The sequence below is a fragment of the Gemella cuniculi DSM 15828 genome, from assembly GCF_000425665.1.
Lineage (GTDB): Bacteria > Bacillota > Bacilli > Staphylococcales > Gemellaceae > Gemella > Gemella cuniculi.
Map to the genome: position 1 here is coordinate 18435 of NZ_KE384433.1, position 56205 is coordinate 74639.

Annotated in this window: 51 protein-coding genes and 1 other RNA gene; 9 read left to right on the plus strand and 43 right to left on the minus strand. The window is 29.7% G+C overall.

The genetic code is table 11. From position 1 onward, the window contains the following. The 21 genes from H612_RS10100 to H612_RS0107800 all read right to left on the minus strand — a co-directional run. Nucleotides 1-2018: SdrD B-like domain-containing protein (locus H612_RS10100; RefSeq protein ID WP_035500512.1), on the minus strand; the 2018-nt coding region annotated here is incomplete at its 3' end. A 314-nt stretch (nucleotides 2019-2332) separates the two neighbouring features. Continuing rightward, on the minus strand, nucleotides 2333-2836 hold the full coding sequence (locus H612_RS0107710) for an RrF2 family transcriptional regulator (RefSeq protein WP_027130918.1): 504 nt from the start codon (nucleotides 2834-2836) through the stop codon (nucleotides 2333-2335). Nucleotides 2837-2930: 94 nt separating this feature from the next. Next, a complete protein-coding gene (locus H612_RS0107715; RefSeq protein ID WP_027130919.1) occupies nucleotides 2931-4058 on the minus strand; it encodes a THUMP domain-containing class I SAM-dependent RNA methyltransferase in 1128 nt (375 codons plus the stop codon). A 56-nt stretch (nucleotides 4059-4114) separates the two neighbouring features. Next, nucleotides 4115-4493, minus strand: an RNA gene (rnpB, locus tag H612_RS09790) — RNase P RNA component class B. Between the two features lie 75 nt (nucleotides 4494-4568). After that, nucleotides 4569-4766, minus strand: coding sequence for a DNA-directed RNA polymerase subunit omega (rpoZ, locus tag H612_RS0107720; RefSeq protein ID WP_027130920.1), 198 nt, complete (start codon nucleotides 4764-4766; stop codon nucleotides 4569-4571). Nucleotides 4767-4779: 13 nt separating this feature from the next. Beyond that, complete coding sequence (gene gmk / locus H612_RS0107725) at nucleotides 4780-5400, minus strand: guanylate kinase (protein ID WP_027130921.1); 621 nt, start codon at nucleotides 5398-5400, stop codon at nucleotides 4780-4782. Between the two features lie 126 nt (nucleotides 5401-5526). Next, a complete protein-coding gene (locus tag H612_RS0107730; RefSeq protein WP_027130922.1) occupies nucleotides 5527-5853 on the minus strand; it encodes an AzlD domain-containing protein in 327 nt (108 codons plus the stop codon). Further along, complete coding sequence (locus H612_RS0107735; RefSeq protein ID WP_027130923.1) at nucleotides 5840-6547, minus strand: AzlC family ABC transporter permease; 708 nt, start codon at nucleotides 6545-6547, stop codon at nucleotides 5840-5842. The genes H612_RS0107730 and H612_RS0107735 overlap by 14 nt, the downstream gene beginning before the upstream one ends. Nucleotides 6548-6650: 103 nt before the next feature. Then, nucleotides 6651-8315 carry an Rqc2 family fibronectin-binding protein gene (locus H612_RS0107740; RefSeq protein WP_027130924.1) on the minus strand — a complete coding sequence of 555 codons (1665 nt, stop codon included), beginning with the start codon at nucleotides 8313-8315 and terminating at the stop codon, nucleotides 6651-6653. A 193-nt stretch (nucleotides 8316-8508) separates the two neighbouring features. Next, the gene (locus H612_RS0107745) at nucleotides 8509-9279 is read right to left on the minus strand and encodes a TerC family protein (protein WP_027130925.1); all 771 of its coding nucleotides are present in this window, start codon (nucleotides 9277-9279) and stop codon (nucleotides 8509-8511) included. Between the two features lie 12 nt (nucleotides 9280-9291). Continuing rightward, nucleotides 9292-10053 (minus strand): hypothetical protein, encoded by a 762-nt coding sequence (locus tag H612_RS0107750; protein WP_027130926.1) that lies wholly within the window; start codon nucleotides 10051-10053, stop codon nucleotides 9292-9294. Further along, nucleotides 10053-10895: a P-loop NTPase family protein gene (locus tag H612_RS0107755; protein ID WP_027130927.1), complete on the minus strand. Its 843-nt coding sequence runs from the start codon at nucleotides 10893-10895 to the stop codon at nucleotides 10053-10055. Before H612_RS0107755 ends, H612_RS0107750 begins: the two co-directional genes overlap by 1 nt. Nucleotides 10896-11263: 368 nt before the next feature. Beyond that, nucleotides 11264-12595: a branched-chain amino acid transport system II carrier protein gene (gene brnQ / locus H612_RS0107760; RefSeq protein WP_027130928.1), complete on the minus strand. Its 1332-nt coding sequence runs from the start codon at nucleotides 12593-12595 to the stop codon at nucleotides 11264-11266. Nucleotides 12596-12936: 341 nt separating this feature from the next. Further along, entirely contained in the window at nucleotides 12937-14991 is a 2055-nt protein-coding gene (gene topA, locus H612_RS0107765; protein WP_027130929.1) for a type I DNA topoisomerase, read from the minus strand. Between the two features lie 78 nt (nucleotides 14992-15069). Further along, entirely contained in the window at nucleotides 15070-15831 is a 762-nt protein-coding gene (gene map / locus H612_RS0107770; RefSeq protein WP_027130930.1) for a type I methionyl aminopeptidase, read from the minus strand. A 14-nt stretch (nucleotides 15832-15845) separates the two neighbouring features. Beyond that, complete coding sequence (locus tag H612_RS0107775; protein WP_051210197.1) at nucleotides 15846-16616, minus strand: TIGR01457 family HAD-type hydrolase; 771 nt, start codon at nucleotides 16614-16616, stop codon at nucleotides 15846-15848. 101 nt (nucleotides 16617-16717) lie between these two features. Then, the gene (locus H612_RS0107780; protein WP_027130932.1) at nucleotides 16718-17494 is read right to left on the minus strand and encodes a phosphotransferase family protein; all 777 of its coding nucleotides are present in this window, start codon (nucleotides 17492-17494) and stop codon (nucleotides 16718-16720) included. A 226-nt stretch (nucleotides 17495-17720) separates the two neighbouring features. Continuing rightward, nucleotides 17721-19118, minus strand: a complete 1398-nt coding sequence (pepV, locus tag H612_RS0107785; protein ID WP_027130933.1) for a dipeptidase PepV — start codon at nucleotides 19116-19118, stop codon at nucleotides 17721-17723. Nucleotides 19119-19132: 14 nt separating this feature from the next. Further along, nucleotides 19133-19846 (minus strand): 16S rRNA pseudouridine(516) synthase, encoded by a 714-nt coding sequence (locus tag H612_RS0107790; RefSeq protein WP_027130934.1) that lies wholly within the window; start codon nucleotides 19844-19846, stop codon nucleotides 19133-19135. 2 nt (nucleotides 19847-19848) lie between these two features. Further along, entirely contained in the window at nucleotides 19849-21477 is a 1629-nt protein-coding gene (locus tag H612_RS0107795) for a putative polysaccharide biosynthesis protein (RefSeq protein WP_245570469.1), read from the minus strand. A gap of 45 nt (nucleotides 21478-21522) precedes the next feature. After that, nucleotides 21523-21705: a hypothetical protein gene (locus H612_RS0107800; protein ID WP_027130936.1), complete on the minus strand. Its 183-nt coding sequence runs from the start codon at nucleotides 21703-21705 to the stop codon at nucleotides 21523-21525. Between the two features lie 215 nt (nucleotides 21706-21920). Between H612_RS0107800 and H612_RS0107805 the strand changes: the two genes are divergently transcribed. Together H612_RS0107805 and glnA are read left to right on the plus strand one after the other, a co-directional pair. Beyond that, nucleotides 21921-22304: a MerR family transcriptional regulator gene (locus tag H612_RS0107805; protein ID WP_027130937.1), complete on the plus strand. Its 384-nt coding sequence runs from the start codon at nucleotides 21921-21923 to the stop codon at nucleotides 22302-22304. A 47-nt stretch (nucleotides 22305-22351) separates the two neighbouring features. Then, a complete protein-coding gene (gene glnA / locus H612_RS0107810) occupies nucleotides 22352-23677 on the plus strand; it encodes a type I glutamate--ammonia ligase (protein ID WP_027130938.1) in 1326 nt (441 codons plus the stop codon). 158 nt (nucleotides 23678-23835) lie between these two features. Here glnA and radA read toward each other — a convergent pair whose 3' ends face one another. The 9 genes from radA to rpsL form a co-directional block, all read right to left on the minus strand. Next, nucleotides 23836-25218 (minus strand): DNA repair protein RadA, encoded by a 1383-nt coding sequence (gene radA / locus H612_RS0107815; RefSeq protein WP_027130939.1) that lies wholly within the window; start codon nucleotides 25216-25218, stop codon nucleotides 23836-23838. A 2-nt stretch (nucleotides 25219-25220) separates the two neighbouring features. Then, entirely contained in the window at nucleotides 25221-27695 is a 2475-nt protein-coding gene (locus H612_RS0107820; protein ID WP_035500515.1) for an ATP-dependent Clp protease ATP-binding subunit, read from the minus strand. Between the two features lie 4 nt (nucleotides 27696-27699). Continuing rightward, nucleotides 27700-28215, minus strand: a complete 516-nt coding sequence (locus H612_RS0107825; protein ID WP_027130941.1) for a CtsR family transcriptional regulator — start codon at nucleotides 28213-28215, stop codon at nucleotides 27700-27702. Nucleotides 28216-28797: 582 nt separating this feature from the next. Then, the gene (locus H612_RS10530; protein ID WP_425402104.1) at nucleotides 28798-28956 is read right to left on the minus strand and encodes a hypothetical protein; all 159 of its coding nucleotides are present in this window, start codon (nucleotides 28954-28956) and stop codon (nucleotides 28798-28800) included. Further along, complete coding sequence (locus H612_RS10535) at nucleotides 28953-29114, minus strand: ClbS/DfsB family four-helix bundle protein (protein WP_425402105.1); 162 nt, start codon at nucleotides 29112-29114, stop codon at nucleotides 28953-28955. The genes H612_RS10530 and H612_RS10535 overlap by 4 nt, the downstream gene beginning before the upstream one ends. 216 nt (nucleotides 29115-29330) lie before the next feature. After that, on the minus strand, nucleotides 29331-30518 hold the full coding sequence (gene tuf, locus H612_RS0107840) for an elongation factor Tu (protein WP_027130943.1): 1188 nt from the start codon (nucleotides 30516-30518) through the stop codon (nucleotides 29331-29333). 114 nt (nucleotides 30519-30632) lie between these two features. Next, the gene (gene fusA, locus H612_RS0107845) at nucleotides 30633-32708 is read right to left on the minus strand and encodes an elongation factor G (protein WP_027130944.1); all 2076 of its coding nucleotides are present in this window, start codon (nucleotides 32706-32708) and stop codon (nucleotides 30633-30635) included. Nucleotides 32709-32810: 102 nt separating this feature from the next. After that, nucleotides 32811-33281 (minus strand): 30S ribosomal protein S7, encoded by a 471-nt coding sequence (gene rpsG, locus H612_RS0107850; RefSeq protein WP_003144697.1) that lies wholly within the window; start codon nucleotides 33279-33281, stop codon nucleotides 32811-32813. 46 nt (nucleotides 33282-33327) lie between these two features. Beyond that, nucleotides 33328-33747, minus strand: coding sequence for a 30S ribosomal protein S12 (gene rpsL / locus H612_RS0107855; protein ID WP_003146927.1), 420 nt, complete (start codon nucleotides 33745-33747; stop codon nucleotides 33328-33330). Between the two features lie 428 nt (nucleotides 33748-34175). Between rpsL and H612_RS0107860 the strand changes: the two genes are divergently transcribed. Together H612_RS0107860 and H612_RS09365 are read left to right on the plus strand one after the other, a co-directional pair. After that, nucleotides 34176-34919, plus strand: a complete 744-nt coding sequence (locus H612_RS0107860) for an ABC transporter ATP-binding protein (RefSeq protein ID WP_027130945.1) — start codon at nucleotides 34176-34178, stop codon at nucleotides 34917-34919. Between the two features lies 1 nt (nucleotide 34920). Further along, entirely contained in the window at nucleotides 34921-36297 is a 1377-nt protein-coding gene (locus H612_RS09365; RefSeq protein ID WP_245570470.1) for a hypothetical protein, read from the plus strand. A 289-nt stretch (nucleotides 36298-36586) separates the two neighbouring features. Here the strand turns inward: H612_RS09365 and pyrE are convergent, their stop codons facing one another. The 10 genes from pyrE to pyrR form a co-directional block, all read right to left on the minus strand. Further along, nucleotides 36587-37201 (minus strand): orotate phosphoribosyltransferase, encoded by a 615-nt coding sequence (gene pyrE, locus H612_RS10190; RefSeq protein ID WP_027130946.1) that lies wholly within the window; start codon nucleotides 37199-37201, stop codon nucleotides 36587-36589. 33 nt (nucleotides 37202-37234) lie between these two features. Next, complete coding sequence (gene pyrF, locus H612_RS10195; RefSeq protein ID WP_027130947.1) at nucleotides 37235-37933, minus strand: orotidine-5'-phosphate decarboxylase; 699 nt, start codon at nucleotides 37931-37933, stop codon at nucleotides 37235-37237. Between the two features lie 17 nt (nucleotides 37934-37950). Continuing rightward, nucleotides 37951-38871, minus strand: a complete 921-nt coding sequence (locus H612_RS0107880; RefSeq protein WP_027130948.1) for a dihydroorotate dehydrogenase — start codon at nucleotides 38869-38871, stop codon at nucleotides 37951-37953. A 9-nt stretch (nucleotides 38872-38880) separates the two neighbouring features. Continuing rightward, the gene (locus tag H612_RS0107885; RefSeq protein WP_027130949.1) at nucleotides 38881-39645 is read right to left on the minus strand and encodes a dihydroorotate dehydrogenase electron transfer subunit; all 765 of its coding nucleotides are present in this window, start codon (nucleotides 39643-39645) and stop codon (nucleotides 38881-38883) included. 185 nt (nucleotides 39646-39830) lie between these two features. Next, a complete protein-coding gene (locus H612_RS10310; RefSeq protein WP_245570471.1) occupies nucleotides 39831-40019 on the minus strand; it encodes an Imm51 family immunity protein in 189 nt (62 codons plus the stop codon). Between the two features lie 98 nt (nucleotides 40020-40117). Next, entirely contained in the window at nucleotides 40118-43294 is a 3177-nt protein-coding gene (carB, locus tag H612_RS0107895; protein ID WP_027130950.1) for a carbamoyl-phosphate synthase large subunit, read from the minus strand. 11 nt (nucleotides 43295-43305) lie between these two features. After that, nucleotides 43306-44427, minus strand: a complete 1122-nt coding sequence (gene carA, locus H612_RS0107900) for a glutamine-hydrolyzing carbamoyl-phosphate synthase small subunit (protein ID WP_027130951.1) — start codon at nucleotides 44425-44427, stop codon at nucleotides 43306-43308. 177 nt (nucleotides 44428-44604) lie between these two features. Then, complete coding sequence (locus tag H612_RS0107905) at nucleotides 44605-45897, minus strand: dihydroorotase (protein WP_027130952.1); 1293 nt, start codon at nucleotides 45895-45897, stop codon at nucleotides 44605-44607. 18 nt (nucleotides 45898-45915) lie between these two features. After that, nucleotides 45916-46797, minus strand: coding sequence for an aspartate carbamoyltransferase catalytic subunit (locus H612_RS0107910; protein ID WP_027130953.1), 882 nt, complete (start codon nucleotides 46795-46797; stop codon nucleotides 45916-45918). A gap of 190 nt (nucleotides 46798-46987) precedes the next feature. Further along, nucleotides 46988-47512 (minus strand): bifunctional pyr operon transcriptional regulator/uracil phosphoribosyltransferase PyrR, encoded by a 525-nt coding sequence (pyrR, locus tag H612_RS0107915; protein WP_027130954.1) that lies wholly within the window; start codon nucleotides 47510-47512, stop codon nucleotides 46988-46990. Nucleotides 47513-48524: 1012 nt separating this feature from the next. On the opposite strand from pyrR, the gene H612_RS0107920 reads away from it, so the two are divergent. Continuing rightward, the gene (locus tag H612_RS0107920) at nucleotides 48525-49682 is read left to right on the plus strand and encodes an amidohydrolase (RefSeq protein WP_027130955.1); all 1158 of its coding nucleotides are present in this window, start codon (nucleotides 48525-48527) and stop codon (nucleotides 49680-49682) included. A gap of 1 nt (nucleotide 49683) precedes the next feature. Next, the gene (locus tag H612_RS0107925; RefSeq protein ID WP_027130956.1) at nucleotides 49684-49965 is read left to right on the plus strand and encodes a peptidase dimerization domain-containing protein; all 282 of its coding nucleotides are present in this window, start codon (nucleotides 49684-49686) and stop codon (nucleotides 49963-49965) included. A gap of 72 nt (nucleotides 49966-50037) precedes the next feature. Here the strand turns inward: H612_RS0107925 and H612_RS0107930 are convergent, their stop codons facing one another. From H612_RS0107930 to H612_RS10110, 3 genes are all read right to left on the minus strand, one after another. Further along, nucleotides 50038-50637 carry a uracil-DNA glycosylase family protein gene (locus H612_RS0107930; protein WP_027130957.1) on the minus strand — a complete coding sequence of 200 codons (600 nt, stop codon included), beginning with the start codon at nucleotides 50635-50637 and terminating at the stop codon, nucleotides 50038-50040. A 529-nt stretch (nucleotides 50638-51166) separates the two neighbouring features. After that, nucleotides 51167-52528 carry a 23S rRNA (uracil(1939)-C(5))-methyltransferase RlmD gene (rlmD, locus tag H612_RS0107935; protein WP_027130958.1) on the minus strand — a complete coding sequence of 454 codons (1362 nt, stop codon included), beginning with the start codon at nucleotides 52526-52528 and terminating at the stop codon, nucleotides 51167-51169. Nucleotides 52529-52595: 67 nt separating this feature from the next. Further along, nucleotides 52596-52751 carry an SE1561 family protein gene (locus tag H612_RS10110; protein WP_027130959.1) on the minus strand — a complete coding sequence of 52 codons (156 nt, stop codon included), beginning with the start codon at nucleotides 52749-52751 and terminating at the stop codon, nucleotides 52596-52598. Nucleotides 52752-53080: 329 nt separating this feature from the next. Here H612_RS10110 and cls point away from each other — a divergent pair, with 329 nt between their 5' ends. From cls to H612_RS0107955, 3 genes are all read left to right on the plus strand, one after another. Continuing rightward, nucleotides 53081-54604 (plus strand): cardiolipin synthase, encoded by a 1524-nt coding sequence (gene cls / locus H612_RS0107945; RefSeq protein WP_084167261.1) that lies wholly within the window; start codon nucleotides 53081-53083, stop codon nucleotides 54602-54604. Between the two features lie 62 nt (nucleotides 54605-54666). Next, nucleotides 54667-55617: a foldase protein PrsA gene (locus tag H612_RS0107950; protein ID WP_027130961.1), complete on the plus strand. Its 951-nt coding sequence runs from the start codon at nucleotides 54667-54669 to the stop codon at nucleotides 55615-55617. A 179-nt stretch (nucleotides 55618-55796) separates the two neighbouring features. After that, on the plus strand, nucleotides 55797-56102 hold the full coding sequence (locus H612_RS0107955) for a TIGR04197 family type VII secretion effector (protein ID WP_035500519.1): 306 nt from the start codon (nucleotides 55797-55799) through the stop codon (nucleotides 56100-56102). Nucleotides 56103-56205: the final 103 nt, after the last annotated feature.

Below are 56205 nucleotides of genomic sequence, written 5' to 3' on the forward strand. Positions count from 1 at the left end.
ACAACATGTTGATCTTGTTCTTCAACTTTTCCTGAAACTGGTGCTGAATTTTCTTCAAGTTTTACAAATTCGTATCCTTCGAACACTTTTTGTTCTGTTTGATATTCTTCACCTATTGGGCTATCTTTTTTTACCGATGCTGTTTCTTCTAATACTTCACCATCTTCAGTTATGTATTTTACATCAACGTTTCCTTTTACTAACTCATATTCATAAACAACAGTTTTCTTATCTTCAGTTACTTTTCCATTTTCTGGGTCTGAACTACCTTTATGACCTACTAAACGGTATGTTTTTCCATCTTTTGTTATTTCTTTTGGTTTATACTCATCAGTGTCTGAAGAATATGGTGAATCTACTAGTTCTTCTTTTACTACCGATTGTGTTTCCTTGATTTCAGTGTCTGTATCTTTTATAACATATCTTACATCTACGCTTCCTACTGGTTTATAGAATCCTGAATCAATAGACCAGTCACTAGCATTTTGAATAGTTACAGTTGTTTCTGTTCCGTTTGAATCTTTTTCTTTATCAGTTCCTTCATTTACTTTAGTCGGACGATATCCTTCAGGCACATCAAATCTTACAGTATAAGCTCCATTATATACTTTACTGAAGTAATATTGACCATCTTCATTTGTAGTTGTTGTTCTCTCTACTCCTTTAGAATCCACCAATGTAACTTTTACATTCGGTATTCCTTTTTCATCTTCATCTTGTATACCATTATTGTTCTTATCTTCCCATACTAAATTACCTAAAGCATAAGGTAAATCTTCAGAAGCACTTCCACTATCTGATCCACCAGCTACAGTAATACCTCTTGCTGTAGTTGAAGTAGAATTTATATATCGGTTGTTTTCCGTTTTACCTGACATAGATGAACTTACTTGCATTTCACTATCTGCTTGTCCTTCTTCAGGTTTTGTAGTATTTGTTGTAACAATAATATAAGCGTCTTCTATATTTTTAAAATCTATATTTAAAGTATTATCTTCATATTTTAATTCATATTTTTCTGTAACGTCTTCCAATTTTGTAGGATCGTAAGAATAACTAGAATTTAAAGCTACACCTTTAGGAACTTTATAGATTTTCACCTCAGTATCCGTACTATTATACTGTGCAATATTTTTTCCATTACTATTTCTTTCAGTATATGTAGTATTTGAAACTTTTTCACGATTTATGTTAGCATATGTTACACTTGTTACTTTATTAGCAGCTTCATTTTCTTCTGTAATTAAACTTGAAGTAGCTAAACCATTAACTGCTTTTTCAGTTTTTGCTCTATCAACTGCTTCATATTTTACTGGAACACTAAAAGTTTCCTTATTATTTCCTACTGATATTGTTGGCGTAATAGTTTTTGTTTCAGTAACTTTATCTCTATTAATAGCAACATAGTAGCTTTTACTTGCATTTATATTTCTAAGAACTTCCGCTTCTTTTGTAACTACATATTTTACTGAGTTAGTAGTAGGATCGTACTTTCCATCTGCTAATTTAATACTATCTTCTATCCATAAATTTGTTTCAAATTCTTTAGGTCTAGCTATCCCTGCCAAGTCTACTTCATCACTAAATTTTACAGTAAAGTAATCTCCAGCTTTTACTTTTTCTATAGCAAAGGTTACTTTAGCACTCAAAGAATGCCCTGCATCAACAACAACTGGATTATTATCGTGTGTTAGTGCAATAGTTGTTTGCATATTATTTGAGATATCTTTACCTTCTACAACACTTTCTTTATTATCAGCTGTAGCAGTTTCTCCTTCTGTAGCTGTTGTTTCTGCCGCACCTTCACTATCTTTATCAACTCCTGAACTTTGAGGTTGTTCTTCTGTTACTGTATTATTATCCGTAGTTTCTGCCGCTTGTGCACTATTTCCTACAAAAAATAATCCTGCTGAAACTGCAACTAATGTTACACCTAATTTTAATTTTCTTATTCCGTAACGTACTATTTTTTCAGCTTGTTTCTTTTCGTTCATTTTGTAATTATTCTTACTGTACATAACTCTTCTCCTTTAATATAAATTAGTATATTTAATTCTGTATATACATGCTTTGCATATTTTACCACAATCGCAATATGAAATCAATGTGAAAGCACTGAAATTATTATAATATTTTATGCACTCATTAGCATTATCTTATTAAATTTCAAAACATTATTTTTTAATAGCACAATTATTCTTAATATCATAAATAAAAAATAAACTTAGGAACATGTTTTTTATAACATATACTTAAGTTTATTTATATAATTTAACAAAAATAGACTGTTGAAAAAATCAACAGTCTAAAGAGTTAATTAATATTATTTTCATTATCCTTTAAAAAAGACATTAACTCTCTTAAATTCTTCTTCCCAATTATTCCAATCTAATCTTATTTTTGAATTATCATCTAAAATATCTTCAACGATGTCGTCAATAGTTATAGTTTCTAGTGATTTTTTTATAGATTTATTAATTGAATTTACTTTTTTCAGATATTCTCCATAACGTTTGTCGATAGCTAATGCTCCTTCAAAAATTTTAGAAACATAATCTGTTTTTAAAACGAATATTTCTACCTCTCCGTTTAGTGCGACATAAATGTCGTACAGTGAAATTTTTTTATTATTCTTATACTTATATCCTCCGCCTACTCCAGTATTAGCTTTTACTAAATCATGAACAACTAATTTTCTCATAATTTTCTTTAAGTATGTTGGAGAAATGTTAAGACGCTGACTTATCTCCTTTGAATTTAGAAAAATATGTCTGTCTTGTGTATATAACATAACCATTATACAAATAGCTTGTTCTGTACTTTTCGTTAAATGCATAAACTCTCACCCTCTTTTCTCTTCTTAAAAGTATATAAAATAATATATATTTCTTAATATTAATTCTATGATATATTTACCTTCTTGTCAAATATTATTTAATCTTTTCTCCCCAATACTGATAATAAGTACATTCAATAGAACCATTAAATAGTTTTCTTCTTTTTGTTGCTTTTTTTCCATATAAGTGTTCAAACATTTTATTAGAAGTTAGCAAATATAGTGACCAATATTTTTGATTTTTTAATTCTTTTCCTAAATATTTGTACATATTTTCCACTTCTTTTTTCTCACCTAATCTTTCTCCATATGGTGGATTTGCTATGACACTTCCACTTTCTTTTTTTACTACAAAATCATAAACTGACATTTGTTTAAATTTTATTACGCCTGCTAATCCAATTTCTTCTGCATTATTTTCTGCAGTAGCTATCATTTTAGGATCAATATCCGAACCGTATAATTCCAACTCTTTCTCATAATCTATTTCTTCTTCGGCTTTGTTTCTTTCTTCTTCTACTAGTGTTTTTGGCATCCATGGCCATTTTTCAAAATCAAAACTTCTATTAATTCCAGGTGCCATATTTTGAGCTAACATTGCTGCTTCTATTAATAAAGTTCCAGAACCACAAAACAAATCATATAAAGGTGTTTCGCCTTTCCAATTCGTAAGTTTTACCATAGCCGCTGCTAATGTTTCCTTTAGAGGTGCTGTCCCTTGTTTCGCTCTATATCCTCTCTTGTGAAGACCCTCTCCTGATGTATCTAATAGAATAGTAGCAATATCATTTAACATAATTATTTCTAATCTGTATCTTGCACCACTTTCACTCAACCAACCAGTTATTCCATAACTTTTTTTCATTTTTTCAACGATAGCTTTTTTCACTATTGATTGACAGTCAGAAACACTGAACAGTGTAGATTTATGACTACGTCCATCCACTGGAAACTTTGCATCCATTGGTAAATATTTATCCCAATCTATTTCTTTTGTTTTTTCAAATAATTCTTCAAAAGTATATGCTGGAAATTGAGCAATGACTATTTTTACTCTATCTGCACATCTTAACCAAAGATTCGAACGAACTATTGCTCTTTTATCTCCAGAATAATATACCCTACCATTTTCTACTTTTGTTTCATAACCTAAGTCTTGAACTTCTTTTGCTACTATGGATTCAATCCCCATAGGAGTTGTTGCTACTAAATTATATTTCATTTCTTCCTCCTTAAAAAAAGGAGCTCCTAAGAGCCCCTAGAACTAGTTATTTTTCTTATCATAAGCCATATTCTGTATCTATCTTACTCAAGCGAGCCTAGTCAACTCTCGTAAATATAGTTGTGATCATCTGTCTAAATATAAAATTATATTTCCTACTCCTACATTCATTTCTGCGAAGTAAGTGCTTCTACCAAAATTTGAATTGCTCACTCAAGGGGTTTACCGCGTTCCACTTTTTACATTTCTATAAAAACTACGTCACTGTGGCACTTTCAAGATATACAACCATATAAAATTTTACTTAGGTTATATTTTCTGCCGTTACCAAAAGGTACCTAAACTTATTTTTTCGTTTAGCGTTGAACACTACTAACATCTCAGCTAGTGTGAGTATGGACTTTCCTCAGTTTATCACTGCGATCACTCAAAGAAAAATATTTTTATTTAATTATCTCTTTCAATCAAAATTACAGTTCCCTACTATATTAATATATTATAACATAAAAACTATTTTTCTAGAACAGAAACTTTTCCTTCCGCAATTTCCTCTAGTGCTTTTCCTACTTCTTTATGCGAAGTATATTTTTCTAATTTTTTTGTTTCTGGATCAGCAAACAATTCTCGTGCTCTTTTACTTGCTAATGATACCAACATATATTTTGAATTTACTTTTGATTTTAATACATCTAATTTTGGGTATAACATTTTTACTTTTCTCCTACATTTCCTCTAATTCTAATAATGCTCTACGATATTTCATTTCAATACGTTCTCTTTTTAAATGTTCACTTAGAATTATTGCTTTTATTCTATCAACAGCTTTATCAACTTCATCATTTTCTACAACGTAATCATAAAGATGCATCATATTAATTTCTTTTTTCGCTTTTGCTACACGTGATTCTATGACTTCATCACTTTCAGTTCCACGACCTTTTAATCTATTTTTAAGATCCGCAATACTTGGAGGAGCTAAAAATATAAATAGGGCATCAGGTATTTTACTTTTTACCTGTCCCGCTCCTTGAACTTCTATTTCTAAAAATATATCCTTTCCTTTCTCCATAGTTTCCCTTACATATTTTACAGGCGTCCCATAGTAATTATCAACATATTGTGCATATTCTAAAAGTTCACCTTGCTTTATAAGTTCTTCAAATTCTTTTTTGGTTTTAAAAAAATAGTCAACTCCATCAACTTCACCAGGTCTCTTATTTCGTGAGGTCATTGAGATAGAGTATTCAAAATCAACATCATTACTAGCAAAAATTTGTTTCCTCACAGTACCTTTCCCCACTCCTGATGGTCCTGATAAAACGATTAATAATCCTTTCTCCATTTTTCGTATCCTTCTAATATGATTTATTATCCTTTAATGATACCATAAATCTTACAAAAATAAAACTATTATTGCCAGCTTTAACAAATTTGTAACATTTTATATTTGTTTCAAATAACTAATTTATTAAATACTACATCTAATAACACCTAATGAAATAATTCCAACTAAAACAATAACCAATAAATTTTTTGAAATTACAGCACTTATCACGGTCGGTACGGAAGCTAGAAGATTTTCATAGTTTATTTTAGGTATTGAACCTAATTCTTGAATAAATAAATTGTCAAACCATAATGCTGACATTATTACAATTGGAACAAAATTTAAAAATTCTACTATTGCTTTAGGTAATTCAAATTTTTTTAATAAAATAAATGGCAATATTCTTGATAACCAAGTCGCTAAAACACAACCTAAAATCGTTAAAAATATATAATTAATGTAAGACATTTTTTAAAATCACTCCAAATCCACATCCTAATATTGTTACTACGATTACTAATATACTACTGGGAATAAAAATCATTCCTAAATAAATACAGATTAATGTAAATAAAATTACCAAAATTTGAACTTTTTTCTTTATAGAAAAATCTGAAACTATCTGTAAATATAAAAGTCCTATAAACATTGCAACAAGAGCAAAATCCAAACCTAATGAATAAGGATTTTTTATAAAATCACCAAGTACCGCTCCTACTATTGATGCTCCTATCCAAGTGAAATATGAAATAGCATTTACCACATTAAACCATTCATAACTTAAACGTCCATTTGTATAATTTAATTTGTTCATCCCTAATGCAAAACTTTCATCAGTAAGCAAGGTACCTATTGAAATATTTTTTAACATACTATAATTTCTAAAATATGGAGCAAGTGTCATACTCATAAGTATCATTCTAGAATTAACCAGAAATGTGGCCATTACAATAGGAAAAATAGGGCTACCTACTGATAACATACTTACAGTAATAAACTGTGCACTCCCAGCATAAATAAACAGTGACATTGCAGCTACTAAAAAGATATTAAATCCTGCCGATTTTGCTATAATCCCGAAAGCAAGTCCTATTCCTATATATCCAAAAATTGTTGGTAAAGTATCCTTTATTGCTGTTTTTACGTCTAATTTATTATCCATATTTCTCCTTTTCTCATCTATTTATATAATTTAAGTAGGGAATGACTCTTGAAAAATCTTTGTGAATTCTTTGATTTTTAAGTCTCCCCTACCTACTTATTCTTTATTTTGATATCAGTTCATTTATTAAAACTTTATCAATTTTCGCTTTTAAAGTTCTCTGCCCTGTGTAAGTTACGAGTCCAGGTTTGGCTCCCGATATTTTCTTTACATTTTTTATAAGAGTCATATCTACATCAACACTATCTTCATTTTTAAATTTAGAAAAATATCCTGCAAGCATAACCGCTATATTAATAGTCTTCTCGTCTGGATTATTACTAAAAATTACAACATGGCTTCCTGGAATATCTTTTGCATGAAACCACAAAAAATCTCTTCTTGCTAATTTATTTGTAATAATATCATTTTGAATATTATTTTTACCTACATAGATAGGAATATTATTGCTATGCACTATAAAATAATTATTTTTATTTTTCTTCCTAAAAACTCGTGCTTTTTCTTTTAAATATCCCCCTTTAACTAACTCTTCTTTTATTTCCATTAAATCAGATTTTTCCGCATTTTCTATTTGAAATTTCAAAGTTTCAAAATATAAAATATCCTGTTTTGTTGCCTCAATCTGCTCATTAAGATTTGAAATTGTTCGTTTATTTTTTTTGTACAAATTAAAATATTTTTCCGAATTTTTTTCAACACTAATATTTACGTCTAATTCTATCTTAACATCTTCCAAATTTTCACTATAAAAATTCTGCAAGATTGCAACTTCTGGAACACTATTTTTAAAAAGATATGCATTTGAAATAAGGAGTTGTCCTTTTAATTTATAATCATCTTTTTTTTCTGCTTCAGTTAATTCTTTTATTAGTATATCCAATTTTTTATTTAAACTATTAACTTTTCTTTTTATAAAAGTAAATAACTTTTTGTCAGTATTTTTATTAATTGATTCTTTTGCAACATCCATATAGTAAAAATCAAGAAGCTCTGATAATGTTTTAAACTTTATACTTTCTTCAGAATTGCTTATATCAAAGAAATAAAAATCTTTTTTTCCATTAATATTTATAAATACTGGTTTTGAATATTCATCAAAATTTTCACAAAAATTTTTAAATTCTATTTTAATATTTTCTAAATCTTTATTTACAAAATAATTATTTAAAAGTAAGGATACCCCATAAAAATTTTTTATAAGAAATCTTTTATCTTTAATATCGAATTCCAAATTCTTATAACTGTCTAAAGCAAATGGATTATACTTCTCTTGAGTAGGGGGTAATATATAGTTCATATTAGAAATAGTTGAACGTTTATATTCCAAACTATAGCTATTTTTTAGTGATTCTATAATAACTTTATTTTCATTTGTTAAAATAATATTTGAATGTTTCCCCATAAGTTCAGCAATTAAATAATAATATTTTTCATAACCAAGCTCATCAAAATTTTTGATTTTTAATGCTACTATACGATCATTGTTTAGTTGTTCAATATCTAAAATAATACCACCTGTTAGATATTTTCTGAGCACTGAACAAAAATTTGAAGGTGTCTTAGGGTTCTCATAGCTATTTTTTGTTAACTGCAAACGAGAACTAGTAGGATTAGCAGACAGAAATAATTTTAAATTTTTTCCTTTTCTTACTGAAAAAATAAATTCATCTGTTGATAGATTGTTCACTTTATTGATTCTTGCTTGAATTAAACTTTCAGTCAACTCTTTTATTAATTTTTTTATAAAAAAACCATCAAATGCCATAGTCTCCTCCTTATAGTTCTGCTCATCTTATTTTTCGATTTGCTAAACATTATAGCATACTTCAAATTAAATTTCCATATTAGCTTCGTAAGAATATTATAAATGTTTACCAAAAATTAGTATATATACTAATTATATATACTAATTAAAAAAAATTAATTCAGAAATTAATTTAATCCCTGAATCAATTTTTTTATTTATTCTTTTCTTCAAATTTATCAGATACTAAAATTCCCCATACCAATAGTCCAAGTAATACTATCCAAAAAATTATCGTCCAGAGTGTTGAATGAGGAAAATGTTCTGGAATTAGTGCTAATTTAGGATGTGCTGCTGCAATAACAAAAAGTTTGATTCCTACCCATCCTACTATTAAAAACGCTGCTATTTCCAAACCGGGTTTTTTCTCTAAAACTCTTATAAAAATATTAGCTGCATATCTCATAATAACAACTCCAATAAAACCACCAATTACCATAACAGAAAATTGCCCTAAATTTATACCACCAATTGTTGTTTCTGATATATGTGGTAAAGTAATGGCAATAGCAACTGCAGCTAAAATAGAGTCAATAGCAAAAGCAATATCTGTTAGTTCCACTTTTAATACTGTCATCCAAAAACCACTTTGCTTTTTAGGACTTTCTACTTCTTGTTGATTTTTAGGAATTTTTCTTTTATCAAAAAATTCTTTTATATGACTAACCGCCATATAAATTAAGTATAAACCACCCAAAACTTGTATTTCCCAATATTGTGCTAATATTGTAATTAAAAAAATTGCAGTAATTCTAAAAATAAGTGCTCCAGCTAACCCATACATCAAAGCATGTTTTTGTTCTTTATAGGGAAGGTGACGCACCATAACCGCTAAAACTATCGCATTATCAGCAGAAAGTAGCCCTTCTAAAATAATTAAACTAAATAATACAACTACATATTGAATTAAAATTTGTGTATCCATCAAACTCTCCTTCTAATTAATTACCTTTTTTATAAATTTAACAATAAATATAACTACCACTAATCCAACTATATTTAATACTAGCGGAATAAACATGCTTCCATTGAATTCAATAAATTGATTAAGATTATTAAATGACTTATCAAAAACTGTCAAAATACTGTTGTCAATTCGTTCTGCCATAATTGAAAAACGATTCACTAACATCTTTGCAATTACACTACCACCTATAAAATACAGTAATGATAATGAAATCGCTAAATTAGTATTATTAAATAAAGTCAATAGTAGCAAAAATATTAAATTAGAAAATAACAATAATAATACCAAAAATATTGTATAAGAAAAAATATGATTTTCACTTAATATAACATCTTTTATTTCTATAAAGGTACTTCGCTCTCTAAGAAATAAGAAAGAAAAAATACCTAACAATATAACCATACAATAGAAGAAAAAATATAGTACATTTGCAAAAATTGCTGAAAAATCCCTGACAGTTTTTAATTTTTTTACTTCTAACAAAGTCGATACCCTAGAATTATAGTCTTCTCTATAAGAATAAATATAGTTTATTCCCATAATAAATATCGTTAGCCCTAATATGATTTTTAATATAAAGTCAAAAATTATATTAGACCTAGAAATGTCAAAATAAGTAACTAAACTACCTAACTTATAAGTAAAAATAATTCCAATAAGAAGAGTCAATATCCCAAAAAGATAGTTAAATTTCCTTCTAAAAACTTTTCCAAATTCAATTAAAAACAACATTACTTCTCACCATCCCCTGCATAAAGTTTTATTTTTTCACCAAGATTTCTAATTTGATAAACTTCTATATCATTTTTCAAAAGTTCATAGACAACTTCCTCTAAAACCTCATCTCTTACAACAATTTCTCTATCATTGTACACAGTGTATTGATAATCTTGAAGTATTATATCTAAATCATCTTGATGCGATAAACTAAGAGCTGCAAGTTGTTTAATAATAAGCAAATCACTTAATGTACCATAATATGATTTAATTCCATCTGATATTACTAAAACATTATTCGCAATATCATTGAATTCATTTAACATATTATCAAAAACAATAACTGTAGAATGCTGTTCTTTTTTTGATAATAACTCTTTTATCAATAATTTATCTTTACTAGTTAAACTTTTGTCAGCATTATCTACCACAACTAGTTTTTGTTTTGTTAGAATTGAAAACAAAGTATGAAATTTTATTTTTTCATTTTTTAATAATTTTTTATATTTTTTATCACTCTCCAACTCCAATGCAAGTAGATTACTTTTCAAATCTTCAAAATTCATGTTTATTTTAAACATAGATAAAAATTTTTGTAAATTTTTTATCAACGATAGATGATTATAAAAACCATAATCATTTGAAAAAATTAATTTTTCTTTACTTAAATTTTTACTGTCGAAAAGTATTTGCCCCTTGTATTTAGTCCTATTTCGAAAAGATTCTTTTATTATTTCCAATCCTTCTTTATCGTTACTTAAAATCGCAAGAATTTCTCCTTCTTTAACTTCAAAATCTAACTCTAGTGTAGTATCTTTTCTTATTTTCTTTTTATAATTCTTAAATTCTAATACCATCTCTACTCCTAAAATTTTAAATTTCATCAAAAATTATCTGACTTAAAAATTTTAAATATCTCTTAATTATAAATATTTATATGAAAAATGATAATCAACATAATTTTATTATCAATATTCATTATACCATTTATAGATAATTTTATTTCCCATAAATTATCATATTTACTTAATAAAAAATACTTTCTAAAAATCTAGAAAATATAATTATACACTTTATTATAATACCATTGCTTACAATTAATGTCAAAATACTTCAACTAAATTGTTATCTTTTTTATTTTAAATATCCATCTTATTTAAAATCCATCAATATATATTGCAAAAGAAAGTTACTCTTATGAATAACTTTCTTTTTATAATTTATATTATTTTTTTTCTTCTTTCTTTACAAAAGTTAGTAATATTCCTACCACAAAACCTATTACCGCAAAATTAATCCAAGCAAAATCCCCCTGAATTGGAAGAACTTTCACAAGAAAATTATCAACTGATGAAATAGAAATTTTTAAAGTTGAGGTAACTGTAGAGTATAAACTAAATGCTCCTGTTACCAAAGCAGTAGTAGCATAAACAACTTTTTTTCCACCAAAGAAATTATTTAAAAATCCTAGGATAATAAGAACCATTGTTAACGGATATAAAAGAACCAATACTGGCACTGCTCCTTGAATAATAGCTGCTAATCCATAATTTCCTATTGCAAAAGAAAATACTGTCAAAATAATTGCATATGTTTTATAATTAATTTTAGAATATAATCTAACAAAATATGTAGAACACGCTGTAACTAACCCTACGCTCGTTGTTAGACATGCTAAAAATACAATTACAAATAATAATATTTTTCCTACATTTCCAAAGTAAAAAGTAGTTGCACCTGTTAGAACCCCAGCTCCTGTTTTTTGAAAACCTAAAACTGATACAGAAGTGGCACCAATATTAGAAATGAAAATATATACTAAAGCTAATAGCAATGCTGCAATCACTGCTGATTTTAAAGTATTTTTAGAAATTTCCTCTTTTGTTTTTGCTCCATATAATTTTACAGAATTAATAACAATTATTCCAAATACTAAAGATGCTAAAGCATCCATTGTATTATATCCTTCCATTAAACCACTAGTAAATGCTAATGAGTTAGTTGCATAAGTTTCTGTTGGTTCTTGATACGATCCCATTGGATTTACTAACGAAGCAATAATTAAAACAATCATTGATAATAACAAAACTGGAGTTATAATAGTCCCTATTCTATCAACTAATTTATTCGGATTAATTGCTAACCATAACGTTAACCCCATAAATACTGCTAGAAAAATAGCTTGTACTATCGTTGCATGTTCTGATGGAACAAAGCTTGATAAACCAAGTTCGTAAGTTGTTGTCCCCGTTCTTGGGATTGCGAAAAACGGTCCTATTGTCAAATACAGCAATGTAGTAAATACAACTCCAAAAATTTTTCCTGCTCTACTAGATAATTCTAATAAGTCTTGAGCACCTGAATACCCCATAACTAAAACTCCTAGTAAAGGTAACCCTACACCCATAATTATAAATCCGATCATGGCAACTGATAAATTTTGTCCAGCATTTTGTCCTAAAAACGCAGGAAATATTAAATTACCAGCTCCAAAAAATAATGCAAATAACATAAGTCCAATTGAAATATAAGAATTTTTCCTCAAAAATTTTAACATGTCATCCTCCTCTATTTAGATTCAATTTAATTCTTAAATTACGTAATATATACATTAATACATTTATTAGTATTTGTCAATAGATTTTCTAAAATAATTTATTTTTTATTTTAAAATTATTGTAAATTTTCTGATAATTCATCGCTTATAAATATTAGACTCCTAAAATTCTTTCTAAAAATTTTTAACTGTAATTTTTAATTTTTTTCGTAAACCTATGATTAAAATGATGAATTTATAGTTTTATTTTATAATAAAGCATTTTCTATTTTAAAACTTTCTCAAAAAAATAAGATGACTCAAGTTAATAGTCACCTTATTTTTAAGTTAATGATATAAAATTATTTCTCCAATTCCTCTTTGTAATCACAATTCCCACAATAAACACCTTTTTTATTTTCAAAAAGAATATGATTACATTTCGGACAAAGTCTATTTATTGGTTTATCCCAAGACACAAAATCACAATTTGGGAATCCGTCACAACCGTAAAAAAGTTTTCCTTTTTTTGATTTTTTTTCTAATATATCGTGTTTATGACACTTCGGACAAACAACACCTATTTTTTTCTGAATTGTATTTGTGTACCTACATTCTGGAAAATTAGAACATGCGATAAACTTCCCAAATTTTCCTAGTTTAAAAACAAGTGGAGAAGCACATTCTGGACAAATTTCACCTGTAAATTCTTGCTTTATCTCGATTTTTTCCATTTCTTGTTCTGCTTTTTCCACATCTTTTCTAAAAGTGGAATAAAAGTCAGAAATGGTTTTCTCCCACTCAATCTTGCCATCGGCTATATTATCTAATTGATTTTCCAAATTTGCCGTAAATTTTGTATTAATTATATCAGGAAAATATTCCTCAGTAATTTTACTTACCAATATACCTAATTCAGTTGGAGTGAATACTTTATTTTGAAGTTTTGCATAATACCTTTTTTGTAGAGTTTCTACTATTGTTGCATAAGTAGAAGGTCTTCCAATTCCAAGTTCTTCTAACTCTGCAATAAGTTTTGCTTCTGAATACCTAGCAGGTGGCTGCGTAAAATGCTGTTCTTCTTTTATTTCCTTAATTTTTGCATCTTCTCCTACTTCAAACTCTGGAACAGATTTTAACTTCTCTTTCTCTTTTAGAACAACTAAAAAACCATTAAACAATAATTTCGACTCAGCTCCTTTATAAACAATACTATTATTTTCAAAGGTTGTAGATGTTGTTTCATATACTGCTGCACTCATTCTGCTTGCAACAAATCTTTCCCATATTAGCTTATAAAGTTTATATTGATCATTTGATAAATATTCTTTAATATTTTCTGGTGTGAATTCTATATTGGTTGGTCTAATTCCTTCGTGAGCATCCTGAATATTCTTATTTGATTTGCTTGCCTTTTTTGCAGCTGTTAAACAATATTCTTTTCCATAATTTTTTAAAATAAAGCTATTAGCCATATTAATTGCTTCATCAGAAACACGAGTTGAATCTGTTCTCATATAGGTTATTAAACCAGTTACTCCACCTAATTTTTTTAAATTTATTCCTTCATAAAGCTCCTGAGCCACACTCATAGTTTTTCTAGTTTTGAAATTTATTTTTCTTGAAGCATCTTGTTGCATAGTTGATGTTATATAAACATTCGGTGAATTACGATTTTTTTTAGATTTAACTACATCTATTACCTTAAATGTTTCTCCTTTAATCGCATTTCTTACTTTATCAACATCTTTCTTACTTTCTAGTTTTATTTTTTTACCCTTATATGAATAAAAATTTGCTGTTAGTACTTTTCTATTTTTCATAAAATCTATTGGAATCGTCCAATATTCTTGAGGTCTAAAATTTTGAATTTCTTCTTCTCTATCAACAATTAGTTTCAATGCCGCATTCTGAACTCTACCTGCTGATAGTTTTGGCTTGACCTTCTTCCAAAGTACTGGCGAAATATTATATCCAACAAGCCTATCCAAAACTCGTCTAGCTTGTTGTGATTGAACTAGGTCAGTGTTTATTTTTCGAGGATGTTTGATTGCATCTTTTACTGCATCTTTTGTTATCTCGTTAAAAATTATACGATTATCCTCGTCGTTATTTAATCCTAATATATAAGCAATATGCCATGCTATTGCTTCTCCTTCACGATCAGGATCGGATGCTAGAAAAACTTTTTTTCCTTTTGCTTCCTTTTTTAAATTTTTTATAACATCTCCTTTTCCTCGGATAGAAATATAGTCTACATCAATATTTCCGTTTTCTAGTACCTCAACCCCCATTCTACTTTTTGGGAGATCTCTTACATGACCCTTTGAAGATATTACTTTATATTTTTTCCCTAGATATTTTTCTATTGTTTTTGCCTTTGAAGGAGATTCGACTATTACTAAATTTTCTGCCATTTATTACTCTCCATGAATTTTTTTAATAAGTAGTATCTTAAAACATTTTTTTTATATTGTCAACTTATTTCTTTATTTTTAATCAATTTTTGTTAGAATTAGAGGTTCTTCATTTTCTCTGACTACTATCGTATGCTCATATTGTGCAACGTAAGAATTATCTTTTGTCACCAGTTCCCATTCATCTTTATCAGTATTTGTTACAATTTTTGCTTTTGTTGATACAAATGGTTCTACAGCAAGACACATTCCCTCTTTTAAAATCAAATTGTCCCATGGATCAAAATAGTTAAATACATGCTGCGGCTCTTGATGAAGTGAGGTACCGATACCATGCCCAGTTAGATTTTCTATAACTTCTAATTTATATTCTTTAATTTTTTTATGAATATTTTTTCCAATTTGATTTATTTTTCGCCCTGCTATTGCATGTTTTATTCCTTCATAAAATGCTTCTTGTGCAACTTCACACACTTTTTCTTTCATTTCATCATCTACTTTACCAACAACAAACGAAACACCAGTATCTGCATAAAAACCATCTTTACAACCAGAAACATCAATATTTAACAAATCACCATCTTTTAATATTTTTTTGCTAGATGGTATTCCATGTGCTGCCTGATGATTTAATGATATGCAAGTATATCCTGGAAAATCATATTCAGTAATTGGAGCAGATTTTGCATCGTACTTTTCAAATAATTCCTTTGCAATATTATCCAACTCCTTTGTTGAAACACCAGGAACTGCTTTTTTTTTCATTTCATCTCTTATTGTCGCACAAATAAATCCGATTTCTTTCATTTTTTGCAGTTGTTCATCATTTTCTATTATCATATTATTATTCTCCTCTAACTTTCTATTAATTTAGACAAATTTTCTATAGTATAGGTTGGTTGAATATCTTTTTTTAATAATTCCTCAACACTAGTAACTCCTGTCTGAACATGAATAGTATCAATTCCACTATTTATACCTGACATAATATCAGTTTCATAATTGTCTCCTACCATAACTATATCATCCTTTTTATAATTAAACAAACTCATAGCACTTTCCATTATAATCTTATTAGGTTTTCCTATAACAGTTGCTACCCTACTAGTAGCATGCTCTAAATATTTTATCTGACCTCCATTACTTGGGCTAAATCCATCAGCAGTTGGAAGTAAAGTATCAGGATTAGTACCAATAAGCTCTGCACCATTCAAAACAGCACGAGTTGCGATAGTTAACTTTTCATACGTTAATTCTCTATCCAAACCAACAACCACCGCTTCTACATCTTCTTCACTTGTTTTTTGTTCAAATTCCCTTAATGTACTCTTTAAGCCTTCTTCTCCAATGATATATAATTTTTTATAATCTTTATTCTTTAAGTAAAACTTTGTTGCATCACTTGATGTGTACACGTGTTGAATAGTTGTTACGACTCTAAATTCTTCTAATTTTTTTTCCACATCTTGTGGTTCTTTTGTAGAATTATTAGTCAAAAATAAATAATCTATCTCATTTTTATTAAGATAGTCCACAAATTCTTTAGCAAAATTTATTCTTTTATCACCACTATAAATAGTTCCATCTAAATCAATAAGATACAATTTATACTTTTTTATATTCATTACTCTTCTCCATAGTAAATTTATAACTTAATAACTATTTACTATTTTACACCGTTTATAAAAAAAATAAAAGCATTAATTAGGATTTTCCTCATTAATGCTTATATAAATTCATTAAAAATTCTATTTAAAAAGACTAACCAAGAATTCATTTCTGAAAATTGCCTTTTTTCATGATACCAAACTATCATAATAATTGACTGCAAAGTAATATACCATTTTAATCTATTTCTATACTTTATAGTGGGCACCTGTCCATAAATTTTTAGCCATTCATTCCATTCTTTTTGGGGAATATATTTATACAAAATAAATGAAATATCTATCGCAGGATCACCTAAAATTGAATGCTCCCAATCTACTAAAAATAACTTTCCTTTATCAGATAATAACCAATTATCTTTATGTAAATCTGTATGACAAGGGGTATATTCTATATTTTGCTCAGGAAGATTATTTTCTAAATAATTCAATGCATTTATAATATTACTATTTTTTCTTAGTTCATTATTTATTAAGGTTTTAAGATTACAAAGAGAATTATACGCGGTTTCTTCGCAATAACCTTGTGCCTTCATAATACGTTTTAACTTGTTAGAACTATGTACTTTTTTCAAAATTTCTGGAATTCGCTTATCTCTCATATCTTCATTCTTTAAAGTTCTTCCATTTTCGAAATCTTGAGCAATCAAAACATCACCATTACTAATTCTTTTGGTCCATCTTAATTTAGGTACTATTCCTTCAACTGAAAGAGTCGCTATCATAGGAGTAGTATTTTTTTTAATAAAATAATTATGATTATCCTTCGAAAAAAAATAATCATCTTCATATTGTTCATCTAAAGTCCAACCCATCTGATAATATTCTTTAGACATATTTTATACTTCTCCTTTCTTCAAATCTCTTTTTACTATAATGCACTATTTATTTTACAATCTTTAGTGCTATTTTTCAAGACAATATTTTTCTTTATAATTAAAATTCTCAAAGATATTTTAATTGATTTCATTTGAAACAAATATAAATATCTTCGAGAATGTTTTTTCTAATTATTTTTATTTTAAAAACTTTTATTTATAATAAATATTTTTATATAAAATTTTATTCACAACAAAGTTTATAAATTCCTTCTGCATAAATTGCAGTTGCTAATAATAAATCTTCTATTAGGATGTATTCATTAGCTTGATGCATTGTATCTTCTCTTCCCGGAAGTAGTGCTCCAAATGCCACACCTTTTTTTAAACATCTTGCATATGTTCCACCACCTAAAACAAATGCTTCATTTTTAGTATCACCCGTATATTTTCTATATACATCAACCAATGTTGTAACCAACTCATCATCCTTAGGAACATAGTGTGCTTCTTTATTGCTTGTTACCTCAATATTTATATAATTTTCTTTCAAATTACTCAACTTAGTTATTAAATCAAAATTTTTAGGATATCTACAATCTACAGACACTGTTGCAACTCTTTCTTTAGCATCATATTTCAAAATTCCATAGTTATAAGTTGCCGCTCCCATTTCATCATCAGAATAATTCAATCCTAATTTTTCTCCGAATGGATCGTTTGCTAACCTAGTTACAATATGTTCAACATAATTTTTTCCGTTTATGTCTAAACTTAATGTATTTAAAAATTCTGCTAATTTAGTTCCAGCATTTATACCCAAATGTGGAGTTGAACCATGGGCAGCTTTGCCTTTTAATTCTATTTCTATTTCTTCTGCAATGTTTATTGTTCCTTCTAATTTTTCATTAGAAAGGAATTTAGCAAATTTATCTTCTATATCATTCGCTACTCCGCATAATTTTGCCTTAGCACTTGCAACTACCATATTTAAAACTTGACCACCTTCAAATGAAAGTAACTTATAATCTGCATTATTATTTCCTTCTTGGAATATTAATTTATGATCAAATGTAGCACGTGCCTTTTCAGCATACACTAATGGAAACATAGCATCTGGTGTAAATCCTAGTGATGGTTGCTCCTCATGTTCAAAATATGATTTAACACATCTAAATCCTGTCTCTTCATCACTTCCAACAATTATACGTACTCTTTTATTCCATTTTACTCCTAATTTATCCAAAAGTTTTACTGCATAATAAGCCGCCATTGTTGGTCCTTTATCATCTAAAACTCCACGTGCAAAAATTTTTCCTTCACGTATTTCAGGTTTAAACGGATGACTAACCCAATCACTTTCTACCACTGGAACAACATCAACATGGCCTAAAATACCAAACAAGTCTTCTCCCTCACCAGCTTCAATATGCCCAGCTTTATTTTCAACCAATTTAGTTTTATAGCCATCACGTTCTCCATATGATAATATTAAATCCAATGCTTTACGTGGTCCACTTCCAAAAGGAGCTTCCTCCGTTATATCTGTACCTAATATTGATCTAACACTGAGCAATTCAAATAAATCTTTTAACAAATCCTCTTTGTGTTTTTGTACTTCTTTTGTAAAATTGATATTCATAAATGTATCCTCCACTATATTTTATTTTTTAATTTTTTTATTTCCTCATCTGATAAATATCTATATTCACCCAATCTTAAATTTTCATCTAATATCAGAGATCCTATAGTCAATCTTTTTAAGTATATCACCTTTGTCCCAAACGTTTTCATCATTCTCTTTACCTGATGAAATCTTCCTTCAGTGATATTAATATATGCCGTGCTCTTTTCATTACTAGAACTTAAAATTTCTAATATTGCACTTTTGCATTTATATCCATCTTCAAGAATAATTCCATTAAATGCATCATCAATATATTCTTTTTTTAAAAGGCCTTCTACTTCCACATAATACTTTTTAATTATATCTTTTTTAGGTGATATCAACTTATGTGCCAATTCACCATCGTTTGTAAGGAACATAAGCCCTTCTGTATTCTTATCTAATCTTCCAACTGGAAAGAGTTTTAGCACTTTATCTTTTTCCTCCAGTAAATCTATTACTGTTTCATCTTTATCATCTACTGTGGCAGAAATTACACCTTGCGGTTTATTCATCATTATGTAAATATATTTTTGATAAACCAATTTCTTATTATCAACTACCACTTCATCAACGTTTTCATCAACCTTATAATCTGATGATTTTATCAAAGAACCATTAACTATAATTCCCTTTTTTATAATTTTCTTAGCATCTGCTCTACTTAGATTAGTCATACTACTTACAAATTTATCAAGTCTCACTATTATCTTCTCCTTAAAAAATTAAGAGATCTTAAATTTATATTTCTACCAAACAAATACTCAACAAACTTCATTTTATTTACACAATAAAAATAGATTACGACACCTACTACTGCACAAATTATTATCAAAAACATACTTGATATTTTAGACTCTATAACAAAATTACCAACTATAGCATCATAAACAGCAGCCACAGCGATAAACATTATAAAACAACTACTTGCTAAAATTAAAAATTTCTTTATAAAATCTAAAACCTTTAACTTTACTTCAAAATTAATAATCACAAAATTCATGGTTATCATTACTATATAAGTCGCAACTGATGACAAAATAACGCCTTTAGTTTCAAAATTCATTACGAATGGTGTTATTGTAAAATATTTCACCATAAACCCAACCACTATAGTTATTAAATTCAATAGTTGTTTATTTACAGCTTGCATAATTATGCTTGTCAAACTATAAACTGAAAATAATATTGCTAAAGGTAAATAAAATCTCAATAAATCTGCATTAAGAATACTTCTACTATAAAACGCAGAATAAATTGGATCTGCTAAAATATACATACCAACAAGTGCAGGCAAGACAATCATCATAAGAGCAAGTATTACCTTATTTATTTGCCTACTGACGCCTTCTTTTTGTCCAAGTGCGTATAACCTAGTTATTGATGGTAAAAACGTACTAGAAAATGCAGGGGAAATGGCTACAGCTATCATTACCACTTTATTAACAAGTTGCAATGCTGAAAATCTTCCATCTACTATATCTGCTTTACCAATAGCAGTCATTCCATGAATAAAATTATGTTGATCAATTATGTTAAGTATCGGAAATAACGAAACAATAAATATAAACGGTATTGAAACTGAAAAAAATTCTCTAACTAACTCCGACGTAGAAATATTTAATCCATGATTTTCATCATTACCACTATAATCTAATTGTGTATTGTACTTTTTATAAAAATACAGTAATGTTATAACAGAAAATACAGCTCCTACTGTTGCAGCAAAGGTAGCAGTTACATTTCCTGCAACCACACCTTTATTTAAAATTTTCATTACAATGTAAGTCGCACCTAGCATAAAAGCAATTCTCATAACTTGCTCAATGAATTGACTAAACGCTGATGGTAACATAATCTCATGTCCTTGAAATAACCCTCTAATCCCAGCAGAAACTAAAACCAAAGGTATCCCAAAACTTAAACTTTTTAAAACTAGTGCACCATCACTCGGTAGAAATTTTTGTTGATTACTTATTAGAATTTGTTCTGATATGTATCCAGATCCAAAAAATAAAATACAAAAACCAGCCATACCCATAACAATTAAAAGTAAAGATCCTAATTTTACTATACGCCTACTAATACTATATGCTCCTAGTGCATTATATTTTGCAACCAATTTTGCTATCGCTAATGGAGTTCCTGCTGAAGAAATCTCCAATATAGTCGCATAATAACTATAACCATAGTTGAAAAGAGCCATTTGTTCTTCTCCACCTATAATTTGGTAAAATGGAATCAGATACACAGCTCCTAAAATTTTAGTTAAAAGTAAACTAATACTAAGTAATGCAGTTCCTCTAAACAAGGAATCTTTTTTCAAATTTTTCACATCCAAACATATTATTTAATTATATTAAATTTTAAATTTTATAATTTATAAATATAAAGCCTGATAACAATATACCAAAGCTGCTACTAAACTATAGGCTGCTATCAATTTTAAAACTTTATCCATTCGTTTCTTCTTTATTTTTCCATTAGCAACTAATAAAATATATGAGCCCAATAACAAAATAAATGAAATGATAAATACTATAACAGATAAAAATATTGTCATATTAGCCATCCTTTCTTACGATATTATATCTATATTCTATCATGATTTTTGAAAATTTTAAACTCCTTTGTATAATTATTTAAAATTTCTATCTATTTTAACACGTAGTATATGTTATAAAATCTAACATGCACTTTATTTTATATTATTTTTTTGATAAGATGTTCTTGTAGATATAATTATTTCACAAAATTATCCAAAAGAGAGGTGGTAATATGGGGTTTAAAGAATTTCAAAAAAATCTTCCTGTTTTTTCTATTAGTGTAGTAACAAAGATTACTCAACTTACTGCAAGACAAATTCGTTATTATGAAGAAAAAAAACTTTTTGCTCCTAAACGTACCGAAGGAAACACAAGGTTATTTTCTTTAAATGATATTGATAAACTTTTAACAATTAAAGATTTACTAACAAAAGGTTTTAACCTTAAAGCCATTGATGAAATTATAAATGAAAAAGAAGTTTCAGAACAAACAAATCAAATCAGGCAAATTATTCATAATGATATTTTTGCAGGACCTAGTGGTTTACCTAGAGAACGCTCTATAGGACGAGGTGATTTATCAAGATTTTACAACAACAAAAAAAATAAATTTTAATGTAAGATTTTTTTACAAATAATAATTTAAAGAGGAGAATATAATTAATGACTAGAGACGAGATTTTAAAAAAAATAAAAGAAGAAAACGTTAGATATATCCGACTACAATTTACTGATATCACAGGTACGATAAAGAATGTTGAAGTACCTGTTAGTCAACTTGATAAAGTATTAAATAATAAGATGATGTTTGATGGTTCTTCTATAGAAGGTTTTGTGAGAATTGAAGAAAGTGATATGTATTTATATCCTGATCTTGATACTTTTCTTGTATTTTCATGGGATAGCGACTATGGTAAGGTAGCTAGATTTATTTGTGATGTTTACACAGTAGATGGAAAACCTTTTGCAGGTGATCCTCGTGGGAATTTAAAAAGAATGTTAGCTAAAATGAATGATTTAGGATTTGATACTTTGAATCTTGGTCCCGAACCTGAATTTTTCCTATTTAGGCTAAAAGAAAACGGCGAGCCCAGTCTAGATTTAAACGATAATGGTGGCTATTTTGATCTTGCTCCAGTAGATCTTGGAGAAAATGTCCGTCGTGATATCGTTCTTGAATTAGAACGTCTAGGATTCGATATTGAAGCTAGTCATCACGAAGTAGCACCTGGACAACATGAAATTGATTTTAAATATGATGATGTAATCTCTGCATGTGATAATATTCAAACCTTTAAACTTATTGTTAAAACCATAGCAAGAAAACACGGACTCCATGCTACATTTATGCCAAAACCTATTTTTGGAATAAATGGTTCTGGCATGCATTGTAATGTCTCACTATTCAATGATGGTAAAAATAGTTTTTATGATGATTCCTCTGAAAACGGTTTATCTAAAACTGCATATAATTTTATAGCTGGTATTCTAAAACATGCACGTAGTTTTACAGCACTTTGTAATCCTACTGTCAATTCATATAAACGTCTAGTCCCTGGTTATGAAGCACCTTGTTATGTCGCATGGTCAACTTCTAACAGATCTCCTCTTGTAAGAATTCCTGCTGCACGTGGAAAATCAACTCGTATTGAAGTTCGTTCAGTTGATCCAGCTGCCAATCCATACCTAGCCATGACTGCTATTTTAGCTGCTGGATTAGACGGTATTGAAAATAACTTAATTCCAGCTGATGAAGTAAGAAGCAATATTTATGTAATGACACCAGAGGAAAGAATTTCTAATGGAATTGATGAACTTCCATCAACTCTTTATACGGCTCTTAAAGAATTAAATTCCTCTGCTATTCTTAAAGAAGCGTTAGGAACTCATATTTTTTATAATTTTATTGAAGCAAAATCAATTGAATGGGATTCATTTAGAACTCAAGTTACTGATTGGGAGATTGATCAATACTTAAAAAATTATTAATTTTAATTATTTAATAAATTTCCTAATAAAAATATTTATTGAATCAATTAACATAAAAAACAAAAAACTACATAACTTCAAGTTATGTAGTTTTCTTATCTATATTCATTAGTATAAAATTAAAAATATACTTCTGTTACATACAATTATTATAACCTTTAAAATATATTTCCAAATGCTATATCTAAACATTCTCTTATATCTTTAACAGGAATAACATCTATTCCAACGGGAAATTCTGAATTTTTCATATTTCCTATCGGTATTATTACTCTTTTAAAACCATGTTTCTTAGCTTCATTTATTCTTTGTTCAATACGGCTAACCCGTCTTACTTCTCCTGTTAAACCTACCTCACCAATAAAACAATCATTCATATCAACTGCAATATCTTTAAAACTTGAAGCAACTGCAACAACGACACCTAAATCAACTGCTGGATCATCTATTTTCACCCCACCTGATACTTTTACATAAACATCTTGTTGTTGAAGTAAATATCCAGCTTTTTTTTCTAGCACCGCCATGAGAAGAATAAGCTTATTATACTCAAGACCTGTTGAAACTCTTCTTGGGTTATTAAATGCAGTAGGTGTTGTTAGTGATTGAATTTCAACCAATAAAGGGCGACTTCCTTCCATAGTACTAATAATAGTAGCTCCTGCTAAATTTTTACTACGTTCTTCTAAAAACATTTGAGATGGATTATCCAAATCACAAAGTCCACTAGATTTCATTTCAAATATTCCTATTTCATTTGTAGAACCAAAACGATTTTTTACTGCTCTTAGTATTCTGTAACTATGTTGTCCCTCTCCTTCAAAATACAGCACAGTGTCAACCATATGTTCAAGCATACGAGGTCCTGCTATCGTCCCTTCTTTCGTTACATGTCCAACTATAAAAATTGCTATATTTAGACTTTTAGCAATTTTCATAAGTTGCTGGGTACATTCTCTAACTTGAGTAATGCTTCCAGGTGAATTCTCTAAATTAGGATTATAAATTGTTTGAATAGAGTCTATAATTAAAAATTTAGGCTTTATTTTTTTTACAATTTGATAGATCAAATTTAAATCAGTTTGTGCATAAACAAATAATTCATCAGTATCATTATTTAATCTATCAGCTCTAATCTTGACCTGTCTTACAGATTCTTCACCTGTAACATATAAAACATCATGTTCTTTAGCAAGATAAGCTGAAATTTGTAAAAGTAGTGTTGATTTACCTATCCCAGGATCTCCTCCTAAAAGAACTAGTGATCCCCCCACTACGCCTCCACCTAGAACTCTATTTAATTCATTACTATCTGTCAAAGTTCTCGGCACATCTTGGGTAGAAATAGTTTTCAATTTCCCTGCTTCAACACGCTCAGTATCATTACTGGTAGTTTCAAATTCACTATGTTTATTAACTTTTTTTGATTCTACTATCTCCTCCATTGAAGCCCATTTTTTACAATTTGGACATCTTCCTATATACTTCAAACTTTGATAACCACAAGCATTGCATTCATATTTTACACTAACTTTTGCCATTGTTACCTCTTAGTTTTTTTTACTACGAATTTATCGTTTTTATAATCAATATTTATAGTACCTGTAAGTTCAGAATTTCTCAACAATTCTTCACTTAATAAATCTTCAATATTTTTTTGGATACTTCGTTTTAATGGTCTTGCCCCATATTCTTTTATACTTCCATCTTCTACAATTTTCGCCATAGCTTTTTTAGTTAGCTTAATTGTAATATCTCTATCTTCAAGACGTTTTGATAAGCCATTTATTAGCAATTCAGAAATTTTTTCCAATTCCTCTTTTTCCAAAGTTTTAAAGACGATAATATCATCAATACGATTAAGAAATTCTGGTCGATATTGTTTTTTTAATGCCTCCATCATCGTATTTTGAACATTTTTATAATCATTTTTTATTGATTCGCTTCCACCAAAGCCAACAAATTTTTGATCTTTTAGTTCACTTACACCTACATTTGATGTCATTATTATGATTGTGTTTTTAAAATCTACTGTGCGACCTGAAGCATCAGTCAATCGTCCATCATCTAAAACTTGTAGCAAAATGTTAAAAATAGATGGATGTGCTTTTTCTATTTCGTCAAATAACACAACTGAATAAGGTTTTTGACGCACTTGCTCTGATAATTGACCAGCTTCTTCATATCCAACATATCCAGGAGGTGCCCCTATTAATCTGCTTATTGAATGTGGTTCCATATACTCACTCATATCAATTCTAATCATATTGTCTTCTGAACTAAATAATGCTTCTGATAAACTTTTCGCCAATTCCGTTTTCCCTACACCTGTTGGTCCTAAGAAAATAAAACTTCCTATTGGTCTATTCTCATCTTTAAAACCGCTTCTTGCACGTCTTACAGCCTTTGCTAAACTTATAACAGCTTCATCTTGCCCAATAACTCTCTTATGAAGAATTTCTTCAAGTTTCAGTAACCTTTCACTTTCAGTTTCAGTCAGTTTAGTTACTGGTACTCCAGTCCAGCCAGCTAATACCTCTGCAATATGATCAGAAGTAATTTTTATTTTTTCTTTAGTCAAACTATCTTGCCAAGAAATTTTAAATTGCTCAATTTTATTAATAATTTTATTAACTTCATCTCGTTTTTTTGCTGCAATTTCAAATTCTTGATTTACTACTGCACGATCTTTTTCTTTATTAAGTTTACTCAATTCTTCTTCATATTCTTTTAATTTTTCAGGTGATTTATAAAATCTTAATTTAACTTTTGAACATGCCTCATCTATTAAATCTATAGCTTTATCAGGAAGATACCTATCAGTGATATATGTAGTACTTAACTTTACAGCAGCATCTAATGCTTCGTCAAGGATTTCTACATTATGGTGTTCTTCATATTTATGTCTTAATCCCCTTAAAATCTCAATAGAATTTTCTGTACTTGGCTCTTCAACTTTAATTGGTTGAAATCTACGTTCAAGTGCTGCATCTTTTTCAAAATATTTTCTATATTCCTCTGTAGTGGTTGCTCCAATACATTGAATTAATCCACGAGATAGTGCTGGTTTTAAAATATTAGAGGCATCTGCACTTCCTTCAGTTCCTCCCGCACCAATAATAGTATGAATCTCATCAATAAATAAAATAATATCTCCAGCTTCTTCTATTTCAGAAATAATATTTTTTAGTCTTTCCTCAAATTCTCCACGATATTTTGTTCCTGCCAACAAAGTTCCCATATCAAGAACCATCACACGTTTTCCCAATAAATTACTTGGAACATTTTGAGAAATAATTCTTTCAGCAAGTCCTTCTACAATAGCAGTTTTCCCTACACCAGGTTCTCCTATTAAAACTGGATTATTTTTTGTTCTTCTATTTAATATTTCGATCATCCTAGTGATTTCTTTGTCTCTCGCTAAAACTGGATCTAACTTATTATTAAAAGCATCTTTTGTTAAATCCTTAGCTAGTGAATTTAGAGTTTTTGTTTTTTCAGAGCTATCCTCAGGCATATCTAATTTTTTAAATCCATCAAATAACTTTGCAAATAATCCCTGACTTTGCTTCAATAGTTCAAATAATTCTGCAATAACAACTTCAGTATTTATGCTAAGTTTATCAGTTAACAATCTAACTGCAGTACTATTTTGTTCATTTAAAAGAGATAATAGTAGATGTTCACTAGTAACCACAAAACTTGAAGTATCATCCGCAAATTGCTGACTCTTTTCTATAGTTCTTACAGAACCATTCGTATACTCAATCTTCATAAGAACATTTTTATAAAAATCTGTTCCCTCTAATTCTGTTTCATAAAACTCTGCTACATTCTTTCTAAAATCGTCATAATAAATTCCATATTTATTCAACGTTCTACAAGAAAGGGTATTACTCATACTGAGCATTGCTAAAAGTAAGTGCTCTGTTCCTACAGCTTTAACTCCAAAATCATTAGCTTCTTCCTTTGCTGTTGTTAAAACCATAAGAGCTGTTTCATTAAATCTTATATACATAATCCTATCCTCTCTTATTGTATTTTATGTTAGTTAAAAACTTAACCACCAAAACTTTCAAATTCATTTTAGTATTATAGTTCATTTCCTCAGCTATACCTTCGTCAACAAAATTTAAAAATTGGTTATGAACATTAGTAATTACTTCTATAGTATCAACAAAATGATTATAATCAAATTTTGTAATGTATTCTTTATCAAGTAAAATTTTTATAAGTCTTAATGCCTCATCAATTTCAATTACATCCTTATCAACCGTTTCTATCAAATAATCAATATAATCTTTATCAGTATGCAGAGTAATTTTAGTAATTCTGATGAATCCTCCTCCACCTCTTTTACTTTCAATTATAAAACCATGTTCAGGAGTAAAACGTGTCTTTATTACATAATTCAGCTGAGATGGTACACAATCAAATTTTTGTGCAACATTACTTCTTTTTATTATTATATGATCCTCTGAAGATTCTTTAAACAATTCTTTTATATATTGTTCAAGAATATCTGTCATATTATTCATAAGGCCACCTCCTTTATTGACTAAAATTGACCTTTAAATAAATTATACTACAGATTTTCTATTTTGTACACCAAAATACAATATTAAAGGATTTCAATCTTTAAAATTATATTTTACAATTTCAAGTTATATAACAAACTATAAAAAGTATTTTCTTTATGATTTTATCTTTCTAGCTATTAATGAGTTGATTAAAACCTTTTTATCTGAACCTTAATATCATTAAAATTTACCTTTAATATATTTAAAATAAAATTAGAATTAATTCTTAAAATCAAATTTCTAATAATTAATTCTAATTTCATTTTTTATCCTTACTCTTTAGTTTTATCAAAGTTCGGAGTGAGCATTACCACCATCCCTATATAAAAAGTCGTGGCTATAACTGAAAATATTGCACTCATAGTAAAAACCTCCCATATTAATACTATACACTCCCATTATACACCCTACTTTTAGAGACCGCAAATATTTTTATTATAATTTTTTATTTTAAAAATTATTACTCTTCATCGTAACACTTAATTTTTTCCACTTTCTAACTTCAATTCTAAATGTTTTAAATGGTCCTACTGTATTTACTTAAATAAATTTCCAAATCGACAAAATAGCTGTTTTAGTTGCTTCATCTGCCCATCTTCTTTTATGTGGTAAAAATAATTCTTTTAAAATATTCTTTATCCATGTACATATATTATCTACATTTATTTTTAAATTGTTTTTTAATTCTTCTAAACTCATACTATTTCTGTATAAAACCAACTATACAATTTACTCAATTCATTCCATTTAAAATCTCCATGTGGTGTTTTAACTTCTTTTCCTTCAAGTTCATCATTTTCCCATTTTAATAGAAACGTAGTCCAACCTAACTGGTAAGAAAGATTTTCAGCAGATATCTATCGACTTCAAATAGCCTTAAATCCTTATCATTTTCAGAAATTTCATCAAATTCATCTATATATTTTTAAACACTTTTCTTATTTCGTTAATTAATTCTTCTTTAGAACTATATTGACACATAGTTATTTTCCCCCAGTCTACTTACACAATATTTTAAAAAATTAAAAAGCAAGATGTTTATATCATCTTGCTTTTTATACTAATCAATTAAATTATTTAACGATTGAAGTAACAACACCTGAACCTACAGTACGTCCACCTTCACGAATTGAGAAACGAGTTCCTTCTTCGATAGCGATTGGAGAAATAAGTTCTACGTTGATTGATACGTTGTCCCCAGGCATAACCATTTCAGTACCTTCTGGTAATGTAACCACTCCTGTTACGTCAGTTGTACGGAAGTAGAATTGTGGACGGTAGTTTGAGAAGAATGGAGTGTGACGTCCTCCTTCTTCTTTAGATAATACGTATACGTCAGCAACGAATTGAGTGTGTGGAGTAATTGTTTTAGGAGCTGCTAAAACTTGTCCACGCTCAATATCTTCACGAGCAACACCACGTAATAACGCACCTATGTTGTCTCCAGCTTCAGCATAATCTAATAATTTACGGAACATTTCAACACCTGTTACAGTAGTTGAAGCTGGTTCTTCAGTTAATCCAACGATTTCTACTACATCTCCAACTTTAACTTGTCCACGTTCAACACGTCCTGTAGCAACTGTACCACGTCCTGTAATTGAGAATACGTCCTCTACTGGCATCATAAATGGTTTAGCATTATCTCTTTCTGGAGTTGGGATGTACTCATCAACTGTTTCCATCAATTCGATAATAGCTTTCTCTGCATCAGCATCTCCTTCAAGAGCTTTAAGAGCTGAACCTTTGATTACAGGTACATCATCTCCATCAAATCCATATTCAGATAATAATTCACGAACTTCCATTTCTACAAGTTCTAATAATTCTTCATCATCAACCATATCACATTTGTTTAAGAATACAACAATTTTTGGTACTCCAACGTTACGTGATAATAAAATGTGTTCACGAGTTTGAGCCATAGGACCATCTGTAGCAGCAATTACTAAGATAGCTCCGTCCATTTGTGCAGCACCAGTGATCATGTTTTTAACATAGTCAGCGTGCCCTGGGCAGTCTACGTGTGCGTAGTGACGTTTTGGAGTTTCATACTCGATGTGAGAAGTGTTAATTGTAATACCACGTTCTCTTTCTTCTGGTGCGTTATCGATTGAAGCATAGTCTTTAGCTTCCCCACCATATGTTTTTGCTAAAACAGTTGCGATAGCAGCTGTTAAAGTTGTTTTACCGTGGTCAACGTGACCAATTGTTCCAATGTTAGCATGTGTTTTACTACGGTCAAATTTTTCTTTTGCCATTTTTTAAATTCTCTCCTTAAAATTAATTTAATATACATTAGTCACATAGCAACCTATGATAACTATATTTTATAATTTTACAATTAAAATTGCAACTATAAAGAATAAAATCTATTATCCTTTATTTTTCTTAATAATTTCTTCTGAAATTGATTTTGGTACTTCTTCATAATGATCAAATACCATAGTGTAAGTTCCTCGTCCTTGAGTTGAAGAACGTAGTGACGTCGCATATCCGAACATTTCAGATAATGGAACTTGTGCACTTACTACTTGTGCATTACCACGAGCTTCCATACCTTCAACACGTCCACGACGTGAAGTAATATCTCCCATAATATCTCCTAGATATTCTTCTGGCATAACTACTTCAACTTTCATGATTGGTTCTAAGATAACAGGATTACATTTTTTAGCAGCCTCTCTTAATGCAAGTGAAGCGGCAACTTTAAATGCCATTTCTGATGAATCGACATCGTGGTATGATCCATCGAATAATTTAGCTTTAACATCGATTAATTCATACCCAGCTAATACACCATTCGCCATAGAATCTTTAAGTCCTGCTTCTACAGCTGGGATGTATTCACGAGGAACTACCCCACCAACGATAGCATTTTCGAACTCAAATCCTGCACCTGGTTCGTTTGGAGTAAATTCAATCCATACATCCCCATATTGTCCACGTCCACCAGATTGACGAGTAAATTTACCTTGCACTTGTGCAGCTTGCTTGAATGTTTCACGGTAAGATACCATTGGTGCTCCTACTGTACACTCAACTTTAAATTCACGACGCATACGGTCAACGATAATATCTAAGTGAAGCTCACCCATACCAGCGATGATAACTTGTCCAGTTTCTTCATCTGTTCCAGCACGGAATGTTGGATCTTCTTCTTGTAATTTTTGTAATGCTGTAGCCATTTTATCTTGGTCAGCTTTTGATTTTGGTTCAACTGAAAGTTGGATAACTGGTTCTGGGAATTCCATTGATTCTAAAATAACTTCATTTTTCTCATCACAAAGTGTATCCCCTGTTGTAGTATCTTTAAGCCCAACAGCAGCAGCGATATCTCCAGCATATACTTCAGAGATTTCATTACGAGTGTTAGCGTGCATTTGTAGAATACGTCCTACACGCTCACGTTTACCTTTAGTTGAATTTTTAACATATGAACCAGATGAAAGAACACCTGAATATACACGGAAGAATGTAAGTTTCCCTACGAATGGGTCAGTCATAACTTTGAAAGCTAATGCTGAAAATGGTTCTTCGTCAGAAGAATGTCTTTCTACTTCTTCTTCAGTATCTGGATCAGTACCTTTAATTGCTGGCACATCTAATGGAGATGGTAAGTAGGCTACTACAGCATCTAACATTGGTTGTACACCTTTATATTTAAATGCAGATCCACACACTACAGGGAAGAATTCTACTGATAAAGTAGCTTTACGAATAGCATCTTTAAGCTCCTCTACCGTAATCTCTTCTCCACCTAAATATTTTTCCATGAAATCTTCATCGAATTCTGCAACAGCTTCGATTAATTTTTCACGATATTCCTCAGCTTGTTCTTGATATTCAGCTGGGATTTCTTTTTCCACAAGATTTTCCCCTACACTTCCTTCGTTGTAGATAGCTTTCATTTCAACAAGGTCAATAACCCCTTCAAATAAATCCTCAGCTCCAATTGGAAGTTGAATTGGGTGTGCATTAGCTTGTAATCTATCATGGATTGTTCTTACAGAATATAAGAAATCAGCTCCTGTTTTATCCATTTTGTTAACGAACACTATACGAGGAACTCCATAAGTTGTTGCCTGACGCCAAACTGTTTCTGTTTGTGGTTCAACACCAGATTGTGCATCAAGAACAGCAACTGATCCATCAAGTACACGAAGCGAACGCTCAACTTCTACAGTGAAGTCTACGTGTCCTGGCGTGTCAATGATGTTGATTCTGTGGTTTTTCCACTGAGCAGTTGTTGCAGCAGATGTAATAGTAATACCACGTTCTTGTTCTTGTTCCATCCAGTCCATTTGAGAGTTACCATCGTGAGTATCTCCAATTTTGTGGATTTTCCCAGTGTAGAACAAAATACGCTCTGTCGCAGTAGTTTTACCTGCATCGATGTGAGCCATGATACCGATATTACGAGTATCTTTTAAAGAAAACGCTCTAGTCATGAGTCAATTTTCTCCTTTCATTAATTTTTATAATAATTTTAGTAATTTGTCTTTTATAGTGAAAAACTCAAGCTATAAAATAGCTTGATATTCACCTTATAATTACCAACGATAATGAGCAAATGCTTTATTAGCTTCAGCCATTTTGTGAGTATCTTCACGTTTCTTAACAGCTGAACCAGTATTATTTGCTGCATCTAAAATTTCATTAGCTAAACGTTGTTCCATAGTTTTTTCTCCTCTTAAACGAGAATAGTTAACTAACCAACGAAGACCTAATGTAGTTCTTCTTTCAGCACGAACTTCTACTGGTACTTGGTAGTTAGAACCACCAACACGACGAGCACGAACTTCAAGAACAGGCATAATATTATTTAATGCTTCTTCAAAAACTTCCATAGCATCACGTCCTGATTTTTCTTTGATTAAATCAAACGCAGAATATAAAATTCTTTGTGCTGTACCGCGTTTTCCATCTAGCATTAATTTGTTAATCAATTTTGTAACTAATTTTGAGTTATAAATTGGATCTGGCAAAACATCACGTTTCGCAACTGGACCTTTACGTGGCATAGTATTTGCCTCCTTTCACAATATTCTTTTATCAAATTTTATCTAATTATTTTTTCTCTTTTGGTTTTTTAGCACCGTATAGTGAACGTCCTTGTTTACGGTCGTTAACTCCTGCAGTATCTAAAGCTCCACGGATAATGTGGTAACGTACCCCTGGTAAGTCTTTTACACGTCCTCCACGAATAAGTACAACACTGTGTTCTTGTAGGTTGTGTCCGATACCTGGGATATATGCTGTTACTTCGATTTGGTTTGATAAACGAACACGTGCATATTTACGTAAAGCTGAGTTAGGTTTTTTAGGTGTCATAGTCCCAACACGAGTACAAACCCCTCTTTTTTGTGGTGAAGAAATATTAGTTTCTTTCTTTCTTTGAGAGTTATACCCTTTGTTAAGAGCTGGTGAATCTGATTTCGATACTTTTGATTTACGAGGTTTACGAACTAATTGATTAATAGTTGGCATGTCCTTGGTTTCCTCCTTTCCTTAGTATTTTTTATGAATCACATATCCAGGTGAATCATAATTTTTTAAATTTTTTTAAGCCACTGCGGCTTTACACAGAGTGCTCTAAACACTCACGTACTAAATAATAACATTTTTATTTTTTATTGTCAAGTATTTTTTTTATTTTTTTGTTATCTTTTAAAGTTGTTCTTACAATAAATTATTTTTACACATTACCAGGTGTATCATAACTAATAAATCTCTCCTATATTGTTTACTTTTTATAAAAATCATCATGTATATCACTCTAAAACATAAAACTATCTTCATTAATCTTTATTTTATGACCATAATCAACATTATTTGAACAGCTAACTTCTTAAGTTACAATTTATAATTGAATATGTTATACTAAAGAAAAGCGTTTACTAGGAGGAGTCTTTCTTATGATACAAATAAAAAATCTAACAAAACAATACGATACAAAGCTAGCACTATCAAATCTCAATCTTACTATCAATGATGGGGAAATTTTTGGTCTTATTGGCCACAATGGTGCTGGAAAATCTACTACCATCAGATCCTTAGTTAGCCTTATTGAACCCACAAGTGGTGAGATCCTTTTTGATAATAAAAATCTCAAAAATAATAGACTTGAATGCAAAAAACAAATTGGTTATGTTCCAGATTCTCCAGATATGTTTCTTACTTTATCCGCTTATGAATATTGGTCTTTAATCGGTGACCTTTATGAACTTGATGATAAAGTAAAAGAAGATAGAATTTATAAATATTCAAAATTATTCAATATGATAGGTGTAGAACATCAAGCCATTGAATCATTTTCACATGGTATGCGACAAAAAGTTTTTCTTATAGCTGCCCTTATTTCAGAGCCCAGATTTTGGATAATGGATGAACCAATGACTGGTTTAGATCCACAGGCCGCATTTGATTTGAAAAATTTAATGAAAGAACACAAAAAAAAAGGAAATAGTGTACTATTTTCTACTCATGTACTTGAAGTTGCTGAACATCTTTGCGATAGAATAGGAATACTTAGTAAAGGAAAATTAGTTTTTATTGGAACCTTGGCTGAGTTAAAAAATCAACATGTAGGAAGTAGTCTAGAAGAAATTTATTTAAATATTGTAAAAGAAGCGAATCGTTATAACTTAGGCGGTGTTTAATATGCGTTTTAAAATTATAAAAAATTTATTTTTAACAAATCTCATATATATCAATCCTCTACAAACAGCAAAATATAGAAAAAAATTCAAAGGTACTGCTGATATTAGAAAAAAGATTTTTAAAAACCTTTGTTTTATAAATCTCATAACTTCTTTTATTTTTATAATTTTTATGGGAAATCCACTTTTCAGCAGTATTTTAAAAGGAACTTCGTATAAATATATGATTATCTTTTTTTCTGTACTGATTGCTCTTTCTTTATCAACAATATTTTTAAATATGTTCTATGAAAGTAAAGATACCCTAGCTTTATTACCACTTCCTATAAATGATAGAGAATTATTTTTTAGTAAATTTTTAGTGCTAATCTTTCAAATGGCTGGATTACTACTTCCTATATTTATAATTAATTACGTAGTTGCATTACAGGATTCATTTTCTTTAATTAAAGTAATAGTGGTTTTAATTTATAGTCTATCCCTCGCAGTTATCATTGTAGGAGGATTAATGATTCTACTATCATTTATAACCTATATTCCAAACTTTGAAAAAAATAAAAATAAAATTAATGGTATAATCATTGTAGTAGGATTACTTTTAGGCGTTGGATACTTTATTGCTAGCACTGAACTGTTATCATCGAATCGTAAAATACTTACTTCATCATACGAAGGAGATTTTCTTTATAATATCTTAATTAATGATATTTCTCATTCATATATTAATTTAAGTATTTTAATTGCAACGTCATTAATAATTATCTTTTTAGTTAACAGATTAATCGCAAAAAAATATCTTAGTGATATTCATAGAATTTCGAACGGAACAATAAAAAAAGCTTCTGAGAAAAAGATTAATAATAAAAGAAATTCAGAGAAATATAACTCACTTAACATTAAACTTATTAAGAGAAATATAAGACTTTTTTCACATGGTACTTTGATTGCAACTGCGTTTTCTAATAACTTGTTTGGACTTGTATTTTTAACTGGAGCCATTGTTCAAATTAGAAGATCTGAAGGCTTTTACTTAGGAAGTGAATTTTATCCTGTTGCAATATGCTTTGGTTTTTCGATGGCCTTACTTATGATGAGCAATCCAATAAATTTTTCCGGAGTTGCAATTTCACTGGAACAGCAAAGCTATTATCAACTGAAGTCATTACCATTAGATTTCAAAAAATATCTACGTATAAAATTAATTATTAGTACATTCTTTCAAGTTTCTCTCGCTTTGGTTATTTTTATTGCTACATTAATTTTTGCTAAACAATCTGCTGGTTTTATAGTAATTACTATTATTTCATTTATATTAACTGGTATCGCTATATCATTGTATAGCTTTGCTAGAGATTTTAATAACTTATATTTAAACTGAAACAATATAGTAGAACTTGGCACTAGAGGTGTTAACCAAACACTTTTTGGAATAGTTATATCCATATTTTTTATACTACTCTTTGTTTTAAATTTTGCTACATACTTTATTATTTACTCTTATCCTTACTTATCAAATGTGATAGGAATAACTTATTCAATTATACTATTAGTGGTGTTAATCACCTGCTACATAAAAGTTAAAAAATGTGTTTTTGATGAAATATTTTAAAACACGAAAAACCTAGTAACCAATCTAAAAGATTAGTTACTAGGTTTTATTTTATCAATTATAAATTATTTCTCCACTCTAATAATTTTTTTACATCTTCTTGCTTAATATAGTTATTTTCTACCGCTTCTTCTATCAGATAGTTGTAATTTGTTAATGTATAATACTCTACTTTATCTCTAGAAAACGCCTCGTGTGCTTTACTTAGTTCATAACTAAAGATTGCTACTACGCCTAAAACTTCTGCCCCTCCTTCTTCTAATGCTTTTGCAACTTTAAGCGAAGATAATCCGGTTGAAATCAGATCTTCTACGATTACTACTTTTTGTCCTTTTAATAATCGTCCTTCAATTTGGTTAGTCTTCCCATGTTTCTTAGCTGAATCTCGTACATAAATCATTGGTAATTCCAATATTTCACTTACCCAAGCCGCATGTGGAATACCCGCTGTTGCTGTTCCCCCTACTACTTCCGCTTCTGGAAATTTTTCTTTAATAACTTCGCTCATTCCCTCTGCGATTTTACGACGAATCGCTGGATATGACATAGTTATTCTATTATCACAGTATATTGGTGATTTAATTCCCGAAGTCCATGTAAAATAATTATTTGGTCTTAATGCTACTGCTTCAATTTCTAATAAATATCTCGCTATTTTTTTTTTCAAAGTCATCTTATTCTCCTTAGTATTTTAATTTATCCGTTTTTATTTATTAAATTGTTCTTGTATTAGATCATAGATTGCTCTGGGATTTTTTGCTTTCGTGATTGAGCGGCCTACCACTATATGAGTACTTCCTTTTTCAGCTGCTATTTCTGGTGTTGCCACACGCTTTTGATCCCCTATTTCATCAGTTTCTAATCTTATGCCTGGTGTTACTTTCAAGAAGTCTTTACCACAATTTTCTAGTATTAATTGTGCTTCCCAAGCAGATGATACTACTCCATCCAAATTTGCCTTTTTAGCTAATTTAGCATAATTAATTACACTTTCATTTAATGAAACATTTATTAATTGTTCTTCTTTTATCATCTTTTCTGATGTTGAAGTTAACTGCGTTATTGCGATAACTTTTGTATCTTCACTACCTCCTGCTAACATTCCATCTTTTGCTGCCTTCAACATCTCATACCCTCCAGCACCATGTACTGTCAAAATATCAACATCGAACTTCGCTAATCCTTTGGTCGCCTCATAAACTGTATTTGGAATATCATGCAGCTTTAAGTCTAAGAATATTTTGTGACCTAGTTTTTTTATTTTTTCTAATACTACTGGACCATTTTGAAGATATAACTCCATACCAACTTTAACAAAAAGTTTTTCATCACCAAACTTTTCTAAAAATTCTATGGTGGTTTCTAATGTTGGAAAATCTAATGCAATAATAACATCTTTTTTCATTACCAGCACTCCTTTAATTAATTATTTTTGTATGCACGCCCTCTTAGATCAAGTATGTGCTCCACTCCAAGTTCATCTAATGCTTTTTCTAATTTTTCTATAATTTTTGGACAGATATACGGATCTGAAAAATTGGCTGTCCCGATTGCTACAGCACTTGCGCCTGCTGAGATGAAATCTATCACATCCCATTCATTCATTATCCCTCCCATTCCTATTATGGGAATATTTACTGCTTGAGATACTTGATAGATCATTCTTATTGCTACAGGTTTTATGGCAGGTCCTGATAAACCTCCCGTACCATTAGCAATAATTGGTTTCCCAGTTTTCTTATCTAATTTCATCCCTATCAATGTATTTATCATAGTAATCCCATCTGCTCCACCTTCTTCCACCGCTTTTGCCATAGTTACTATATCTGTAACATTAGGAGAAAGTTTTACATAAACTGGTACACTAGATACTTCTTTCACTTTTTGTACTAAATTTTTAGCTGTTTCTGGATCTGTTCCAAATTGAATTCCACCATGCTTTACATTTGGACAGGATATATTTAACTCAAGGGCGTAAACATTTGGTGCACGACCGATATGCTTTGCAACATAAACATAGTCATCTATTTCACTACCTGCAACATTTGCAATAATCGGTACATCATATCTTTCCAATTCTTTTAATTTTGTTTCCATTATTTCATGAACACCTGGATTTTGTAAGCCGATGGCATTTAACATTCCGCTTGAAGTTTCTGCTACTCTTGGTGTAGGATTCCCAAATCTCGACTCTTTTGTTGCAGCCTTTATCATAATTGCACCTAATTTTGATAAATCATAAAAATTTGCATATTCCAATCCAAAAGCAAAACATCCTGAAGCTGGCATAATAGGATTTTTCAAATCTAATCCTGGTAATCTTACACTTAATCTTTTACTCATACTCTTCTCCTATAAAGCTATATCTTTTGAGTTATACACTGGTCCATCGTAACAGACTCTAGAAATACTTCCATCTTGTTTTTCACAAATACAAGCATAACACGCCCCTACTCCACACGCCATTCTTTCTTCGAGTGAGATATAACCTATTTTTTCTTCATCCATTTTAGTTAAAGCCTTCAGCATCGCAAATGGACCACAACTATAATACTTATCATAGGTAATTTTTTTATCTCTTATGACATCTGTTACAAAACCACATTCTCCATAAGAACCGTCAGCAGTTGCTATATAAGTGTCTCCTAGTTCTGTAAATTTTTCTTCGTAGAAAACATCTTTTTTATTGTTAAAACCTAATATGTGAATGGTTTTTATTCCTTGTTTTTTAAATTGCTTAGCAAGTTCATACAAAGGAGGCACTCCTATCCCACCACCTACTAACAATGCAGTTTGATTTTTTTCTAATGTATAAACATCATAACCTTTTCCTAACGGACCAAGAACATCTACTTTATCACCATTTTTTAATTCTGAAATTTTCAGTGTTCCTGCACCTTCTATTCTATATATCATAACAAATTTTTTTTCTTCTTTATTTATTTCACAAATTGATATCGGTCGCCTAAGCAGAAACTCATGACCATTACCTACTTTTATATTAACAAATTGACCTGGTGTATTCATCACATCTACTATATCACCACAAAGTACTATTCTAAATATTTTATCTGCAATTTGATCATTGCTAACTACCTTTGTTAAATAGGTATCCATTGAAACTCCTTTCTTTGAAAAAGTGGAAGTAACTTGAAATGTCAATTTCACAAAAATCAATTTTCTAAAGTTACCTTATTCCCCTTTTTATTAAAATGTTGCAACTCATAATTCCTCCCTATATTTATCAGCTTCTTCTTTTAGAACCGCGTATAACTTCTCTTCATTTTCTATTAATTCGACTATTATATCTTTAAACTTAGTTGCCCCAATTTATCCTCAGACGTTAAGTCGTAATGTGCTGTAAGCATTCCTGCTTCTGGATCAAAATCTACGTCTTCTAATACTTCTAGATAATTTTCCCGAAAGTGACACTTAAAGAATGCTTCCCAGTTATATCCATTCATATAAGCATATTCACACAACTCACTCATTTTTTCACCAATTCCGACTGATTTATCCTGCTCTATGTAGAAACTAAGAATTATTATATCCCATACTTCAAAATCTTTACATAATCGATAACCTTCTCCTAAAGAGGCAGTATACTAAATGAGATTGATTCTAAAACTTTTAGTAGTGCATCTGCCGTATCTAGCGATGTCAAACAAACAATCTCTTGTTCACTTGCAACACGGCGAATTTTGAAGCCATCTTTTGTTACATCTTTATCTTTTGATGTTGTATTAACTACTACATCTACGTCCCCATTGTAAATAGCATCTAATACACTATAGTCACTTTGGTTAATTTTTCCTACCGCTGTTGCTCTTAATCCATTTTCATTTAGGTATTTCGCAGTCCCTTCTGTCGCAAGAAGATTATACCCGATATTTGAAAATCTCTTAGCAATATCCAATGCCTCTCCTTTATCATCGTCACTTATTGTAAAGAGAATATTCCCTTGATCACTTATTTTTATTCCGGCAGCAAGCAATCCTTTATACAGCGATTTTTCTAAGGTACTATCGCTTCCCATTACTTCACCTGTTGATTTCATCTCAGGTCCTAAAGTAGTATCAACATCTTTAAGCTTTTGGAAACTAAATACTGGCACTTTCGTATAAACATTTATACTTTCTGATAACAATCCTGTTTCATATCCTTTAGATTTTAGACTTTCTCCTATTATTGCTCCTGCTGCTAATTTTGCCATTGGAATACCTGTAATTTTACTTAAGAATGGTACGGTTCTCGAACTTCGTGGATTTACCTCTAGGACAAATACCTCTCCCTTACTTATTACATATTGAATATTTAGCAATCCTACAATGTTTAATCCTTTCGCTAGTTTAATAGTGTATTCTATTAATTTTTCTTTTTCATGAACCGTTAACGTTTGTGGTGGATAAACTGCAATTGAATCACCAGAGTGAACTCCTGCACGCTCAATATGCTCCATAATTCCTGGGATAATAACAGTTTCACCATCGCTTATCGCGTCTACCTCAATCTCACGTCCAACTAAATATCGATCTGTAAGAACTGGATGTTCTGGTGTTAATTTTACAGCTGTTTTCATGTAGCGACGCAATTCTGATTCTTCGTAAACTATTTCCATAGCACGTCCACCTAGCACGTAAGATGGTCTTACTAACACCGGATATCCAATTTCTTCTGCATTTTTAACCGCTGTTTCTACATCAAAGGCTGTTTTTCCTAAAGGTTGTGGTATATCTAGTTTATGCAATAATTCTTCAAACTTATCACGATCTTCTGCATTATCTATTTCCTCTAAAGCAGTTCCTAGTATTTTAACACCATGTTTTTCTAGTTTAGCTGCTAAATTAATTGCTGTTTGACCACCAAACTGAACTACAACTCCTATAGGCGATTCATGATTAATAATTGCCATTACATCCTCTTCTGTTAGTGGTTCAAAATACAGTTTATCAGAAATTGTAAAATCTGTTGATACCGTTTCTGGATTGTTATTTACTATAATTGCCTCGTAACCAGCATCTTTAATAGCCATCACCGCATGAACAGTAGCATAATCAAACTCAACCCCTTGTCCTATGCGAATTGGTCCAGAACCAAGAACAATAATTTTTTTCTTGTCACTTATAATTGATTCTTGTTCTTGTTCATAACTTGAATAAAAATATGGCGTTTCAGAAACAAACTCAGCTGCACAGGTATCTACCATTTTAAATACTGGAATGATATTATTTCCTTGGCGTAATTTATATATTTCGTCTTCTGTTGTATTCCATCTATGTGCAATAATCTTATCTGAAAATCCATATTTTTTAGCATACTCTAGTAACCCTATATTACCTATGTTATCTTTTAATTCATGTTCTATATCTATAATATTTTGCATCTTTTCCAAAAAGAACATATCTATTTTTGTAATAGCGTGAATATCCCTTGTGCTTTGTCCTCTTCTTAATGCTTCTCCAATAAAGAATAATCTTTCATCACCAGCTTGTTTTACTTTATCCAAAATATCCTCTAATATAAAATCATCACCATTGGGAAGCCCCAAATGATGCACTCCGTACTCTAGTGAACGAATAGCTTTTAATAAACTTTCTTCATACGTTCTTCCTATTGCCATAACTTCACCCGTCGCCTTCATCTGCGTACCAAGTTTTCTATCTGCACTTTCAAATTTATCAAATGGGAAACGAGGTATTTTACTTACAACATAATCTAATGTCGGCTCAAAACAAGCGTAAGAGTTTTTTGTAACTGGATTTATTATTTCATCTAATGTTAGTCCCACAGCAATTTTCGCAGCAATTTTCGCTATTGGATATCCTGTTGCTTTTGAAGCTAATGCTGATGAACGTGATACCCTTGGATTTACTTCTATAATATAGTATTTAAATGATTCTGGATCAAGGGCTAATTGAACATTACAGCCACCTTCAATTTTTAAAGCACGGATTATTTTCAATGAAACATCACGTAACATATGGTATTCTCTATCCGTTAAAGTTTGTGATGGTGCTACTACTACTGAATCTCCAGTATGAATACCTACTGGATCTATGTTTTCCATATTACACACTACTATAGCTGTATCATTAGAATCACGCATTACTTCGTACTCAATCTCTTTAAAACCTGCAATTGATTTTTCCAATAAACATTGAGTTACTGGTGAATAATGAAGTCCACTGCTGACTATTTCTTCTAAATCTTTTTCATCATAACAAATTCCTCCTCCAGTTCCTCCCATAGTAAATGCTGGTCGAACGATTACTGGATAACCAATTTCAGCTACAAATTCACGTGCCTCGTTTAAGGTTGTAATAATTGCTGATTCAGGTACTGGTTCATTAAGATTATTCATAAGGTTTCTGAAAAGTTCACGATCTTCCGCTTGCTCGATTGAACTTAATTTTGTTCCTAATAATTCAACATCGTATCTATCTAAAACTCCACTTTTATGAAGTTCAACTGCAAGGTTAAGACCAACCTGACCTCCTAACGTCGGGAGTAGTGCATCTGGTCTTTCTTTTCTAATAATTTTACTAACGAACTCTAAAGTAAGAGGTTCCATATATACTTTATCAGCAATCTCTTTATCTGTCATAATAGTTGCAGGATTTGAATTTACCAAAATAACTTTATATCCCTCTTCTCTTAAAGAAAGACATGCTTGCGTTCCAGCATAGTCAAACTCTGCAGCTTGTCCAATAGTTATTGGTCCAGATCCTATTACTAAAATAGTTTTAATATCATTACGTTTTGGCATTGCTATTCTCCTTAAAATTTTTCTATAACTATATAATTAATTTTTTTTTTATTTTCTTTGAAGTTTCTCATATTATCTATAAATTGATCAAATAAATAATTTGGGTCATGAGGACCAGGAGAGGCTTCAGGATGATATTGTACAGAAAAAACTGGATATTTTTTATGTCTTACCCCTTCACATGTTTTATCATTTACTGACAAATGTGTAAGTTCTAAATCAGTATTTTTTAGAGAATCTATATCAACACTATATCCATGATTTTGTGATGTGATGTCTACTTTACCTGTTAATAAATTTTTTACTGGATGATTAGCACCTCTATGACCAAATTTTAATTTATAAGTTTTTGCACCAGCAGCAAGTGATATAAGCTGATGCCCCATACAAATTCCAAAAATTGGGATTTTCGGCATAACCTCTTTAATCATCTCAATAGTTTCAGGCACATCTTCAGGATCCCCTGGTCCATTGCTTAACATTATTCCATCTGGATTAAGTCTAAAGATTTCTGCTGCACTTACATTATGAGGAACAACGACTATATCACAATTTCTTTCATTTAATTCTCTTAAAATTCCTGATTTCATCCCAAGATCAACCAATACAACTCTATAACCATTTCCTGAAGACAAAAATGCTTTAGGTGTTGATACTTGTTCTATTTGATTAGTCGCTAACTCTGTATTTTTTAGTTTTCCTAATTGCTCCTTAACATCCACGCATAAATCTGTAATTATACCTTTGATAGTCCCATGTTCTCTTATTTTTCTCGTTAAACTTCTTGTATCAATGCCAAATATTCCAGGAATATTTAATTCTCTTAGTACCTCATCTAAACTATATTCCGATCTGAAATTTGATGGTTTATGACAAATCTCTCTGACAACTAAACCTTTAACACTTGGATTGATAGTTTCAAAATCATCCCTGTTTATACCATAATTTCCAATTAAAGGGTATGTAAATATTACTATCTGCCCATTATAAGAAGGATCAGAAAGAGTTTCTTGATATCCAGTCATCCCTGTATTAAAAACCACCTCACCTACCATAGAAACATTAGCCCCAAATCCATAACCCTTATACACTGTTCCATCTTCTAAAATTAATTGTCTATCATAACTATACATAGCTTTTTCTCTCTTTCGTTAAATTGCTTTTTGTTTTTATGACTTAGTAGTAATGAAAGATATCTCCAGTTAAATCACTTTAATGTGTAAATTTTCCAAATAATACATAAGTATATAGTTTCATTTTCTCTTTAATAACATTACCATAAATCATAGAAGAAACTGTCTTCAATTCTTTTATTTATATGAATATATATCAAATACTTCTTCATCTTTGTACGCTACTTTTCCTTCACTAAGCGTTAGCACTGGAATACCATAAATTTTTTCTCCTATATAGGGGGTATTTCTTCCTTTAGATAAAAATTTTTCTGGATCTATTATAAGTGATTTTTCCAAATCAATAACTACTAGATCAGCATAAGAGTTTTCTTCTAATTTACCATAAGGTAAACCAAATATATCTGCTACTTTCTCCGACATTAATTTTACTAAAAAGTCTAATGAAAAAATTCCAGTTTTTACAAACTTAGTATAAAGTTGACTAAACGCTGTCTCACTTCCCACAATGCCAAAGGCTGCTTTACGCATTGTTAAATCTTTTTCATGAGTTGCATGTGGAGCATGATCTGTTGCAATAATGTCAATTGTTCCATCTAACAATCCTGCGATAAGAGCATTTCTATCTTCTCTTGAACGAAGCGGTGGATTCATTTTCCACATACCATTATCTTCTGGAATATCCATCTCATCACTTATCAAGTGATGTGGGCAAACTTCACAAGTAACCTTTATTCCAGCCGCTTTTGCTTCTTTTATCACACGAACCGATTCTTTTGTTGAAACATGGCACACATGATAATGACAACCTGCTGCTTCTGCTAAAAGTACATCGCGAGCAATTTGAACACTTTCACATATCGATGGAATACCTGGAAGTTCTAACTCGCGGCTACGACGACCACAGTGCATGCAACCCCCACGAATTAATGAATTATCCTCACAGTGTGCTACTATCGCCTTATTAAGTTTTGCTGCAATCATCATAGACTCATACATCATATTAGCATCTTGAACACCTCGTCCATCATCACTAAATGCAAAAACATGATCTACTAATTCTTCAAATTCAGCATAATCTTTTCCTTGTTCACCTTTTGTAATTGCACCATACGGCAAGGCACGAATTACAGAATCACGTTCTATAATATCTAACTGTAATTTTAAATTTTCGTAATTATCCGGTACTGGATCTAAATTAGGCATTGGCATCGCTGTCGTAAAACCTCCACGTGCAGCCGCTCGTGATGCATGATAAATATTTTCTTTGTATTCAAATCCAGGTTCTCTCCAATGAACATGAACATCTATAAAACCAGGAGAAACAAATTTTCCAGATAAATCTAAAACTTCCGCTTCTAAATTTTCTATCTTATCTTCTATTTTAATGATTTTTTTGTCTTTTACTAAAATATCTTTACTAACCAGAACTCCATTTTCCAAAATTTTACCATTTTTCAAAAGTAACATATATTTTTTCTCCTTTAATTATAAATTATTGTCTTTAATTATTTTTTCTATCATGGCCTGGCGTATAAACATTCCATTTTTCATCTGTTCAAAAATTACAGATTTTGAAACTTCTACCAGTTCAGAGTCTATTTCCATATCCCTATTAACTGGAGCAGGATGCATTATAATAGCCTCATCTTTTAGCTTCTCATAACGCTCTTTTGTCAAACCAAAATTTTTATGATAACTCTCTTTCGTAAGGTTCATTTCTGAATTGTGCCTTTCATGTTGAACTCGTAAAAGCATACATACATCCACCTCACTTATAACCTCATCAAAGTCTACTACTTCTCCTAGGCTATCATCCTTAAAAATTTCTGGACAAATGAACCTTACCGTTGCCCCCAGTCTCGTTAACATATTATAATTACTTCTTGCTACTCTAGAATTTTTTATATCACCTGCAATTATAATATTTAAATTTTCAAAAGTTCCGAATTTTTCATACATAGTCATAAGATCAAGCAAACATTGGCTAGGATGCTCTCCACTACCATCTCCTCCATTTAATATTGGAATATTTAATTTACCTAATTCTTTATAATATTCATCTTGGCTATGGCGAATTACTAACATATTACATCCAATCATCTCCAATGTCTTACAAGTATCATAAAGCGTTTCTCCTTTATTAACAGATGAGGTGGCTGCATCAAAATTTATTACATTTAATCTATGTTTATACTCTGCCATCTCAAAACTATGCTTTGTTCTTGTAGAATTTTCAAAAAATAAATTTGCTATATATAAGTCTTCTCGTGGTACTACTTTTTTTCCACGTTTTAATTCTAATGCACGTTTTATTAAATCATAAACCTCTTCATTAGTTAAATCAGACATCTTTACTATATTTTTCATTTTATTTCTCCTTTTTATTGTATAAAAAATACCTTGTAGCAAGGCTACAAGGTATGATTGTTCAATCGATTTTAAATTTAAGTAAGTTTACTATTTTAGTCGCTGAATATAGCTATACTATTTAGTTAGATATAAACTCTAAATTTAATCCCTTGTTAGCCTCTCTGGACTAGCTTAAAAAGATTTTTATTTATATTAGTAATATTTCATCATTATCATCTACTTCTTTTAAATGAACTTTTACATTTTCTAATTTTGAGGTAGGAATATTTTTTCCAATGTGATCAGCACGAATAGGAAGTTCTCTATGCCCCCTATCTACAAGTATTGCAAGACGAATCGCTTTAGGACGGCTAACATCCATAATTGCATCAATAGCCGCACGAACAGTTCGTCCAGTATATAATACATCATCAACTATAATAACAACTTTGTTATTCAAATTGAGTTTAAATTTCGGTGTTTTAATTTCTGGTTCTTCACTTTTCTTTTCTAAATCATCACGATAAAACTTTATATCAAGGACTTCCACAGGAATATTAATATTTTCAATTTCACCTATTTTTTGCTTTAATCTTTTAGCAATATAAATTCCTCTGGTTTTAACACCAACCAAAACTATTTCTTCCAATTTATTTTGCTCAATAATTTCATTAGCTATTCTCGTTATCATTCTTGAAATCATAATTTCATCAAAAAGAAGTCGTTTTTTCATAATTCACCTCAAAAAAAAATATCCTACTAATTCAAAGTAGGACAGCACATTTAAACTTGGTATATTCATTCCAAAAAATTAATCTTTGCTGACCTCTCCGGATCACATTAAAGATGTGTTTCTTAAACTATGATAAGTATATACTATAATTTAAAAATTGTCAACTAGTAAATAGGAGAGTAACCTAATTTCTTTAATCTCCTATACTCTAAATCTTTTCTACTTTCAAAATCGAGGTTATTAAATCAGTAAAAGAATTTTCATCTGATTTAATTGCTTGTATAGAAAAATTTGTCAAATTATTATCTGCTGAATCTAATATTTTTTCCTAAAGGGTAGTAATAAATTAGTATATACTATAGTTGCGTGAAACACTCTATCTAATTCCCGTGATTTATTTCTATTTTCTTTTTGTTTTTGTCTTCATGGCATTTCTATTTTTAAGGAACTTTTACTATTGTATTCTAACAAAAGTATATTTTTTTCAAAATATTAAAATTCACTATTGATGAATAGCTTCATGAAAAATGTTTTCAGCTAATAAATGAATATTTTTACTTTTTAATATTTTACTAGGTGGTATATGAGATAATTTGCTCTTTCTGATATAAATATAACGTAGGGTATATTGGTAATGAACATGATGTTATAGTTGAATTTTCTAACTTATATTCTTCTGTCCATTTTAAATTCGCTATATATTTTACATTTTCTTTTATTATATTATAATATTTTTCAAAATCTTTTTTTATAAATGCAAAGAGTTACTTAATTCATTTTTGAACTCTTTAGAGACTTCTACTATCCTGTGAGTTTTAAATATAGTAGGAAACAAATCAAACTCATCTTTTACTACCAAATAAAATTTATCTTTATCAATTAATATTTCCTCATAAGTTCTTCTAAACTTTGTTATTTTGTATATTCATTTCAGATTACAATTCTCTCTTTCAAATTATTTTTTTTCATTGTATAATTTATTTAGCTTATATTTAATTGCAAAGGAGAATATATGGTTACTGAACTTATAAAAAAAGAAATTGAAAATTATTTTCCCGAAATGGTTGAACTCCGTCGTTATATGCATATGAATCCTGAGGTATCTTTTAATGAAAAAAATACGGCAAAGTTTATCGAAAATTATTTAAGAGAACTAGGTATTCAAGACATTAAGACAGATGTAGGCCTTTATGGAGTTGTAGCAAGAATCAAAGGGAAAAATTCTAAAAACACCATTGCTTTTCGGGCAGATTTTGATGCTCTTCCCATTAATGATGCTAAAATAACGACATATAAATCAAAAAAAGAAAACGTTATGCATGCTTGCGGGCATGATGGGCATACCGCAACACTACTTGTTACTTGCAAAATATTGATGAAGAATATTAATAAACTTCAACACGATGTTGTTGCTATTTTCCAATATGGAGAAGAACAAGCACCTGGTGGTGCTAAAACTATGATTGATTCTGGTTGTTTAGATAATATAGATGTAATATTTGGCGCTCATCTTTGGACTCCACTCCCACTTGGAACTTTAGGTTATAGTTATAGAGAACTCTGTGCAGCTGCTGATAGATTCGAAATAAAAATTACCTCTAAAGAAAATTCTAATCTTATTGCCGCTAATTTCGTATCAATGACACAACAAATAGTTTCACGTTTTTCTAAACCCCAAGAAACTTTAGTTATAACTTTGGGTAAATTAGAAAGTACAAAACACATTGCCAGCATTACTGGTACAATAAGACATTTCAACAAAAAACTTCATAAACTTGTACTTGATAAACTAAAAAAATTATGCTTATCACTCGAATCTGAATATGAAGATACTAAGGTAGAATTTATCTATTATGGTGGTTATCCACCACTTATTAATCATAAAAAAGGAACTGAAGAAATTATTTCATGCACTAAAGAAATACTACCTCAACTTATTATTTCCGAAGTTGAGCCTTTAATGATTGGAGAAGATTTTTCTTATTATGTAGAAAATATACCTGGAGCATTTTTTTTGATTGGTGCTGGTAATTCAACTTTTGCCAAATATCCACATCATCATCCTAATTTTGATTTTGAAGAAAGAGTAATGTCTCACACTGCTTCAATATTCTTAAACCTTGCCTTTAATTCAGATAAGGTAGTAACTAATTTAAAGGAGAAAAAATAATATGACAAAATATATACTAACTCTTTTTGGTAAAGGAGGACATGGAGCAGAGCCACACGAAGCAATTGACACCACTGTTATTGTCAGTGAATTTGTCAAAAAAAGTTCTAAACACTCTAACATAGAAATAATCTCTGTAATTAGCGGCGATGCCTTTAATGTTATTTCAGGAAAAGCAGAAGTAATCTTAAAATCCAACAATAAAAGACTAATAGAAAATCTTGCCTCCTCTCTTCTTATTTTTTATGGAGAGAATACAAGATATACTCTCAAGAAAATATAAAAAAGTGATTGACTCAGCAAAATTTTATTTTAAAAAATTACAATTTTTGAGTCAATCTCTTTTTACCTTATTCTATTGAAAAACATCTTCTCCTAAAATATTTCTTACCTTTTCTCGTAAAGCTGGTACTATTTTTTCTTCAAACCATGGATTCTTTCCAAACCATCTAAAATTAAGTGGAGAAGGATGAACTATTGGAAAATATCTAGGTAAATATTCATTATAATTGCAAACTGTTTCGGTTAAAGTTTTTTCTTTAATATCATTTAAATAGTAGTTTTGAGAATAAGCACCCACTAAAATAATTAGTTCGATATTCGGCATGAGGTCTAAAATTTTCTTATGCCACTTAGAAGCAAAGTTTTTTCTCGGTGGTAAATCTCCATTTTTACCTTTTCCTGGATAATAAAAGTCCATTGGAACTACAGCAATTAATCCTGAATTGTAGAAAATGTCTTCACTTACTCCCAACCATTCTCTTAATTTAATGCCACTTTTATCATTAAAAAACATCTTTGATTGTTGTGCTTTTATTCCAGGTGCTTGCCCAACTATCACAATCTTTGCATCTTCAAATACCGAAAACAATGGCTCAATTCCCATAGCAGTATATCTCTTATTTTCTTCAGCAGCTACAATTTCTTTCCTTAATTGCTCTAATTCATTTTTCAAAGTACAACCTCCCATTTTTGATAAAAATTATTGAATTTATTCTACTACCACATTTTTATATTTTCTATTATTTACTCTGTATATGATTCAATCTCCCTTTACTTTTATAAAATAGTACTATTTTAATTATGACCTTGATACTCATACTTATAAAATAAATTATTGTACTTAAATTATTATATAAAAGATTTATCCACATAAACTAATAACTACCCTTTTTTTCTCCATTCAGTTATCACTTCTATAACAAATTAAAATATTCTTATTTTAATTAATTCCGAAAATAATTCTCTAAATTTCTTAGTATAAATATAATATCGCATTTTAATTAAAGTTATTTCATATTATCATGTATCCCAAGTTTGATAGTTTTTTTTAACAAATTACCTAAAAAATATTATTAGATAATTTCTTATTTTTCAATTTTAAATCACTTTTTTTACAAATTTTTACTAATTTAATTTTTTATCAATGATATAAAAAATTCTTCATATAATTTTATTGTCGAATTCTAATCTATTTCTCTATACTACTTTTTTATAAGCTCTACTACCGCTTCTACAGCAGGTGTTCCCGGAAACATATCTATAGGCTGAATACATTTAATTTTGTATTTTCTTGTTAAAATTTTTAAATCACGTGCCAGTGTTGATGGATTACAACTAACATAAACTATTTTTTTAGCATCAGTATTTAATAAATTTTTTGCCAAATGTCCCAAACCTACCCTTGGTGGATCTACAATAGCAACATCAAAGTGAATTCCTTTTTTCTTCCATCGAGGCACAATCTTGTTAGCATCACCTGCAACATAAGTACAGTTAGTTAAATTGTTTAGCTTTATATTATCATTAGCATCTCTAATAGCATCCTCTATAATATCAACACCATAAACTTCTTTACATCTTCTACTCATATACTGTCCAATAGTTCCTACTCCACAAAAAGCATCAAGTACTACATCAGTATTTTTTAAAGCTGCAAATTCTACAACTTTATCATAAAGCTTTTTAGTAGTTAGTGGATTCAACTGAAAGAACGACTTAGCAGAAAGTCTATACTTAATATCGCCAACCCTTTCCACTATATGGTCTGCACCATATAATGTAATATTTTTACTTCCCATGACCAAATGATCACTATCATCTGTAACATTTAAAACAATACTTTTTACAATTTTTTCACGTTTAACTTCATCAACAACTTTATCAAGATTTTTTATTTTTTCTGTATTAGCCACAAGAATAAGTTGTACATCTCCATTATAAAATGAGGTTCGTGTAGAAATATATTTTATTCCATAATTTTTTTTATTCATAGATATATCTATTTTATATTTTCCTAAACATTTTTTCGCAAGATTTGTAATTTTATTTCCATTCTCATGTAATGCAATATCTTTTTCAATTTCTACAAGTTCATTTGTACCTTCTTTATATAACCCAGCAATAACTTTTCCACTTCTTATAACAACTGGAAATTGGTTTTTATTGCGGTAATTTTCAATTTTTGAACTCGCCAAAGTTTTTAAGACTATCTTATCTGCTTTTGGTAACTTATAATACTTGTCAAAAGCATCTAAAAGGATACTTCGTTTATACTCAAGCTGCTTTTCATAACTAACATGAGCAAGTTGATAAGCACCACTTTCACTAAATTCTTTTTTCACTTCAACTCTATACGGGCTGGGTTCTTTAACTTTAACAAGTTTTCCTATAATAAACTTTGGATTCTCCTCCACAATTTCACAAACAATTACTTCATCAGGCAAGGCTCCCTTCACAAAAGTAATTTTCTTTTTGTAATACCCTATTCCCTCTCCGTTAATTCCTATTTTTTTTATTGTAAGTAATACGTTTAATTTTTTATTATTTTTGCTTTTCTTTTTCATTTTATCCTCTAACTATAAAAGAAAGCTGAGTAGAAGTTCAACTACTCCCACTTCAGCTCCTTTTATCTTACTTTATAGTTTTAATTTCGTTATCTAATTCTTCCACTAATGCTATTAATCTATCAATTTGAGTCAAATCAACTTTTTCTGGTTCAATATTGTCTAACTCACTTGCAAAATCTTCAAATTTAGTTTTTAATTCTTCTAAAATATTATTAGGCATGATATTCTCCTTTTTTATTCTCTACTCCATTATAATATAAATTTCTAAAAATTCAACTCAAAATAAAAACTTTTTTTATTTATTGATAAATTCATTTTACAATAAACAAGAAATTTATTTTACAAACTTTTTTAATTAAAAATTTTATTCGTTATCTTAATAAACAACAACAAAATTCGTAGTAAATTTCAAAAAATTTCCTATATTTAAAAGTAATGATATAAATTTATTATTTTGTATAAATTACTCTAAAATTTTTAAAATATATGGCTAATATTAGTAGACTTTTCTTTTCTTTTAAGTTAATATTTAACTAGGAGTGTTATATTATGAACTATACAAACTTTAATATTTTAAATATAAATCTAACACACATTTTAGATTATATTACAACGTTATTTAGTAATATTCATTTAGATATTGATATTCTATTAACATTGTTTTTAATTATAAATACGTTGCTAGCTTTTTCTATTGTATTTTTAGAATTTCAAACAGCCTCATCATCTTGGGCATGGATTCTAGTTCTTTTTCTAGTTCCGTATCTAGGGTTTATTCTATATCTTATATTTGGACGTCCAATATACAGACAAAAGATTTTTCCCTTTTCAGATGAGGAAAAAATTTCATATCAAGAAAATTTATTAAATCGAAAAACTCCATATGAAATTACAAAAAGTGAACAAACCATTTATAAATATAAAAACTTAATAGAACTAAATTATGAAACCGATAAAGCATTTTTATCAAAAAACAATAGAATTAAAATAATTACAGATGGAAAAGAAAAGTTTGACTTATTGTTTAAAGATATAAAAAATGCAGAACGTTACATCCATATCCAGTACTATATTTTAAAAAAAGATGGTATTGGAAAGAAATTATTTAATTTACTAGAGAAAAAATTAAAAGAGGGCGTTAGCGTTTATATTCTTTATGATGATATAGGTTCAAGAAAATTAAGTATATCTTCTTTAAAAAATTTAACAAAAAATAATGCAAAAATTAAAAGTTTCTTCAAATCTAGATTCCCACTAATTAACTTTCGTATGAATCATAGAAATCATAGAAAAATTGTTATTATTGATGGTAAAATTGGATATACTGGTGGTTTTAATGTAGGAGACGAATACTTAGGTTTAGATAAAAAATTTGGATATTGGAGAGATACTCACTTACGAATAGAAGGTGAAGCAGTTGGTTCATTAGAGTATCGCTTTATAGATGATTGGAATTCACAATCAACTAAAAAAACCGAAGAACTCGAACTAAAAGCCGATTACTTCCCTACCCCAGTAGATAGCTATCTTCCTATACAAATGGTAGCAAGTGGCCCTGATAGCAAACTAGAAAAGATTAAATATGGCTATCTTCACATGATTTCAAGAGCAAAAAAATATATCTATATCCAATCGCCATATTTTATACCAGATGAAAGTGTTATGGACGCATTAAAGATGGCTATACTCTCAGGAATTGATGTAAGGATTATGGTTCCTAATAAACCAGACCATATTTTCGTTTACTGGGCAACATATTCATACATTGGTGAATTAGCTTCATTAGGTGCAAAAACATATATCTACAATAATGGGTTTATTCATACTAAAATGATTATAATTGATGATGAAGTAACAAGTTTGGGAAGTGCAAATTTTGATTATAGAAGTTTTAAATTAAATTTCGAATTAAATGCATTCGTCTACGACTATAAAACTACTAATCAATTCAGAAAAATTTTTCTAAAAGATGTAGAAAAATCTATTTTAATTTCATATTCAAAATATCAAAAACGAAGTACTATTATAAGAATAAAAGAAGCTTTTGCACGGCTTATATCACCTATTCTATAGTTGTTTTATAATAAAAAATATGTTATATTTATACATAGTTATATTTAGGAGGAAAATTTTAAATGAAAAAGTTTAAAAAAGCTATTTTACCTGTAGCACTTAGCGTATCGGTTATAGGTTTAGCAGGATGTTCATCTGGAGGAACAAAGTATATTTCAAGCAAAGCTGGAGATGTCACACAAAAAGACATAGTAGAAAGTATAGGGGCTACTCAGCTTTCTAAAACTGCGACTAGTATGATGATTCAAAAAGTTTTATTAGATAAATATAAAAGTAAAATAAATGAAAAAACAATAGATGAGCAACTTCAAAAAGCACAAGAGCAATATGGTGGAAAAGAAAAATTTGAACAACTTTTGAAACAGCAGGGATTCACTTTAGATAAATATAAAGATGGTCTTAGAGTTAAAGCAGCTCAAACTTACATGATTAATGACTACAATGGAGTTAATGATGACAAGTTAAAAGAAAATTACGAAAAAAATAAACATCAATATCATCTTGCTCATATCTTAATTAGTGTTAAAAGTAAGTCAAATACTAATGGATTAAGCGATGAAGATGCTAAGAAAAAAGCAGAAGAAATCCTTAAAAAAATTAAAGATGGTGGAGACTTTGCAACTTTAGCAAAAGAAAATTCTAACGATACAGCTAATGCCTCTAATGGTGGTGATTTAGGTTGGTCTTCTAAAGAAGATAACTCATTTGTTAAAGAGTTCAAAGAAGCTGCATATTCACTAGAAAAAGATCAAGTTTCTGATGTAGTAAAAACTTCATTTGGTTATCACATTATTAAAGTATTAGATACAAAAGATTCAAGTTTTGATGAATTAAAACCAACATTAGAAGAAAAAGCAGCAGAGCAAGCAGTAAAAGAAGATTCAACAGTAGTTAGCAAAGCCTTAAAAAAAATATTCGAAGAATATAATGTAAAAGCAAATAATAGTGATGTAGAAAATTATATAAAATCTATGCTTGAAGGAAATGCAAACTCTTCTCAACAAAATAAGTAAAACACAAGGCCTGATCTAAAAGTCAGTGTACAAAAAGGGCTATATACTAAATAAATATATTCAATAAAAAACTTAGATATTTTTATAATCTAAGTTTTTTATTTATTTCTAATATCATTATGCTAAATGTAAAACTTATAGTATAATAAATATAAAAGCAATAAAAAAAGGATGTCATTATGAATAATATATTACAATCTGACAAAGACCAAGCTATCACAAGTGCTACTGCATTTCAAACTATAGCCAACACTATCTCTAATGAAATAAATATATCAAAAGATACTCAAACAACAGTATCTGGCAACACTAATGCACAAAATAGTATAGAAGCATCAAAACAAACAGCTGGCAAAATATCAAAAACAATACAAAACATGTCCAGTAACATCCATAGTGTAGCCGAAGAATTTCAGGCGATGGATGACACCTTAAGAACACAACTGGAAAGTATAAATAGTTTAAGAAAAATCCCAAATGACTAAAAAACTAGAAAATTATCAAACAAGACTCCTATTAGAAGAACAACTAGAAAACAACAAAAAGAAACAAGCTAAGCTGGAAGAACTAGAAAATGCATATCAAGGT

Bases quoted from the DNA above. Each gene is read 5' to 3' on its own strand.
- H612_RS0107710 (WP_027130918.1), bottom strand. From the start codon at position 2,836: ATGCATTTAACGAAAAGTACAGAACAAGCTATTTGTATAATGGTTATG.
- H612_RS0107715 (WP_027130919.1), bottom strand. From the start codon at position 4,058: ATGAAATATAATTTAGTAGCAACAACTCCTATGGGGATTGAATCCATA.
- rpoZ (WP_027130920.1), bottom strand. From the start codon at position 4,766: ATGTTATACCCAAAATTAGATGTATTAAAATCAAAAGTAAATTCAAAA.
- gmk (WP_027130921.1), bottom strand. From the start codon at position 5,400: ATGGAGAAAGGATTATTAATCGTTTTATCAGGACCATCAGGAGTGGGG.
- H612_RS0107730 (WP_027130922.1), bottom strand. From the start codon at position 5,853: ATGTCTTACATTAATTATATATTTTTAACGATTTTAGGTTGTGTTTTA.
- H612_RS0107735 (WP_027130923.1), bottom strand. From the start codon at position 6,547: ATGGATAATAAATTAGACGTAAAAACAGCAATAAAGGATACTTTACCA.
- H612_RS0107740 (WP_027130924.1), bottom strand. From the start codon at position 8,315: ATGGCATTTGATGGTTTTTTTATAAAAAAATTAATAAAAGAGTTGACT.
- H612_RS0107745 (WP_027130925.1), bottom strand. From the start codon at position 9,279: ATGGATACACAAATTTTAATTCAATATGTAGTTGTATTATTTAGTTTA.
- H612_RS0107750 (WP_027130926.1), bottom strand. From the start codon at position 10,053: ATGTTGTTTTTAATTGAATTTGGAAAAGTTTTTAGAAGGAAATTTAAC.
- H612_RS0107755 (WP_027130927.1), bottom strand. From the start codon at position 10,895: ATGGTATTAGAATTTAAGAATTATAAAAAGAAAATAAGAAAAGATACT.
- brnQ (WP_027130928.1), bottom strand. From the start codon at position 12,595: ATGTTAAAATTTTTGAGGAAAAATTCTTATATTTCAATTGGACTTATG.
- topA (WP_027130929.1), bottom strand. From the start codon at position 14,991: ATGGCAGAAAATTTAGTAATAGTCGAATCTCCTTCAAAGGCAAAAACA.
- map (WP_027130930.1), bottom strand. From the start codon at position 15,831: ATGATAATAGAAAATGATGAACAACTGCAAAAAATGAAAGAAATCGGA.
- H612_RS0107775 (WP_051210197.1), bottom strand. From the start codon at position 16,616: ATGAATATAAAAAAGTATAAATTGTATCTTATTGATTTAGATGGAACT.
- H612_RS0107780 (WP_027130932.1), bottom strand. From the start codon at position 17,494: ATGTCTAAAGAATATTATCAGATGGGTTGGACTTTAGATGAACAATAT.
- pepV (WP_027130933.1), bottom strand. From the start codon at position 19,118: ATGAATATCAATTTTACAAAAGAAGTACAAAAACACAAAGAGGATTTG.
- H612_RS0107800 (WP_027130936.1), bottom strand. From the start codon at position 21,705: ATGACAATATTTTTATCTGTTATAGTATTTATCATTTCATTTATTTTG.
- H612_RS0107805 (WP_027130937.1), top strand. From the start codon at position 21,921: ATGGGGTTTAAAGAATTTCAAAAAAATCTTCCTGTTTTTTCTATTAGT.
- glnA (WP_027130938.1), top strand. From the start codon at position 22,352: ATGACTAGAGACGAGATTTTAAAAAAAATAAAAGAAGAAAACGTTAGA.
- radA (WP_027130939.1), bottom strand. From the start codon at position 25,218: ATGGCAAAAGTTAGTGTAAAATATGAATGCAATGCTTGTGGTTATCAA.
- H612_RS0107820 (WP_035500515.1), bottom strand. From the start codon at position 27,695: ATGTATATAAGATTTAATGAAACAGCTCTTATGGTTTTAACAACAGCA.
- H612_RS0107825 (WP_027130941.1), bottom strand. From the start codon at position 28,215: ATGAATAATATGACAGATATTCTTGAACAATATATAAAAGAATTGTTT.
- H612_RS10530 (WP_425402104.1), bottom strand. From the start codon at position 28,956: ATGAGTTTAGAAGAATTAAAAAACAATTTAAAAATAAATGTAGATAAT.
- tuf (WP_027130943.1), bottom strand. From the start codon at position 30,518: ATGGCAAAAGAAAAATTTGACCGTAGTAAAACACATGCTAACATTGGA.
- fusA (WP_027130944.1), bottom strand. From the start codon at position 32,708: ATGACTAGAGCGTTTTCTTTAAAAGATACTCGTAATATCGGTATCATG.
- rpsG (WP_003144697.1), bottom strand. From the start codon at position 33,281: ATGCCACGTAAAGGTCCAGTTGCGAAACGTGATGTTTTGCCAGATCCA.
- rpsL (WP_003146927.1), bottom strand. From the start codon at position 33,747: ATGCCAACTATTAATCAATTAGTTCGTAAACCTCGTAAATCAAAAGTA.
- H612_RS0107860 (WP_027130945.1), top strand. From the start codon at position 34,176: ATGATACAAATAAAAAATCTAACAAAACAATACGATACAAAGCTAGCA.
- H612_RS09365 (WP_245570470.1), top strand. From the start codon at position 34,921: ATGCGTTTTAAAATTATAAAAAATTTATTTTTAACAAATCTCATATAT.
- pyrE (WP_027130946.1), bottom strand. From the start codon at position 37,201: ATGACTTTGAAAAAAAAAATAGCGAGATATTTATTAGAAATTGAAGCA.
- pyrF (WP_027130947.1), bottom strand. From the start codon at position 37,933: ATGAAAAAAGATGTTATTATTGCATTAGATTTTCCAACATTAGAAACC.
- H612_RS0107880 (WP_027130948.1), bottom strand. From the start codon at position 38,871: ATGAGTAAAAGATTAAGTGTAAGATTACCAGGATTAGATTTGAAAAAT.
- H612_RS0107885 (WP_027130949.1), bottom strand. From the start codon at position 39,645: ATGGATACCTATTTAACAAAGGTAGTTAGCAATGATCAAATTGCAGAT.
- H612_RS10310 (WP_245570471.1), bottom strand. From the start codon at position 40,019: ATGAGTGAGTTGTGTGAATATGCTTATATGAATGGATATAACTGGGAA.
- carB (WP_027130950.1), bottom strand. From the start codon at position 43,294: ATGCCAAAACGTAATGATATTAAAACTATTTTAGTAATAGGATCTGGA.
- carA (WP_027130951.1), bottom strand. From the start codon at position 44,427: ATGTATAGTTATGATAGACAATTAATTTTAGAAGATGGAACAGTGTAT.
- H612_RS0107905 (WP_027130952.1), bottom strand. From the start codon at position 45,897: ATGTTACTTTTGAAAAATGGTAAAATTTTGGAAAATGGAGTTCTGGTT.
- H612_RS0107910 (WP_027130953.1), bottom strand. From the start codon at position 46,797: ATGAAAAATATAGTAAAGATGTCTGATTTAACTAATGAAGAGGTTTAT.
- pyrR (WP_027130954.1), bottom strand. From the start codon at position 47,512: ATGAAAAAACGACTTCTTTTTGATGAAATTATGATTTCAAGAATGATA.
- H612_RS0107920 (WP_027130955.1), top strand. From the start codon at position 48,525: ATGGTTACTGAACTTATAAAAAAAGAAATTGAAAATTATTTTCCCGAA.
- H612_RS0107925 (WP_027130956.1), top strand. From the start codon at position 49,684: ATGACAAAATATATACTAACTCTTTTTGGTAAAGGAGGACATGGAGCA.
- rlmD (WP_027130958.1), bottom strand. From the start codon at position 52,528: ATGAAAAAGAAAAGCAAAAATAATAAAAAATTAAACGTATTACTTACA.
- H612_RS10110 (WP_027130959.1), bottom strand. From the start codon at position 52,751: ATGCCTAATAATATTTTAGAAGAATTAAAAACTAAATTTGAAGATTTT.
- cls (WP_084167261.1), top strand. From the start codon at position 53,081: ATGAACTATACAAACTTTAATATTTTAAATATAAATCTAACACACATT.
- H612_RS0107950 (WP_027130961.1), top strand. From the start codon at position 54,667: ATGAAAAAGTTTAAAAAAGCTATTTTACCTGTAGCACTTAGCGTATCG.
- H612_RS0107955 (WP_035500519.1), top strand. From the start codon at position 55,797: ATGAATAATATATTACAATCTGACAAAGACCAAGCTATCACAAGTGCT.